A 57,671-nucleotide genomic window follows, 5' to 3' on the forward strand; every position below is an offset into this window, starting at 1 on the left:
CCCCAGGCATTCCTGGGATTAAGCGTGTCCAACACACGGGGTCAAGTCCCCGGTTCGCGGAAGAACCCGTTCCAGTGCAACATCCCGTAGTACTTGCTCACCCGCTGCGCACCTACCAGCGCCTCCGCCACCGGCTCGCAGCTGAGCGCGTCCGCCATGAAGCAACTCTCGAGGTCGGCACGGAATCGCTGGAGCTGACACAATTCCGGGACGACGATCACCTGATACAGGCCCTCGTCGCACGGTGCCGCAATCACAAATTTGTCGTCCCACCGGTGAAACACATTCGACGCTTCCGCCGGCATGTGCGCGCCGCTGAAGAACGCCCAGTACGCGAACCGTTGGCCTGGGACCACGTTGTACTTGCGGGCCGCAACAAGGTTCCCGACCGTCGAGTTGCGGCCGTCGGCGCCGACGACAAGGCGGGCGCGGAGCTCGTCCTCATGACCGCCGTGGGTCTTCACCCGCACGCCGGTGACCCGACCGCCGTCCTCCACCAGTCCGGTGACCTCGGTCGCCATGCGCACCTGCGCGCCCGACTCCTCGGCAGCACCGACCAGGATCGGGTCGAGCACCGTCCGCCGGACAGATGCGCCGCCGCCGACATCACCATTGCGGAGGGGCCACCGAACGTTGAACTGGAAACCGTCGGCACGAGAGTTGGATCGCATGGTGAACGGCGCGCCGGTCGCTCGCAATTGGTCTGTCACGCCGAGTCGATCGAGGAACGACAGGCCGTCTGTCTCGAAAATATGCGTAGACAAGGTGTCACGCGGAAATGTTGCACGCTCCACCACAGCAACGTTCACACCCTGGCGGGCGAGCATTGCGGCGAGAGGTGAGCCGGCGCAACGGGCGCCAACGACGACAACATCAAAACCCTGAGCCAACATGGCTGCTCCTGAAGGTTGCACCGCGCCGAGGCAGGCCGCACCCGGCGCAGTTGGAGAAAAGCGTACGCCGCACGCTGCGCGAGGTACAGCAATTGTTCAGCACTTAGCCGTGCTTACAATCCAGGGGTTTTCGCAGCTTTTTAGCCGACCGTCAATGCCGCGCTGGTCAGACCTGTTGTTCCACAGCAATTCTGGCGCGACCGCGCGTGCGCGCGCCGATCGTGTAGGCATAGCTGTCGAGATCAAATGTCTTGCTGGCCAACCACAGAGACACCCCGGACACCGGTCGCACGAACGGCGCATCGCCGTGCCGGTCGAAGTAATAGCTGTTCGCCTGGGCGCAGCTGGGCTGCATGAACACCGTGTGCCCGGCCTTCCTCCGCATACTGCGCATGTACGCGTCGTGGGGCTCCTGCCTGACCGCCATCCGGATCGCGCCGCGGCGCCTCGCCTCTTCCAGACATCGCACGATGTGGCGGCAACCCGCTTCGATGATCGAGAACCATGAAGCCCCCGTCACCGACCACGGCCCGTTCATCAGCCAGAAGTTCGGCGCGATGGGCATCGAGACGCCTTCGTAGTTCTGGTAACGGTTCTCGTCCCAGAACGCGCCCAACTCCACTCCCCCGAGCCCGACAACCGGGAACGCCGGCATGGCACCGAGCTGCAGAATGTTGAAACCCGTTGCCAGAACGAGGGTATCGACGGCATGCTCGGTTTCGCGCAGTTCACCCGTCTGCGGATCCTGCGTCTGCGTGACGATTCCGTGTTCGGTGATCCGGGCGATCGGGTCGGTCACCAGATCGACGTCGTCCCGATTGAAGGTGCTCAGGTAGGTGTTGGAGAACGACGGCCGCTTACAGCCGAATGCATAGGCGGGAGTGAGCTTTTCGCGGAGTGAGGGATCCTTGACCTGATTCGCCAAGTGCCGGCGACAGACCTGCTCGATGCCGCGGACCAGGAACGGCAACCGCGTGTGGTAGACCACGCCGGCGGTGAAGATGAGGTCGGAGAGCACCGTCGTGACCATGCTGACCGCGTCCTGCGTCAACGGCACGGCCCCGAACATCCCTTGTACCCACTGCGGGATGGCAGTGTCGAACTTCGGCACCACCCAGATGGGGGTGCGCTGGTAGACGTCCAGGTGCGCGGCCCGCTCGGCCAACTGCGGAACGATTTGTAGTGCGGTGGCACCGGTTCCGATGACCGCGATCCGCTTACCATCGATCCCGATGGTGTCGTCCCACCGCGCGGTGTGCACGAGTTCGCCACGGAACTCGTCGATGCCCTTGATGTCTGGATTCTTCGGCTGGTCAAGCGGGCCGACGGCACCGATCAGGAACCGGGCGATGATCAAACCGCGGTCGGTGTGGACGTGCCATACACTCTCGCGTTCGTCGAACACCGCACGGTCGACCTTGGTGCGCAGCTGAATATGCGGCTTCAATCCGTACTTGTCGACGCAGCGCTCGGCATACCGCCGCAGTTCGGCGCCGAGCGCGAAGAGCCGCGACCACGAGGGGTTGTTCTCGAATGAGTACGAGTAGGTGGTCGACGGAATATCAACGGCGACACCGGGATACCGGTTGTGATGCCACACTCCCCCGATACCGTCAGCAGCGTCGAGAATCCGGAAATCCTCGAAACCCGCTTTCTTGAGCTGAATTCCCAGTCCGATACCGGAGAAGCCGGCGCCGACGACGACGATCTCGTGATCCACCATGATGCTCATGATGCTCGGGACACCGCCGTGGGGGAAGCGTCAGACCAATCCGGGAGCCGAAGACGGCGACGTCGGCAACGGTGTCGCCGTCACGGCGGTCGACGGGACGGCGCTGGGCGGCTGCAAGCCGTAGCCCGATTGCGGGTCGTACCCCGGCGGCGGACCGGGCAGTGCACCATATCCCGGCGGCGGACCCGGCAGCGCCCCGTACCCGGGCAGGGTCCGAGGTGAGCCGGCAAGCAGCTTGGACGCAACAAACGCCGCGGCCTGATCGGTGTACGCAGGGATATAACCCTGCGTATGCCCGCTCCAGGAATTGCCCGCACCGGCGTGACAGATCGGGTCGGCGGGATTACACAGGTCGATCGCCTTGGCACTCAGCGGCGAGTCCTGGAGCGGCGGCGCGCCACCCGTCCGGTCGGCGACATTGCCGAAAGTAGCCACCGCCGCAACATTTTTCACGTACTCGGGCGGCAGCGGGTCACCCCAGTTGACCCCGTCAAAGCCAGCCACGATGTTGACCACGCTCGCGCCCTGCGAATACCCGCCCAGGACGATCTTGGTGTTGGGACAGGCTGCCACCGTGGACTTGATGTGCGAAATCGCGTCCTTCGCGCCCTCCCCGCTGTGCCGCTGCGTGATGGTGGCCTTGTAGTCCACCGCGTACGACCTGATGATCAGACTGCCGGCCTTCGCACGCAGCGAATCAACGAGGGCATCACCGACCCGACCCATCCCCACCGGCTCGTCGGTACCGCGCGCGAAGACCACTTCGGCGTCGGGGCAGTCGTCGGCGACGGCCACCGGACTCGCGCCCGTAATGATGAGCGGGGCCGTGACAGTCAGCAGCGCCGCAGCGCCAGCAACGCCCGAGCTACGTAGGTGGCGAAACAGCATCTACGCATCTTACCCGCATGCAGGAAAGTAAGACAAACGTCTGACCAGCAAATACGCCGCACACAGCAATCAGAACGTCGACGGCGCACCTGGTCACGGTGCGTCTCCGGCAAATATTGCGTACGGGATTCCGACCCCACGCGACGGCGGCCCGGAGGGCGGTGACCGGTATAGTCACCTGCGTGGGCGCTCATTCTGACCGGGTCCCCGCACCCATGGTGCGGGCGTATTCGTCGTGCGCCCCGTCGTTTCTCTCCTCGATCTGGAACCGCGCCCGCCTGGCGCCGTTGAACAAATTCGCGCGCTGATTTCCGCTGCCCGAACGTTCACCTCTCCATTTCCTGTGATGAAAAATGAAGCCATCTCTGTGCGCCGTTGCGGCGTCGCTGTACCTCGCTGAGTACACCCTCTATTCGAATTCCTCGGCGACCGTTCTGTTGAACGCGTCGATCTCGGACTACTTCCACCTGGCCTACGGCACCGCTGCGGGCGTCGGCGTCGCGTTCCTCGCCGGGTTCTGCATGACGCTGTTGCCGGCGGGCCTGCTGCTGCACCGCAGACATCCGACCCCGACGTTCTACGTGAGTTCGGCGGCACTCGCGGTGCTCGGCATCGCCGCGAGCCTCAGTCCTGCCTTCTGGGTGCTCATCGTCATCCGGTTCCTGCAGGGCGTGGCATCGGCGCTGTTGGCGCCGCAGCTGTTCCGCATCGCGCGACAACAGTTCTACCCCGACCACCACACCGCGTTCCTCGGCACGTGGGGTCTGGTGGTGTCGGCGTCGGCCCTGTGTTCGCCGCTCGTCACCGCGGTGCTCAACGACACGTGGGGCTGGCGGGCGTTCCCGTACGAGACGGTGCTGACGACCGTCGTATCCGTTGCGTTGATGATGTGGGGCGCACGCGCGGGCACGTTCGCACCCGATGCCGTCGCGACCGCGGGCTCTCGGGGTGCGGCGCTGATCGTCGGCTGCGGTCTGGTGCAGGTCGGCATCTTCCTCGCGATCGGGACGACGACGGAACTGACCGCCAAGGTGGTGCTGGGCGCGGTGGCGACGGCTCTGGGCGTCGTCGCCATCGGCGTCTGCCGGCGGTCGAGAGGTAACGGCGACCGCCAGCCGATTGTGTACCGCAGCTTCCTGATCGTCTTCGTGGCGGGCATCGCGACCAATGTCTTCACGCTCGTGGTCATCTATGTCCTGCAACGGGTACAGATGTTCAGTTCCTACCGGGCGGCGCTGGTGCTGCTGCCCATGGCCGTCGTCGCGGGTGTGCTGCCGATCTCGCGGTTCGGCCGACCCGGTGATGACGCCAAGAACACCCGGTTGGTCAGTTACGGGGCGGGTTGTCTGGTGCTGGCCGGATTCAGCGTGGCGGTGGCGGCGGGCCATGTCGGCCCGCTGCTGGTCAGCGCTACCGTGATGGGCGGTGCCATGGGCTTCCTGTGGAGCTCGCTGGCCACGAACGTGCTGACGAATTCCCGCTGGGTCACCTTCGATTCCGCGGTGTATCACTACCTACGGGCATTGGGCGCGGCCATCGGGGTGTCCGTCGGCGCGACGGCGATCGGCGGATTCGGAAGCCCGACAGGCCTGTTCCTCTTCGCCGCGGTGCTGATCTCCGCTGTCGGCGTCATCGCGTCGATCGCGGCGCGGCCCGCCGGCTCGCGCATCGAGGTCGATCAGTGATGCGCGACATCACCTTCGCCTGGCCGCCCGGCCAGCTCACGGTCGATCATCGCCTGGCCTACAACGGCATCTCGAAAACCTATGCGCGCCAGGTGTTCGAGAGTCTCGTCGACATCGACCCGGCGACAGCGCAGCTGCGGCCGTGGCTGGGCTCGACGTGGTCGCGTCCCGATCCGCTGACGGTGGAGGTGACCATCGCGCCCGGCCGGCGGTTCTCCGACGGCACTCCCCTTACCGCCGATCTGGTCCGAAACAGCTTCTGCGACATCATGACCGACCTTGCGGGCGTCACTCCCCTGCCGGCGGCGGTCGCCGACCTCACTGGGCTGTCCTGCGTAGAGGCACGCGGGGACACCGTCGTCTTCCGGTTCGACCGGCACAACGCGGCATTCCTCCACAACCTGGCCGGTGTGAACCTGGCGGTGAGCAAGCCGGCGGCGGGTGGTGAGCGACTGGGCACTGGAGCAGGGACTCCGGCGGGTTCAGGGTGCCTCACCGATGGCAGGCACCGGCTGCGCTTCGTGTCGGGCGAGGGAACCGCAGATCTGTACACGGAGCCGGCGGCCGGTTTCCTGACCGCCGATATCCACAACCCGGGAATCAGTTACGGCCTGTGCCCCAACGTTTCCCGCGGCCCGCTCGCCGATCGGCGGGTCCGGCGCGCGCTGTCGCTACTGATCGATCGCGAGCGACTGCGGCCGATTCTGGATTCGTGCGGCTACACCGTGGCGAGTTCGGTGCTGACGCCGACCGCCATGCACTACCTCGACTGCTCGCCGCAGCTGGGGCACGATCCCACGACGGCACGCCGACTACTCGATGCCGCCGGAGCCGACGGGCTGCGGCTCGAGGTGGTGTTCAACAGCTCGTTCTCGCCCGTGGACGCCCACCTGCTGGCCGCGGTCGCCGAGCAGTGGGCACCGCATGGAATCGAGTTGGTGCGCTGTGATGTCGACTTCGGGGAGCTCCGGGTGCGGCAGCAGACCGGCGCCTACGATTTCCGGTTCTTCTATTACACCGCACTGGATCCCGACGCACTGCGATATCAGTTCGCAGTCGATCAACGGAACGCGATGTGCCGATCCAACCGCGGGCCACTCGATGAGCTGCTCGATGATCAACTCCAATGCCCCGACCCCACCGAACGCCGCAAGCTGGTGCACGACATCCAGCACCTGATCATCGACGACGGGCTGTGGCTACCGATCGGCAACGTGCGCACCGTCGTCAGCCACCGACCTAACGTAGTGCCCCGACTCGGCCTCGACGCCGAGGGCCTGGCGCGCTTCACCGATCTGTAGAAAGGCAGCACCGTGTCAGACCACAACAGCACCGCACCCATCGTCATCGTGGGCGCCGGCCTGGGCGGCCTCGCCGCAGCGATTGCGTTGCGGCACAGCGGACACCACGCCATCGTGGTGGACAAGACCCGCGAGCTCGGCGAGGTCGGCGGCCCCTTGGGGATTTCGCCGCCGACGCTGCGCCTGTTCGACGAGTGGGGCATGCTCGAGAAGTTCAACCAGATATCCTCGGCGACAGGGTATTTCGAGACTCACGACCGGGCCGGTCACGTGGAGTCGGTCACCGACTACGCGGCCGCCCCTGAACAGGGCTCCGAGCACGGACGGTTCGGGTACGCCGATGCCGAGCTGTCGCCACGCACGGTCCACCGCGCCGATCTGCACGCCCTGATGGTGGCGCATCTGGGCCGGGACCGAGTTCGCCTGCGCCACCGGCTGACTGGGCTCGTCGAGCACGATGAACACGTCGCGCTCACCTTCGCCGACGGCACCGATCTGCAGGCACCGTTGGTGATCGGTGCCGACGGATTGCGCTCCACCGTGCGCAGGCTGTTCAGCGATGACGACATCCACTACTGCGGTTCGGTGATCTTCCGTGCCGTCAGCCCGGTGGACTGCCTGGGCACTCGTCCGAACGACCGGCTGCGGTCGTGGCATTCGGCCGACTACGCCAAACACGTCATCGCGATGCCGGTGCGCGCGGGCCGCCAGGTCGCGGTCGACGCCACCCTCGGCGTCGACGAGCCGCCGCTGCATCTGTGGTCCGCACGGGCGGAATTGCCCGCGCTGGCAATCCAATTCGACGATTTCGACGACGTGGTGGGTCGACTGATCCGCGGGGCGACGGGCCCGGTGTACATGCACCCGGTCTACGACCGCGACCCCATCGACCGCTGGACCACGGCGCGCATCGCGCTGCTGGGTGATGCCGCGCACCCCATGACACCGTTCGGCGGGCAGGGCGCCAATCAGGCCATCCAAGACGGTGCGGAACTCGCGCGCCAGCTCGCCGAAGCCCGAGACGGCGACGTCGCCGCAGCACTCCGGCGGTACCAGGCCGTCCGGACCGAGCAGACGGCGGAGATCCAGCGTTCAGCGCGGCAGATGGTGTCGCGGCGGGCGACCGTCGCGCTGCGACTGACCGACGTGCTGGTCGACGCCTAGCCCGAAACATGAAGCGGCGGTGGCATTCCCATCGAATGCCACCGCCGCTGTCAAACCTCAGACTGCCGTCGTGTCACCGAGCGACACGTAGGGCGCGGTCCTGAGGGTGTACCCGCTCTGCCGTTCGGCGATCTGCTGGGCGCGTTGCTCCGCTGTGTAGTACACGGTGGTGCTGGGCAGCACGGACTTCAGCTGATCCAGCGTGACGACCTGCGTCGTCAGCGTCGGCTGAACTGTGGCGTTCGGATCCAGGCCCTGCCAGCGAGCAAAGGTCGTGCCCTGGTTCAGACCACCCGTGGACACCCAATTCGCGAGGCCTGGATCGGTTTTGGAGACGACCAGGGTGTACGACCCGTCCGGGTTGGCGATGGCCTGCGCATTGTTCAGACTGGTCGGGGCGCCCGTCGTGTAATCCGGCGAGAGGGTCCAGGCGTTGGTCACCGGAACGTTGAAATACTCGGCAGTGCCCGGAGTCAGAGTGATCACCAGCGCCTCGTTGTCGGCCAGGTTGAAGTGCCCGATGCTCTGCTTTTGGGTGGACAATGTCTGAGAACCCGCGTTGGTCGGCTGAGGCAGCGTATTGACCGGGTGCTGACCCGCCAACGGCAACCACGCGTCCGAGGTGACGTTGACTGCCTGCATCATGACGCCGTTGGCGATGTTGGTGATCGCCGCCGACGGGAGCGTCGTGTTGGTGCCGGCCGTCTGCTCGATGGTCAGACTCAGGCCCTGGTTGGTGTTCCAGTCGGTGACCGTGTTGCGCACGAAAATCTGACCGGCGTTCGTCCCCGCGGGGCCATTACCCAGGAAGAGGTAGTTGGCGGTGCCTGCCAGAGCCGGATCGCGGCCGGCCACGATGGTGAACGTCCCGTCCGGATTGACCTGCAGCTGGTCGCCGGTGATGATCGCCGACGACTGGCCGGTCGCACCGATCTGTGCGGTGATGTTGACGTCGGGCGGCATCTGGCCGTTGACCTTGCCGTTGATGACGTAGCTCTTGCCGTCACTGATGAACGCCATGCGGTACAACGTGTCGGGGTTGTCGTACAGCACCTGGTTACCGGGTGAGGTCACCCCGTCGATGGTGTGCGGCGGCGTCGCGATCCAGTTGAACGAGGGACTCCCCGCGGCGTTATCGCCGATGTTCACCGCCGCCATGGCGGCGTACATGGCGTACTCCCGAACCGCAGCGTCGAGTAGTGCCATGTTCTGGGCGTCGACACCACCGGGGACATCGGAGAACGTCACGGCCTGTGTGCTGATCCACTTCTGCTTCAGCGCGGCCATGGTGCCGTCCATCGCACCCGAATTGAGGATCGCGAGGGCCCGCTGCTCAGTACTGATCTCGGTGGCAGTCGCCAGTGGGCTGGTCTGCGCCACCGTGTTGACGGTGATCACCCTGGTGGTGGTGTGCGGCCCGGGCGACATGACGTTGAGGCCCAGTGGATCGCCCTTGAGATCACTGGCCGTCACGGTGAAGCTGTCCGGGCCACCGTTCACCAATGTCTGCGGGTTTGGTACGTATTTGAATGAGCCGTCCGAGAACAGCGTCACGGTGCCGTTGGTCGGACCCGTGGACACTCTGAGTTTGACCTTGTCGCCGTTGGGGTCCGATGTGGTGATCTGACCGAGGACGGCGCCGTTCATCTGCAGCGTCTGCGACGAGTCGTAGTTGATAGTCGGCGGCTTGCTTCTGAGCATGGAGTCCAACTCGCGGCGCACCAATGAGAGGAACCCCTCCAGAGATCCGGGTCGCGCCGGCGCCGTTGGTGAATTGCCGGCGAACGGTGAAAAGAGCTGCGACACAGCCGACGTGATGCCGGACACCGCAGCCGTCAGGAAATGTGCCGGCGAAGTTGTCGCCGTGGAAACGACCGACCGAGTTGTCGCGGCCAACGGTTCCGGCGACGACAGCGTCGACAGGTTCGCGGCTTGCGCAGCGGCCGGCACGGCTGCGGCCGTGGAAACGGGGGCACTGTGCAGAGCAACCCTGGCCGTCGACGACGTCCCGGGGACCGAACTGGCCGCCGCCGGTGCCGATGCGGATGCGCTTGACGAAGCCGACTGTTGTGCAGCAACAGATTTCGGCTGCGGCTTGACGGGTGACTTGTTCCTGCTCCGTGGAGCCGGTTTGGCGGCCGGTGCATCGTCGGACGACGGGGATTCACTGTCACCTTGTTGCCCAGCGCGGGAAACCGCCGAACCTGGCTTCGGCTTCGCAGGCTTGCCCTTGCCCTTGGTCTTGCCTTTGGTACCGGTCGGTCCCGTGGCTCCGGCAGCATCCGCGCCCGGAGTCGATGCGGCACTCTGAGAGTTCGAATGGCCTTCCGACGACGAATTGCCGCCGGTCTTGGATCCGGGCCCGGCAGCACCGTCGTCAGCCCAGGCAACCCCGTGGCCGGCAAGCACTGCGGTGCCCACACCAAGTGCGACTGCTAGTCCCCCGACACGACCGATGCTCGATGCGGCACTCATCGCTTTTCCTCTCCATTGAGGTTCCGGTTGCGCGGAATCCGTTGATACGTCTTGAGAAAGCCGAAGACGGCTGTGACCACTGTCACCAACTACAAGCCCCGTACATGCGAGCATGAGCGGGTATCGCGATGCAGCATCGGTTCCAATGAGCGGAACTGCCCACTGCGCCAGCACTATTCGCGTACCCGTCGTGCATTTCCAAGCCGGTCAATACGCCGGATGCACCCGTCGGATTCCGACCGGTCGGCCCGAATACGCTCGCCAGATCCGAGCGGCGGTCATCTGAACCGGCGTCGCCAACTGATGGTCGGACGCCATTCGACTCGCCTCACCACTGACCGATACCGCCGCGCAGATCTCGGCACCCCGTCCGATCGGTGCAGCCAAACAGGCCATCCCGCTCGGCATTTCGTCTCGATGATCCGCAAAGCCGCGCGCCCGTACCATGGCGAGTTCCTCACGCAGCACGCCTGGGCGGTCATGGATGCCCACGACTCGAGCGCCAGACATGGCCGCTTCGACCGCGGCCAGCCGGCCGGCCGGTGCATGCGCGAGCATCGCCCGCCCCATGGCCGAGGAATGCGCCGGGTGGCGACGGCCGGCCCCCGACGTCGCCATGATCGCCGTCCGGTCACCAACGGTATCGAGGTGTACGACATCGAGACCGTCCAGGATGGCCAGGTTCACCACATACCCGGTGGCCTGATGAAGATCCCACAGGAAAGGCCTGGCCGCGCGATGCAGCCGATCCTGGTGTATCGCAAGGTAACCCAGTTCCGCCAGCCGGTATCCGAGCTCATAGTCGCGCCCGTTTCTCCGGAGCCAGCCGAGCTCCACCAGATGCTCCAGGATGGGGTGGACGGATGTTCGGGGCAGTCCGGTGCGCTGAACAATCTGGGTGAATGTCAGCCGGCCAGGGCCGTCAAACGTGCCGAGCACAAGGGATGCCCGCTCGAGAACTGCACTGGGCAGGCAGTTTTCGACCTCGACGCTCATGTGTGTTGCTCCCGATTTTGCGGTGTCCTACTCAACGTGATGTCAGCCTGAAGCAGACGACGGCATATCGCCAGAACAATTGTTAAAGTGACGAATATGCGCCATTTATTGTTGACCAGGCCCATCGAGCACCAGCCATGACAGCGGCTGACGCGGCTCCACGTGCCGATTCACCGCCAACGGACCGCGTCGTAGCCGTCCTGGAGTTCATCGCCGCCGAAGCGGAGCCGGTTTCGGTGGCGTCGCTGGCATCACGTCTGGAGCTGAGCCGGTCGACGGTGACGTCGATCTTGGCGGCACTGGCACGGGCGGGCTGGCTGTCCCGGCAGGCCGACCGTCGCTACCGACTGGGCCCCGGACTACTGAGACTCGCCGGTGCGGTTCAATCGCAGCTGACGCCGTCGCGGGCTTTTTTCGACGTACTGACCGATCTCGCGGACCGGGTTGGGTGCGCGGTGTCCTTGGCGCTGATCGATCAGTCCGAAATGACCATGATCGGCGTCGCCGCGGGACCGGGCCAAGTGCCCGCCGGCGTGGACACCGGCGTTCGGCTGCCGATGACCGCGCCGTTGGGCGCCTCGGTCATGGCCTTTCGCGACAAGCAGGTGCAGCAGGACTGGATAGGCACAGCACCGGCGGCGCACCGGCCGGTGCTGCAGTCACTTCTGCACCAGATCCGCCGCAACGGGGTGGCCGTGTTCGGGGCCGACGGCGCCGCCCTCGAGATCATGGAAGTCATCGGCGACGTCGTCGGATTGTTGGTCGAGCATCCACGCAGCGGCGCGCTCAGGCAGCGGCTGTTCCAGTTCCTGAGCAGGTTGAGCGCCCGGCCGTACACCGCCGAGGAATTGGCTTCCGACGCAGAGCTGTCGATCAGCTATCTGTCCGCCCCGGTGTTCGACCACGACGGCAACGCGGTCTATGAATTGCAGATCGGTTGCCTCAAGCCGGCCGTGACCCGCGCCGACCGCGAGGAATACATCCGCGAAATACGCTCGGCTACAGTAGTTTTGGCCGATATCACCGGAAGCTGACGGAGATCACTGCGGGTCGAAGACGACCTGCAGATGATCGGGACCGCGAAGCTCCGTGCCCAGACGGCCGGCGATCTGCACGCTGGACGGGTCGGCGAGCTTCAACCCGGGCAGGCGCTGCAGGAGCACCTTCACCGCGATCTCCATCTGGGTGGTTGCCAGCGCCTGACCGAGGCACACGTGCGGCCCGGTCCCGAAGCTCAACTGCGCGGTGGCATGCCGGCTGGTGTCGAAGACGTCGGGGTCCGGGTACACGGCGGGGTCCCGGTTGGCGGCCGCAATGGCCAGCAGCAGCCACGTGCCGGCGGGAATGTCGATGCCGTGCCAGGTCACGTCGGTGGCCGCGAAGCGCGGGATGATTGCCGGACCGGGCTCCCACCGCAGCCCTTCCTGCACGGCCCACTTCGCCTCATCTGGATCATTCCGGACCCGATCGAGCTCATCCTGATGCATGAGCAACGCCCACAGCGTGTTGCCCAGACTCAGGTAGGTCGTGTCCACACCGGCCGGAAACAGCAGGCGGACAAACGAATAGATTTCCTCGTCGGTCAGCCGGACGCCGTCGACCTCGGTGGTGACGAGCTTGGACAACAGATCGTCGGAGGGGTTCTGCCGCTTGTCCTCGACCAGCGGCCGCAAGTAATCCGTGAACGACTCCCGGGCGCGCATCGCGGCATCCGGGTCGGTCGGATAGAAGAACAGGTCGTGAGCCCACTTGGCGAACAAGGCGTAGTCGTCGACCGGCAGACCCAACAGTTCGTTGGTGATCCTGAACGGGTACTGCTGGGTGAATTCCATGACCAGGTCGGCCCAACCCCTGCCGGCGAACCGGTCGACGAGATCCTGAGCGATCGGCTCGAGCAGCTCGGCGCTGTAGGTCTTCATCAGCGCCCGCCGGAACGCAGGCGAGACCAGAGCTCGGTTGGTGCGGTGTTCCTGGCCCGCCATGCACTGGATGGTCTTGCCCATTGCCGGACCAACGGTGATGCCGTACATCGCTGCGGCCGGGAACGTCTCTTCGTCCTTGAACATCGCGGTGACCAGTTCGTCGCTGAGAATGATCAGCGCGGGCATCCCATGGAAACGAGCCTCCGCATACGGCGCACGTGCCCGTAGGTCACGCAGCACACCGTGCAGGTCGGACAGTTCCTCAGAACCGAAATCCACGACCTCGCCGCTCACTACCGCTGTCACAGTGATCTCCTTCATGAGCCTGTCGGAAACGGCTCTCCTCTAGGAGCGTGCTCAGCGGGACGTTCGGGCGCACTAAAAGTTTCGCTGACCGGAACTTTGCCTACCTGTTCTGGCCGACTCCGATCCGTGCCATCGACCGGGCGACCCAGTCACGGACGAGCGCATGCCGCGGCTGCTTCTCATCTCCGGTCACATCGACCCACGACCCTGCCCCATACTTGTTGGTCTGCGCAGACCCGGACCGAACGATTTCCAGCGAACCGTCGGTGTGCTTGATGTAGCGGTCGGCGAAGCGTGCGAACTCATCTACGGCGCCGCCGTCGCGCGTTACGTGGACGGTCATGATGGAAATCCAATCTATAGAAGACGTTTTCGTCGTCGGCCCAGTTCAGCCAACGAGTTTCCGTGCAGCCAAATACGTTTAGGACGAAGCATGCGCGGCAAAAGTCGACGCCAGAGCTTCAGGCGTCATCGCGACGCTCCGCTCCCGGCCGTGAATCGGCCAGATTCTTCACCTCGGCGACGAAACGACTTCGAGCAGCCGAATGCGAAGTACCGCCGATATCCCCACAGTACGCCCGGGTGGCATGAGCCCGCAGAATTGATGACCCCGCCGTCGTGGACGCCCGAGCTGCAGCGGGACAGGTTTCACCGATTCATCGCCCACTGTTGTTACAGCGCAACGTTTTTGGGCTCGGCTGACGCGGTGTTGGCGTTACTCTCTGTGTGAGGGAGCAAGGCCAGCACATACATCACCACGACCGCCGGCGGCACCAGCAGAGGCAACCACGGTAGGTCCAGATTCACCGCGGTGGCGAGAACTCCGGCGAGCGTGAATCCGAGCATGCCGACCAACGTCGGCGTGGTCATGGTGATCACGCCGGAGCCCGCGGCGTGCTGCAACAGCAGGTACACGGCAGCCGAAAGTCCAGCCAGCGCAGCGACAACCGGCGGCGGGTCGGACAGGGCCAGCGCCACCACCGTGAGCAGGACAGCGCCCGTCGCCGCCACCCGGAACAGAAGTCCGGCGCCCACCGCGGCCAGCGCCACCACCGAAACGACAGCGGCGTGGCCATCGGCTTGAAAACCCGCCACCGCGACCATCAGGACACCGAACACCGTCGAGAAGAAGCGGGCAGCCGGCTGTCCCGGCCCGGTCGCGTCGGCCGTCATGGCATCACCGCCTCGCGGTCCGTCGGTGCACCGGCATCAACCGCAGCGCCTGGTCCAGGGTGACCGCCGATGGCCAGGGCACCACATCGACGCCGACGATCCCCATGTCGCGATACATGGCGTGGCGCTGCAGCGCCCACATCCGGGCCAGCGTCGGAGACTGCTGGTCGAACGGAGGCCCTTCCAGAACGTCGACGGCCACCACGGTGTGCCTACGGTTGCGCAACTCGGTCAGTGCCAGCGCGAATCCGGTGTCGAGCAGTGTCGAGAGGGCGAACACGATGGCGCCCGGCGGAACGGCCGCGCGCGGCGCCAAAGTCCCTGTCGTGGTTTCGTATTCGCTCCCCACGCACAATGCGGCGTCGAGCACGCGGTAGAACTGGCGTTGGCCGATGTCGGCACCGATCCAGCGCGGCCGCCGGCTGCCGAGCGCGACGACGCCGGCACGGTCACCGTTGCGCAACGCACTCTGGACTATCTGCGCGGCGCCCAGCACCACTCGTTCCGTCGCGGCGGTGGCCGGGCCGGGAGGCTGCATGCTGCCGTCGATGAGGACGACGACGTCGGCGGCGCGGTGGGTCAGCCGCTCGGTGACATGCAGCCGGCCCCGGCGGGCGCTGACGGGCCAGTTGATGGTGCGCAGCTGATCGCCGGGAAGGTAGGCGCGGACGTCGGCATACTCGACACCCGGGCCGACGTGGCGGGTGAGGTGCGTACCGAGGCGGTCGGGCAATTCGATGCGCGGTATCGGCGTGGATTGCGGTGGGGCGACGGGAAAGACGAAGACCTCTGCGGCCTCCACGGTGCCCGTCCCGGCCAGCAGCCCGCCCCCGGCCACGACGTCGACCGTCGCCCCGATCGGATACCTACCCCAGCGCTCGGCGGATACTTCGACCGTCTTCAGCGGTCCGGAACTGCCCTCGAGAACTTTGATGTCCATTCCGGATGCCACGGACACCGTCACCTCGGCCGTGACGGTCGGCTCGTCCGTCGTCACCGACACCGACAGCTGCGTGGCGTCGTTTTCGAAGCACCGGGTCAGCGCGGGCCGACCATGGACGTGGACCTTGGCGACCGGACGTTGCCAACTGATCGAGCACAGCACGCCGAGCAGCGGAGCGGCGAAGGCGATGAGCTGCCAGGTCCCCAGCACCGCCGCGGCGAGGGCCACACCGGCACAGGTGGCGATGGCCAGCGTGAGCGATGATGGACGCCAGCGCAATTCGACTTCGCGCGGTTCGGCCGCGGTGGTCACGACTGCCCACGAGTCCGCGGCACGGGTAGGCGCTGCAGCAGCTGTTCCACGATGTCGCTGCCGTGGACACTGCGCACCCACATCTCCGGCTTCAGGGTGATCCGGTGCGAAATCACGGGAACGGCAAGTGATTTGATGTCCTCGGGGATCACGTAATCGCGGCCGAACAGCAGCGCGCGCGCCCGCGCGAGTTGCACGAGGTCGAGCTCTGCCCGGGGACTGGCGCCGACCACCACCTGCGGGTGACTGCGGCTGGCCGCCGCCAGGGACACCACGTAGTGCAGGACGTCGTCGTGAACCGTCACCTGCTCGACCGACTCGCGCATGGCGAGCAGATCGTGTGCGTCGACGATCTGATTCACCATCGGCTCGGCCGACCCGCGCTCCAGGCGACGGCGCAACATGACCGTTTCGTCCGGACCCGAGAGGTACTTCAGTTCGACCCTGACCGCGAACCGGTCCAACTGCGCCTCCGGCAGCGGGTAGGTGCCCTCGTACTCGATGGGGTTGTCCGTGGCGAGAACGATGAATGGCGCAGGCAGCCGGTGGGTTTCGCCATCGATACTCACCTGGCTTTCCGCCATGGCCTCCAGCAGCGCCGCCTGGGTCTTCGGCGGCGTTCTGTTGATCTCGTCGCCCAGCAGCAGATTGGTGAAGATCGGCCCGCGCCGGAACTCGAACCGACCGGACTGCATGTCGTAGATCGTTGAGCCGAGCAGGTCGGCGGGCAGCAGGTCGGGAGTGAATTGCACGCGGGTGAAGGACAGACCCAATGCCCGGGCAAAAGACTTGGCAATCAAGGTCTTCCCCAGCCCGGGCAGGTCCTCGATGAGTACGTGACCACCGGCCAGCACGGCGGTCAGGATCAGGGTGAGCGCCGCGCGCTTGCCCACCACCACGCGTTCGATCTCATCGAGCACCGCCTCGGAGTGGGCCGTCGTCAACTCGGCCGGCATCGTCATAGCCGCTCCAATCGGTGCAGGATCTCGTCGAGCGTGGCCCGGCCCGGTCCCGGCTCGCCTCGTGAGGAACGGCGGACGTCATCCGGATCCACCCACTGCCACAACTGATCTCCGAAAACCATCCGGCCGGTCGCTTGCATCGCGGCAGGATCCTTGGCTTGCTGCTGGCCGGTGGCCATGAAGAATTCCCGGGCCAGCGTGGGCCGCAGGTGGTGATCCCAGTCCCCCCGGGTGGATTCCGACCACTGGGTCAGAGTTTCGGTGCGAACAATCCAGTCCCGCAGCGACTCTTCCGCGTCGTTCATGTCGGGCTCACCCGCAATCGGTCCGCGGTCGACCAATCGGCGGCGGACGGCCAGCAGAACGATCACCGCCGCAGTAGCGGAGACCCAGCCCACGGCGCGGCGGTCGGCGACCAGAAGCATCATCAGCTCGACGCCCACCAACAAGGAAAACCCCACGACCGCAACTTTTTTCATGTGAGGCTCCGCAGCTCGTCGAGTACCCGCAGAAGCGCCGCCGCGGCATCCTCGCGATGACGTTCGGTCATGACGTGCGGACTGAAACGTGCCTCGGCGAACAAGGCGACGAGTTCGCTGGCGCTGCCCGCGTGCAGCGCATGGTGTTCGACGGCTCGGGCCAGTACTTCCGAGGGGGTGTCGGAGTCCTGCGGTGCGGCGCCGGGAGCGTCCGCGAGCGCACGTTCCATCGCCGCGTAGCAGGCGATGATCGACTCGCGCGGCCCCCGGCTGCGGTCGCCGATCTCGGCGAGGCCGAATTCCGCTGCCCGCGTGAGGGATTCCGGGGTGGACTCTGTGGCCGGCAGTTCCCGGCCGACGGCGGAAGGCAGCTGCGGTTCGGCAGCGCGCCGGATTCTGCGAACCAAGACAGCGCCGGCAACCCACAGCAGCAACAGCAAAACGGTGGCGGTGAGGAGGTAGCCGAAGACACTGGGCTCCCGTTGGTGAGGCGCTAGCGGTGGCGATATGGGTGGCGACGGCACCGATGACGGCACTGCGCTGATCGGCGGATTGTTCGGCGGAGGTTCCGGGATGGGAAGGCCGGGCAGTTGCAGCAGCTGGAAGTGGGACAGCAGAAAGACCAGCGCCAGCCAGATCAGCAAAGCGCCGAACCCGATCAGCAGCAGGCGGCGTATCGGCTTCCAACTGAGCTTGCCCTCGAACGAGCCCGGCAGCGCGAAAGGCGCCGATGGGCGGGGTGTCCGCGGACGCCGCAGCGACGAGAGGAAGCCGATCGCGACGATGACCACCGAGACGATGAACAGGGTGTCGACGCCCACCAGGCTCGCGGCGCTGCTGGCCGGTTTCGCGGGGTTTGGGTGATCACTCCCCGGCAGATACCCGTGCAGGGCGACAGCGACGAAGAACAGCAGTGCGATCAGCGCGACCACACGCCCCAACGCCTTGTCGATACCGTTCATCGGTACACCGCTCGATCGTTTGCCCTACCTCCATCGTGGCACGCAGCGACGGATCCCGAGGCAATACGTCGAGGCGGACGGCGTCACCGGCCCACGGATATCTGGTTTCGCCCCGCCGCTTTGGCCTTGTAGAGCGCCTTGTCCGCCGACTCGACGAGGGCCGTCAGTTGCGATTGCGGGTCACCCGACACGATCCCGAAACTGGCCGTCACGCTGGTGACCTCGCCGCCGAGATCGACAGTGTGCCCCGCCGCCGTCGCCCGGATTGTTTCGGCCCAGGCAACCGCCTCATCCAATCCGATGCCGGCGAGCAGCACGGCGAATTCCTCACCGCCGATGCGGCCGACCGTCTGCCCGTCTCCCACCGAATCGGTCAGAATCCGTGCGAACGCGATCAACACCTTGTCCCCGGCGGCATGACCCGCGGTGTCGTTGATCACCTTGAAGTGGTCCAGGTCCGCCACGATCAACGTGGTGCGCGCGGCGGTTCTGATCATTGCCTCCGCTCGGCGGTTGAAGCCGCGCCGGTTGAGCAGACCGGTCAGCTCGTCGCAGTCACGCTGGAACCGCAGTTCGTGTGAGATGTCGATGACCGTCACGGCAAGCATGGTGACCATGAAGCCCGGCAGAACAATCGTGCTGGACACGATCAGGCACAACTCGAGACCGGTCCTCATATAATTGTCGAGGTCTGCCTGCGTCACGATCTCGCGCGGAATCGGCGAGAACGGCGCCACGATCAAGGCAATACCAAGGGCGAACACGAGCGCCGCCGTCGCTGCGAGTGCGGCCCAATTCGGGCCCGTTCGGGACATTCGCTCCCGAAGCCGACGGACGACCACGAGGAGCAACAGCGTCGTCAAGAGGTTCTGGGTGACAACCCGACCCACCAGCAGCGGTGAGACGTAGGCGAAGAACCAGACCATCACCACCATCGGGACCAGATAGGCCAGCGCCACGGCGCGCGGCAGCCGATCCCCGACGCGTCTCAGCAGACCCTCGGCCAGTAGGAGCATCGCGACGGGAAACAAGACGCCATGGATCGAGGAAGCCGGCGCAGCGGCCAGACCCAGCGACAGCGCAACGGTCGCCGCGATGTAGCAGCCGATGGCCCCGGCAAACACGAGAGCGCTGGTGCGGTCGCGGTCGATACTCCAGAGGACGACGAAGAGCAGCCCGATGCCGGCCATCGCGAACGAACCAAGGTTCACCGCCAGCAACCAGTCCTGCGACACGACCGCCCTCCTCGCGGATAACGCCAGCAACGATCAACCGGACGTTCTCGCAAGACTAGATGCAGGGTGCTACGTCAGCTCTACGAACCGCTGCTTCGCCCGCGGCGAGTCAATGCGCTGCCGGAGAAAACGGCTGTACCGAGCCAATGAAAAACGGCTCCCGGAGAATTCTCCGGGAGCCGTTTTCGCTAGTAGCGGGGACAGGATTCGAACCTGCGACCTCTGGGTTATGAGCCCAGCGAGCTACCGAGCTGCTCCACCCCGCGTCGGTGAATACAACGTTACCCAACGCTTCCGAATGAACCAAATCGTATGGTCAGCGCTGGTTTTTGTACACGCGTGCCAGGTCCTAGCCAGACGCAAAACTGCCCAACTCCCGAAGGAATTGGGCAGTTTTGTGACTGATCACACGGCGACTGGACTAATTGACCTCGCGGTACTTCGCCATCGCGTCGTCCAGCTTCTGCAGCGCCGCACCGAACTGGGCGAAATTGCCGCTCTGTTGGGCCGCACGCATGCCGTCGAGGGCCGCGTTGACATCTTGCAGGGCAGCGGCTTTCGCGGGCGACAGCGTCACCGGGACGCCCGGCGACAGCGCCACCGGCGGCGCCGGAGGCTGCGGTCCTGCGGCCGGCGGCGCGACGGCGCCCGGAACGGCCGCAGGAGGCGGCGTACCGGCCGGCACGTCCGTCGGGGCCGGACCCGTCGCGGTCGCACCCGCACCGGGCCCGAAGATGCCGTTGAGGGCGTCCCGCACCGTCGGCCCGTAGCCGACCTTGTCGTTGTACATCATCGCCACGCGGATCAACCGCGGGTACGACGACGCCGCATCACTGGCCCCCGGCGAGGCGTAAACCGGTGCGACATAGAGCAATCCGCCCTGTCCGACAGGCAGCGTCAGGAGGTTGCCCCAGCGGATCCGGTTCTGGTTATCGCGGCCGATGACGCCGAGGTCCTGGCTCACCGCGGTGTCGGTGCTGATCGCGTTGAACGCCAGCTTGGGACCGTTCACCTGGCCCGGAATGGTCAGCACCGTGATCTTGCCGTACGTGGCCGGGTCGGAACTGGCGCTGATGTACGCGGCGAGGAAGTCCCGCCGGAACCGGTTCATGGCCGTCGTCAGCTGGAACGACGACGAATCACCGCCCGTGGCAAGGTCTTTCGCCACGATGTAGTACGGGGGCTGGAAGCTGCTGGCCGTCGGGTTGGGGTCCAGCGGCACGTCCCAGAAGTCCGATGTCGAGAAGAACGTCACCGGGTCATTGACGTGGTACTTGGCCAGCAGCATGCGCTGGACCTTGAACAGGTCCTCGGGGTAGCGCAGATGCTCGGACAGTTCCTTGGAGATGGTCGACTTGGGCTTCACCGTGTCCGGGAACACCTTCATCCACGCCTGCAGCACCGGGTCGTGCTCGTCCTGCTCGTACAGCGTGACGGTGCCGTCGTAGGCGTCGACAGTGGCCTTCACCGAGTTGCGGATGTAGGACACCTGCTTGTCGGGCAACATCCGGTTGACCGCAACCTCATTGGAGTCCGCGGTCGCGCTCGACAGCGACGTCAGCTCCGAGTACGGGTAGTTGTCCAGCGTGGTGTAGCCGTCGACGATCCACACCATGCGCTTGTTGACGATCGCCGGGTAGACGGTCGAATCGGTGGTCAGCCACGGCGCCACCGCCTCGACCCGGTGCGCCGGGTCACGGTTGAACAGGATCTTGCTGTTCGGCCCGATCACGCTGGAGAACAGGAAGTTCCGCTCGGCAAACTTCGCGGCGAAGACCGACCGCGCGAGCCAGTTACCGATGTCGACACCGCCGAGACCGCCGTAGGTGTAGTTCTTGGTCTCGGTGTTGGTCTCGTAGTCGTACTCACGGTCGGCGCCGTTCTTGCCGACGATCGCGTAATCCGATGCCGCGCTGGCGATCACCGGGCCGAAGTAGATCCGTGGCTGATCCAGTGGCGCCGGGCCGGGCGAAACAGCCGCGCCGTTGGCGCCGACCACGCTGGCCAGGAACTCGGGGTAGCCGCCGTTCTGGTTGGGGTCGTTGGCAATTCCGCGCACCGTGTTGGCGGGCGAGGCGATGAAACCGTTGCCGTGGGTGTACACCGAATGCTTGTTGATCCAGTCGCGCTGGTTGTCGATCAGCCGGTCCGGGTTCAATTCCCGTGCCGCGACGACGAAGTCACGCAGCTTGCCGTCGGGGCCGTTGTAGCGGTCGATGGACAGCTGGTCCGGGAAGCTGTAGAAGTTCTTACCCTGCTGGAACTGGGTGAACGCCGGCCCGACGATGGTCGGGTCGAGCAGTCGGATGTTCGACGTCGTGGCCCGGTCGGCGGCCACCTGCTCGGCCGTGGCGGGCGCGTTGCCGCTGTAGTCGCGGTACGTCACCGAATCACCGGTCAGCCCGTAGGCATCCCTGGTGGCGGTAATACTGCGACTGATGTAGTCGCGTTCCTTCGCCGCCGCATTGGGTTTGACGCTGAACTGCTCGACCAGCATGGGCCAGCCGGCGCCCACGATCACCGAGCTCAGCAGCAGCAGCACCAGGCCGATGGCCGGAATGCGCAAGTCCCGCAACACCAGAGCCGAGAACACTGCCACGGCGCAGATCACCGCGATGGCCAGCAGGATCAGCTTGGCGGGCAGCACCGCGTTGATGTCGGTGTAGCCGGCACCGGTGAACGGCTTGCCGCCACGGGTGTGGCTCAGCAGCTCGTACCGGTCGAACCAGTAGGCAACGGCCTTGAGCAGCACCAGGATTCCGACCAGCGACACCAGCTGCATCCGCGCCGCGCGGCTCAGCGCGCCCTGGCGCCCCGACAACCGGATACCGCCGAACACGTAGTGTCCCAACAGGTTCCCGACCAGCATCAGGAAGACCCCGACGAACAGATAGCCGAGCACCAGCCGGTAGAACGGCAGGTCGAACGCGTAGAAGCCCAGATCCTTGCCGAATTCCGGATCGTTGATGCCGAACGTGCCACCGTGCAGGAACAGCTGCACCCGCACCCAGTACGTCTGCGCCACGAAGCCGGCCAGCAGGCCGATGAAGACGGGGACGCCGATGGCGAACAACCGCAGCCGCGACAGCACCGTGGCCCGGTAGCGGGCCACCGGATCGTTGGGTCCGGACGCCGGCACGAACACTGGACGGGACCGGTACGCGAGTGCCATTCCACCGAACGCCACGGCGCCGATGAACACCCCGGCCACGAGGAACACGACCAACCGCGTCACCAGAACGGTGCTGAACACCGAACGGAAACCGACCTCGCCGAACCACAGCCAGTCCACGTAGGCGTCGACCAGCCGCGGACCGATCATCAACAAACCGACGATCAGCAGCGCGATCCCGACCAGGATTCGGCTTCGTCGCGTCAGCTTCGGCATCCTCGCCGCGGGCCGCATCCCCACTCGTCAGCTCCAGTCTGTTGAAAGTCCAAAACACCAGCTTGCGATATGAACTCTACGCATCCCGGGGTGACGGCATGCTCAACAGCGGGGAGGTTCGCCACCAGCGGACACGGCGTGCAGCGCGTCGACCGCGCCGCTCAGGTTCTCGACCTTGATCAACCCCAGCCCATCCAGACGCGCCGAGACCGCTTCGGCGCAGTTCTCGGCGGGCACCATGAAGACCGTCGCACCCGCTTCGCGCGCCGCCAGCATCTTGTGGGTGATGCCGCCGATCGGGCCCACCTTGCCGTCGTCGCCGATGGTGCCGGTGCCCGCAACGAACTTGCCGCCGTTGAGGTTTCCGTCGGTGAGCTTGTCCACGACTGCCAGGCTGAACATCAGGCCGGCCGACGGGCCACCGATGTTGGCGAGGTTGAAGTCGATGGCGAACGGCGCCCACGGCGCATTGAGGACCGTGGTGCCGAGGTAGCCGTAGTCGCGGTCCTTGTTGGTGCCCAGGGTGATGGTCGTGACGCCGATCCCGGCGTTCTTGCGCCGGTAGTCGAGCACGACGTGGTCGCCGGGCTTGGTTTTCTTCAGCAATGAGGTGAACTCCTCGACGTTGGCCACGGGCACGCCGTTGACCATGTCGATGGCGTCGCCGGGGCGCAGCTGCCCGGCCGACGGCCCCGGATCGGCGACGGCCTGGACCGTCACCGCCTTCGGGTACTTGAGGTAGCTCAGCGCCGCGTACTCGGCGTCTTCCTCGGAGTTCTTGAAGTCGGCGTTGTTGGCCTTGTCGACCTGTTCCTTGGACTTGTCCGGCGGATACACCAGATCGCGCGGCACCAGCTGCTCGCGACCGGACATCCACAGCGCCAGCGCCTGGCCCAGCGTCAGCCCGTCGCTCTGCGACACCGTGGTCATGTTGAGGTGCCCTGATGTCGGGTGCACCTTGACGTCGCCCTTGATGTCGACAACCTTCTTGCCGTCGACTTCACCGAGCGTGTCGAACGTCGGGCCGGGGCCCAGCGACACGAACGGGACGGTCACCACCGACACCAGCACAACGAACACGATGATCGGCACCAGAGCGACCACGAGCGTAGAAATCCGCCTGTTCACGCCGCCAACAGTAAAGCTCGCGGCTCGGTTCGCTGACAGCATGACCCGCGAAGCCACCTGCCGCCGGTGCGGGCAGTACCGTTGACGGTATGGCTGACCTGCCCTTCGGCTTCTCCAGCGGCGAAGACCCCGACCGCGACAAGTCCAAGAAAGAGCCTGGACCAGGTTCTTCCGGTGGCTCCTCGGACCCGTTCGGGTTCGGTAACACGTTCGGCGGCGCCGGCGGTGCCGGCATGCCCGACCTCGGCCAGATCTTCACGCAGCTCGGCGCGATGTTCAGCGGCGCGGGCGCATCGATGAACAATCCGCAAGCCGGCCCGGTCAACTACGACCTGGCCCGCAATCTGGCGTCCAACTCCATCGGGTTCGTCAAGCCGATCCCTGAGCAGACCGGCACCGCGATCGCGGACGCGGTGCGGCTCGCCGATACTTGGCTCGACGGCGTCACTCCCCTGCCTGCCGGAACCACCCGCGCGGTGGCGTGGACGGCGAGCGACTGGCTGGACAACACGCTGAACACCTGGAAGCGGCTGTGCGACCCCGTCGCCGAGCAGCTGTCGACGGTGTGGACGTCCGCGCTGCCCGAGGAGGCCAAGGCCATGGCCGGGCCGCTGATGGCGATGATGTCGCAGATGGGCGGCATGGCGTTCGGCTCGCAGCTGGGTCAGGCCCTGGGCACGTTGTCCAAGGAGGTGCTGACCTCCACCGACATCGGCCTGCCGCTGGGGCCGTCGGGCGTCGCCGCGCTGATGCCCGAGGCCATCGAGGCGTTCAGCGAGGGCCTGGAGCAGCCGCGCAGCGAGGTGCTGACCTTCCTGGCGGCCCGCGAGGCAGCGCACCACCGGTTGTTCAGCCACGTGCCGTGGCTCGCCACCCAGCTGCTCAGCGCCGTCGAAGCCTTCGCCAAGGGCATGAAGATCGACATGAGCGGGTTCGAGGAAATGGCCTCCGGCCTGGACCCGGCATCGCTCATGGGCGATCCCTCCGCCATGGAGAAGCTGCTGAGCCAGGGCATGTTCGAGCCCAAGGCCACCCCCGAACAGACTGCGGCGCTCGAAAGGCTGGAGACGCTGCTGGCGCTCATCGAGGGCTGGGTGCAGACCGTCGTCACCGCGGCGCTCGGTGACCGCCTGCCGGGCACGTCGGCACTCAGCGAGACGCTGCGCCGTCGTCGCGCCACCGGCGGGCCGGCCGAGCAGACGTTCGCGACGCTCGTCGGCCTGGAGCTGCGGCCGCGCAAGATGCGCGAGGCCGCCACGCTGTGGGAGAAGCTGACCGAGGCCGTCGGCGCCGACAAGCGCGACGCCGTCTGGCAGCACCCCGACCTGCTGCCCGGCGCTGACGATCTCGATAACCCCGCGGCCTTCATCGACCGGGCACTCGGCGGCGACACCACGGACCTCGACCAGGCGCTGGCCGACCTGGAGAAGGACCTGAAGCGGGACTCCGGCGAGGAGTAGCCGGGCCTGTGGATAACTGATTCGCCGAATCCACGCGCCGTTGGCACAGTGGGGCAGGTGAAGTCAGGGGTGGATCGCGGCGCCGTGCAGTGCACGTTGAACCCGGCCCTGCCGGTGTTGCAGCGGCCCGACGGCACGGTGCAGATCGGGTGGGACCCGCGGCGCGCCATCGGAATTCGGCCGCCTGCCGGGCTGTCTGTCAGTGACCTGGCCGAGCTGCTGCGCGGCCTGCAGAGCGGCGTGGACGCCGAGAGCAGCCGGTCACTTGCGCTGGCAGCCGGACTCACCGATGTCGACGGTTGGACCGGTCTGCTCGGCGCGCTGACCACGGCGGGGCTGTTGCAGACCGTGCCGGACGCCGGGCACCGACCGGTATCGGTGCGCATCCACGGCAGCGGGCCGCTGTCGGACCTGCTGGCCGGCGCCTTGAGCTGTTCCGGGACCCGGGTGCGCACCAGTCGCTACGGACATGTGGCCCGCGACAGCGCCGATATGGTGGTGCTGTCCGATTTTCTGGTGGCCGACCGACGGCTGGTGCGTGACCTGCACCGTGCCGGCGTGCCGCATCTGCCGGTGCGGATCCGGGACGGCACCGGGCTGATCGGCCCGCTCGTTTTGCCCGGAGCCACCAGCTGTCTCAATTGCGCCGATTTACACCGCAGTGACCGCGACGCATCATGGCCGATCCTGGCCGCCCAGCTCGAGGGCACCGTCGGCAGCGCCGACCGGGCCACGGTCCTCGCCACCGCAGCGATCGCGCTCAACCAGGTGGACCAGGTGATCGACGCGATCCGCGGCGGCGGATGCCGCGACAAACCGCCGCCGACGCTCGACGCCACCCTCGAATTCGACATCGGCTCGCGGACGACCGTGGTGCGCCGATGGTCCCGTCATCCACTGTGCGACTGGTGCGACCGAGCTTCGTGACAACACGCGTTGCCATGTCTCCGCCGTGCACTGAGCACCGTCATGGATGATGTTGACGTGGCTGATATCAAACGCGGCAGTGTGGCACGCAACGCGAAGCTCGCCGGTCTGGCCGGCGGCATGGCGGGACGGGCCGCGCTCGGCTTGGGCAAGCGCCTGGCGGGCAGGTCCAAGGACGAAGTGACCGCCGAACTGATGGACAAGGCAGCGAACCAGCTGTTCACCGTCCTGGGCGAGCTCAAGGGTGGTGCCATGAAGGTCGGCCAGGCCCTGTCGGTGATGGAAGCCGCCATTCCCGAGCAGTACGGCAAGCCGTACCGGGAGGCGCTGACCAAACTGCAGCGGGAAGCTCCGCCCCTGCCGGCGGCCAAGGTGCACCGCGTGCTCGACGCGCAGCTGGGTACCAAGTGGCGCGACCGGTTCCAGTCCTTCGACGACACCCCCGTGGCGTCGGCCAGCATCGGCCAGGTGCACAAGGCCGTCTGGTCCGACGGCCGCGAGGTCGCGGTCAAAATCCAGTACCCCGGCGCCGACGAGGCGCTGCGTGCCGACCTCAAGACCATCCAGCGACTGGTCGGCGTCTTCAAGCAGCTGGCGCCCGGCGCCGACGTTCAGGGCGTCGTCGACGAGCTGATCGAACGCACCGAGATGGAGCTGGACTACCGGCTGGAGGCCGACAACCAGCGGGCGTTCGCCAAGGCCTACGCCGGGCACCCGCATTTCAAGGTGCCGGCGATCGTGGCGAGCGCCCCGAAGGTCGTCATCGCCGAGTGGATGGACGGCATCCCGATGTCGGTCATCATCCGCGAGGGCACCGTCGAACAACGCGACCTGATGGGTACCCGGCTGTCCGAGCTGACGTTCGACGCGCCGGCGCGCCTCGAGATCATGCACGGCGACACCCACCCCGGGAACTTCATGCTGCTGCCCGCCGGCCGGATGGGCGTCATCGACTTCGGCGCGGTGGCGCCGCTGCCCGGTGGACTGCCCACCGCGATCGGCGAGATGATCAGCCTGGCCAGGGACAAGAACTACGACAAGCTGTTTCCGGTCATGGAGAACGCCGGGTTCATCCAGCCGGGCGAGGAAGTCCCGATCTTCGAGGTCGACAACATGCTGCGCCAGTACGTCGAGCCGATCCAGACCGACGTCTTCCACTACACGCGGCGCTGGATCATGAAAATGGCCGCGGGACAGCTGGACAACGGCGTGAACCAGATCAAGATGGCGCGGCAACTCGACATGCCGCCGAACCTGGTCATCCCGCTGCGGGTCATCGCATCGACCGTCGCGATCTGCTGTCAGCTGGACGCCCACGTCCCCGTGAAAGCCATTGCCACGGAACTGGTTCCGGGCTTCACGCCTTAGTCAACAGCGATTACGCGGCCGCTCGGCGCCGGCGAGCGGCCGCGTAATGCACACCAAACACGGTGTGTCGGTGTGCAAACACGGCCGCTCGCGGTTGGTGCCCCCAGGCCGGCTCGCGGTTGGTGCCCCCGAGGTTTGGCCGCGGGGTCATGCCGCGACGACGTCCTTGCGCGGACGGCCGCGCGGACGCTTGCGTGCGATGACAGCACCCCGTTCGAGGATCTCCCCACCCCAAACACCCCACGGCTCTTCACGTTCCAGTGCCTCGTTGAGGCACTGGAGCCGGATCGGGCAGTCGGCGCACAGCGCCTTGGCCTGTTCCAGCTGAGTGGGGCTGTCCGCGAACCACATATCGGGGTCGCCGACGTGACATGGCACCGCCAGCCTTTGTCGGCAAGTCTGGCTAGTCATGTCCTCATCACCTACTTTCCTGGTCATCTTGCGTCTCATCTGTCTGACGGATCGGTGACCAGGTGGTGGTTTTGAGGTTGTGCCCCAAAAACATTGGCCACGGATCCGGTGGTTTCGGGTCCGTGGCCAGGTGGCTCGTGTGGGCTCTACCTAAGTAGTGCCCCGCTTCACGGACGCGAAGGTCTTGGCGTTGCGCTTGCGCTGCGGGATGCCGGCGACATGTCCGGCCGTCGCGAGACGTGCCGCCGGCATAGCGGCGGCTGCAGCGACAGCGGGAACGGCGGGGACGTCAACGATCTGATGCCAACCGGCGCCGACGCGCGATACCGCCTCATAGGCGGCAGCGGTCAACGGCGCACGGGAACCAGAGACAGCGAGGACAGCGCCACGGGACGCATCAAAACTGATCATCGGGGCCACCTCCTCAGCGGTCGACTGCGGATTCACACGGTGCGAATTCGCGGGATTTCGTTGCGGCTTCGAGGCTAGACGTTACCACCAAAATCCGGCAAGCGATTTTTTGACCAGCGCTTTTGGCACAATTTGCGCGATGTTTGGCGCAAATTAGGTGCACTAACGGGAGGCGTTCACCAATGCCAGAACATCGGGACCGTATTGCTCGAGCTTGCGCGCGCCGATTCCGGGAATGGCCACCAGCGCGGCATTGTCGGCCGGCAGAGCCTCCGCAATGGCGATCAACGTGTTGTCGGTGAACACCACATAGGCGGGCACCTTCATCTCTTGCGAGGTACGCAGGCGCCACTCCTTGAGGCGGCCGAGAAGCTCCTCGTCGAGGTTCGACGGGCACGACTCGCAGCGTCGCAGCAGAATCGCGGTCGACGATGTCAACGCCGCATTGCACACCCGGCACCGCGGCGCCGGACCCCGTTTACGTTGCGGCTGTTGGGGTTCGCGCCGGCTCTGCGGGGTCAGTCCATTGAGGAACCGCGAGGGCTTGCGGCTCTGCCGCCCGCCGGCCGCCCGGGCCAGCGCCCACGAGATGGTCAAATGCACTCTGGCCCTGGTGATTCCGACGTAGAAGAGGCGCCGTTCCTCCTCGACGGGCTCGCTGTCCGCGCCGTGCGACAACGCATGCGAGATGGGCAGCGTGCCGTCGACCAGACCGACCAGGAACACCGCATCCCACTCGAGGCCCTTGGCTGCGTGCAGCGACGCCAAGGTGACGCCCTGCACCACCGGTGGATGCCGGGAATCAGCGCGCTGGCGCAGTTCGACGAGCAGCCCCTGCAAGTCCAGGTTCGCGCGCACCGCGACTTCCTGCTCAACCAGTTCAACCAAGGCCAACAACGCATCCCAGCGCTCACGGGCCTTGGTACCCGACGGCGGCTCGGCCGTCAGCCCCAGCGGTTCCAGCAGATCCCGGACCAGCTGCGGCAGCTCGACGCCGGCGACGTCACCCTGGTGGCCCGCGGCGCGCTGCAGCGCCAGCAGCGCCTGCCGAATCTCCTGGCGGCTGAAGAAGCCCTCGCCACCGCGCACCTGGAACGCCACGCCCGCCGCGGTCAGCGCCTCCTCGTACACCTCGGACTGCGCGTTGATGCGGTACAGCACCGCGATTTCCGAAGGGGCGGTACCGGATTGGATGAGTTTCTTGATCGCGGCGGCAACGGCGTTGGCCTCGGCGACCTCGTCGGGGTGTTCTCGGAACACCGGCTTGGGCCCGGGTTCACGCTGACCGATGAGTTGCAACCGGCTGGCCGCCATCCGGCCCGACGCCGCCGAGATCACCTGATTGGCCAGCGACACCACCTGCGGCGTGCTGCGGTAGTCGCGCTCCAGCCGGATCAGCGCCGCATCGGGAAACCGCCTGGAGAAGTCGAGGAGGTACTGCGGCGTGGCGCCGGTGAACGAGTAGATGGTCTGGTTGGCGTCACCGACCACCGTCAGATCGTCGCGCTCCCCCACCCAGGCGTTGAGCACGCGCTGCTGCAGCGGGGTGACGTCCTGGTACTCGTCGACGACGAAGCAGCGGTACCGGTCCCGGAACTCACCGGCGACGGCGGCGTCGTTCTCGATGGCGGCGGCGGTGTGCAGCAGCAGATCGTCGAAGTCCAGCAGCGCCGATCCGTCTCGGCGGGCCTTGAGACCCTCGTACCCGGCATACACCGCGGCGACCTTGGCGGCGTCGAACGGGATGTCCCGCTCGATCTTGGCGACCTGGTCCGGGTAGAGCTCGGGGCTGATCAGAGACGACTTGGCCCATTCGATCTCACCGGCGAGGTCGCGCACGTCGTCGGTGCTGGCCTGGATGCCGGCCCGGTTGGCCGCCTGCGCGACGACGGCGAACTTGCTGTCGAGCAGCTCCCAGCCGGTGTCGCCGACCACCCGCGGCCAGAAGTACCGCAGTTGCCGCAGTGCCGCGGCGTGGAACGTCATGGCCTGGACGGCCCCGGTGCCTTGTGCCCCGTCAATCTCGTTTTCCAGGCTGCGGAGCCGGCCGCGCATCTCGCCGGCGGCGCGCTGCGTGAACGTCACGGCCAGCACCTGGCTCGGCGCGACGTGGCCGGCGGCGACGAGATACGCGATGCGGCGCGTGATGGTCCGCGTCTTGCCCGTACCGGCGCCGGCGAGCACACATACCGGGCCGCGGGGCGCGAGGACGGCCTCGCGCTGTTCGTCGTCGAGGTCCTCGAGGAGCGTGGACGGTGGGGCCTCGGCTGGCATGGCCCCCATCATGGCAGGCGGGTGTGACATACGAGGCACCACTGGGCGGCATTACCCGGCCATCGGATACGTTGAGTCGCGTTATGAGTGCACTGATCATGTACAGCACGACCTGGTGCGGCTACTGCAAGCGGCTCAAGACCGCGCTGAAGGCCGAAGGCATCTCCTACACCGAGATCGACATCGAGCAGGACCCGGCGGCCGCCGAGTTCGTCGGTTCGGTCAACAACGGCAACCACGTCGTGCCGACGGTGAAGTTCCCCGACGGCTCGACGCTGACCAACCCCAGCATCAAGGACGTCAAAGCCAAGCTGAATTAGTGATTCGTGCACGATTTTCCGCGCCGGCCGCGGATTTCCGTGCACAAATCACTGAGCGGCCCAGGATTCGATGATCTCCCGCGCGATCGAGATGGAGCCGGGCAGCAGCAGGCGGGTGTCGGCTGTGCTGTTCCAGTCGCCGTGCTCGAGGGCCTCGCGCACCTCGGTGCGGGTGAACCAGTCCGCCTCGGCGATCTCGCCGTCGTTGAACGAGAACGGCTGCTCCGGATCACCGATGGCGTGGAACCCGACCATCAGCGAGCGCGGGAACGGCCAGGGCTGACTGCCCAGGTACTTGACGTCGGTGACGGCGAGGCCGATCTCCTCGGCGATCTCACGCACCACGCAGCTCTCGAACGATTCGCCGGCTTCGACGAACCCGGCCAGCAGTGAGAACAGCCGCTCGGGCCAGTTGGTCTGGCGGGCCAGGACGGCACGGTCGTGGCCGTCGTGCACCAGGCAGATGATCGCCGGGTCGATGCGCGGGAACTCCTCGTGGCCGCCGATGCTGTTGACCCGCGCCCAGCCGCCCTTGATCGCCTTGGTCGGAGCACCGTCGATGGCGCTGAAGCGCGCGCTGTCGTGCCAGTTCAGCAGTGCCGTCGCCGTCGAGACGAGTTGGGCGCTGATGTCATCGAAGATGCTTCCGGCACGACGTAGGTCGAGCACCTCGACGGGCTTGTCCGTCAGGCCCGCCGGGTCCTCCAGAGCGGCGCGCACGCCCCACACGTGCCGGCCGTCGGGCATCCGGCCCAGGAACACCGCGTGCTCGTCGGGCTTGTCCCCCAGTTCCGCCGCGGGGCTGAGTACCACCTGGCCACCGGAGATCAGCACCTGATTGCGCCGGTCGACGCGCAGCAGCAGCGCGTCCTTCCAGCCGGCGATCGCGGCGTCGACGTCGGTGCGCAGCGTGTCGGCCCGATCGGCGCCGACACGGGACAGCAGCGGGACGTTACGCAGGGTGAAATCGGCCATCGGATTACCGCTCGACTTCGGCGTTGCGGATGTAGAGCAGCCGGTCACCGGCGGCAAGTGCGTCGACCTCGGGGGCGTCGACGCGCAGCAGCTGCCCGTCGCGCACCACCCCGAGCACGATGTCTGAGAGGTGCCGCGGCGAGCCGCCGAGTTCCTTGGCCTCGACCTCACGCTCGGAGATCGCGAAGCCCGCGTCGGGGGTCAGCAGGTCTTCGACCATCTCCACGACGCTCGGCGTTTGGGTCGCGATGCCCAGCAGCCGGCCGGCGGTCTCCGAGGACACGACCGTCGAGTCCGCGCCCGACTGCCGCAGCAGATGCTGGTTCTCGGCCTCGCGAGCGGAGGCGACGATCTTGGCCTTCGGTGCCACTTCGCGGGCCGTCAGGGTGACCAGCACGGCGGTGGCGTCCTTGTCGGTCGCGACCACGATGGACTTCGCATGCTGGGCGCCTGCCAGGCGCAGCACCTCGGACTTGGTGGCGTCACCGACCACGGTGACCAGTCCGGCAGCGCGGGCCCGGTCCAGTGCGGCCGGGTTCTCGTCGACGACGACGATGTCTCCTGGTGCGACCTCGTCACCGACCATGGCCTGGACCGCGGTGCGGCCCTTGGTCCCATAACCGACGACGATGGTGTGGTTACGCACGGTGCTCCTCCATCGCTGGATCTTCAAGGCTTGGCGAGACTGCGTCGTGAGCGTCTCGACGGTCGTACCGATGAGCACGATCAGGAACGCGATCCGCATCGGGGTGATCACCAGGACGTTCACCAGCCGCGCACTCGGGGTGAGCGGCGTGATGTCGCCATAACCGGTGGTCGACAGCGATACCGTCGCGTAGTAGATGCAGTCCAGGAGCGACATCTCGTTCTCCTGGGCGTCACGGTAGCCCTCGCGGTCGAGGTACACGACGAGCACCGCGGCGGCGAGCACCAGCAGCGCGTAGATGACCCGCCGCACGATCCGACGGATGGGACTGACGAACGCTTCCGGAATCTGCAGCACGTCAACCAGATCCGCGTTCTGCCGGCTGGTGAGGTTCTGTTCCATCGCGGCCATGCGCCGCGACAATCTAACGCGAGCCATGACGAGCCAATATCTGGCGGAGACTCACCACGGGACGGCTCAGCACAGCACTATGTAACCATGACCGCCCCCAGCACTTTGGACAACACCACGCCCAGCCAAGCCACCGCGTACCGAATGGGCGCGATGCTCGTCGGAATGGGCACCCTCCATTTCGTCGCCCCAAGCCTTTCGACGGCATCGTCCCTGCGGAACTGCCCGGCACCGCGCGGTTCTACACCTACGCGTCGGGCGTCGCCGAGGTCGCCACCGGCGCCGCACTGCTCCTGCCGCGTACCCGGAAGCTGGGTGCCCTGGCCGCTGTCGCGCTGTTCATCGGCGTGTTCCCCGCGAACGTCAACATGGTCCGGCTGTGGTGGCCCAAGGGCTGGCCCGCGCGCATCGCAGCATTGGCCCGGCTGCCGCTGCAGGTGCCGATGGTGACCCAGGCGCTCAAGGTCTACCGCAACTCACCCGAGTTGAACTAGCTCCGCCAGTTCGTCGGCGCCGGGCAGGTCGGTGGGCGCCACCGTCTGCCCGGCCCGCACGTAGTGGAAGACCGCCCGCACCGAGTCGACGGGCACGCCCTGGATGGACGACCAGGCCAGGCGGTACACCGCCAGCTGAATAGCCTTGTTGCGCAGCGTTTCCGGAGTGGTCGGCGGATCGCCGGTCTTCCAGTCCAGCACGGTGAAGCCGCCGTCGGAGTCGGCGAACACCGCGTCGATACGGCCGCGGACCACACGGTCACCGATCACCATGTCGAACGGCACCTCGACGTCCATCGGGGTCCGGGCCGCCCACTCCGACAAGGCGAACGACGCCTGCAGGTCGGCCAGTTCCTCGGCGACGGCCTGCCCCAGCTCGGCGTCGACCGCGCCCGGCAGGTCATCGAGGTCGAATAACCGCTCGGCCGAGAAGTACCGCTGCACCCAGTCGTGAAACGCGGTGCCCAACAACGCCTGGGGGTCCGGCCGGGACGGCAGACGGCGCTGCAACCGTTGGAGGGCGCCGGACCGGTCGCTGCCCAGATCGACCAACGTGCTGACCGACAGCTGGGGAGGCAGCTCGACGGGGGCACGCTCCTGGCTGCGCGCGCGCTCGGCCAACAGGGCGTCGACGTCGGCGGACCAACCATGCCTGTCGTCGGAATCGACGTCGCGGGCGGCAGTGAACGCCTCGGCAACCAGGGCCGCGCCCCGGTCGACATCAGCGCGGCGGGTACCGGCCGGGTCGACGGGCCAGACACATTCGACGACGTTGTCACGCAACGGATTGACGGCGCTCTCGGGCGGAGCGGGGGCCCACTGCTCGATCTCGCCGCAGGGGTCACCCTCCTCGGCGGCGCGGTCGATGATGTCGCGCATCTCGACGAGGAAGTCGGACGGCCCGGCCGGCTTCGCTGCCGTTGTGCCCCAGTGGTGGCCCGACAACAGCAGGGTGTCCTCCGCGCGGGTGAGCGCCACGTAGAGCAGCCGACGCTCCTCGTCGGTACGCCGCTGCGCGAGCATGTCCTTGTGCGCGGCGATCTTGTCCGCCAACACTTTCCGGTCGTTGACGTCGGACGTGTCGAGCACCGGCACCCCGTGCTCGGACAGCTCGGCGCGGTCACCGCGCAGCAGCGGCGGCAGGTCACCCGCATCGGTGAGCCAGGTGCGCTGCGACGCGGTCGACGGGAACACCCGCGCCACCAGGTGCGGGACGGCGACGATCTGCCATTCCAGCCCCTTGGCCGCGTGGACCGTCAGGATCTGCACCCGGTCCGAGGCCACCGTCACCTGCGCAGGTGCCAGCCCGTTCTCCACTTCCGCGGCCGCGGTCAGGTACGCCAGCAGGCCGACGATGGGCGCTGACGCGTCGGCGTCGCCGGCCGGCCGGGCGGCGTACCCGGCGACGACGTCGGCGAAGGCATCGAGGTGCTCGGTACCCCGCCAGCCCTCGGAAACCCCACTGGCAGCGCGGGTTTCGGCGTCGATCCCCAGCACCCGCCGCACTTCGGCGACCAGGTCCGGCAGTGGCTGATGCAGATGTGCGCGCAGCTGACTCAGTTCAGCGGCCAGGGCCAGGAGCCGGCGGTGCCCTTCCGGGGAGTAGCGGGCCGCAGGCCCGGGATCGCTGATCGCGTCGGCGAGGCAGGCGTGGTCGGCGTCGGGGGCGAGCTGCGCGACGGCCTGTTCGGCGGCCGATCCGGACGTGTGCGCCTCGGGCGCGTCGAGTTCCGACGCGCGGCGCCACAGTGCGGCCAGATCGGCGGCACCGAAGCGCCACCGGGCACTGGTGAGCACACGCATCGCGGCGACACCGGCGGTCGGCTCGGCGACCAGGCGCAGCATCGCGACCACGTCGGCGACCTCGGGGATGGCCAGCAGCCCGGCCAGACCGACCACCTCGACGGGCACGCCGCGGGCAGTCAGCGCCTCGGCGATGGGCGCGGCGTCGGCGTTGCGGCGCACCAGAACCGCGGCCGTCGGCACGGGCGCCCCGGCAGCCACCGCACCGTGGTATCGGCGGGCGAGGTGATCGGCGACCCAGTCACGTTCGGCGACAACATCATTCAGCAACGCGCACTGGATGGTTCCCGGTTCGGCGCCCGGCCGCGGCAGCAGCTCGCGCACGCTCACACTGCGGCGGCGGGCCTCGGCGGACACCTCGTTGGCCAGCTTGAGGGCCCGCGGCGGATTGCGCCAACTGGTCCGTAGTTCCAGGGTGGGTGCGGGTGAGCCGTCGGACAGCCGGAAGTCGGTGGTGAACCGCGGCAGGTTGGTCGCCGAGGCGCCACGCCAGCCGTAGATCGACTGGATGGGGTCCCCGACCGCCGTCAGCGCGAGACCGTCGTCGACGCCGCCGCCGAAGAGCGAGGACAGCGCCACCCGCTGGGCGTGCCCGGTGTCCTGATATTCGTCGAGCAGCACCACGCGATACCGCTCCCGGAGCTGCGCGCCGACCTGTGGGAAACGCTCGGCCAGGCGGGCCGCGGCAGACATCTGGCTGCCGAAGTCCATCACCTGCGCATCGCGCATCCGCTGGTGCACCGCGTCGATCAGCGGCACCAGCTCGGCCCGCTCGGTCTGAGTGGCGAGCAGATTCAACAGCCACTGTGTCGGACCGCCACGCTGGCCCGGTCCCGCCGGAAGCGTGTGGATGAGCCGCTCCAGCTCCTGATGCGTGTCGCGGACGGCGTCGGTGTCGACGAGATGCTCGGACAGCTGACCGGCCAGGCGCAGCACCATCTGGGTGACAGCAGCCGGTGACTTGTCGGTCTGCAACTGCCTCGGAAAATCGGACACCACCCGAAAAGCCAACTGCCACATCTCGGTTTCGGTGACGAGCCGGGTGGCCGGCTCGATGGGCAGCAGCAGCCCGTACTCGCGCAGCAAGGTGCCGGCGAAGGCGTGGTAGGTGCTGACGGTGGCGTGCTCGTCGGCCAGGGACACCCCGGGCAGCAGGCCCGAACCAGCGAGCCGGGCCAGCCGGGTGCGCACGCGGCGCAACAGCTGTCCGGCGGCCTTGCGGGTGAACGTCAATCCCAGTACCTGCGACGGCGTGGCATAGCCGTTGGCCACCAGCCACACCACGCGCGCGGCCATGGTCTCGGTCTTCCCGGCGCCGGCCCCGGCGATCACCACCAGCGGTCCCGGCGGCGCGGCGATGACCGCGGCCTGCTCGTCGGTCGGAGTGAACAGCCCGAGCGCTTCGGCCAGGTCGGCAGGGCTGTACGTCACGGACATGCCACCTTCGTACCTTGCGCCGGGCACATGGCCCGCACCGGGCACGTCGCACACCCGGAGCCGGCGCGCGCGACGAAGTGCGGCCCGGCCGTCGCCGCGGCAGCATCGGTGACCTTCTGCCGCCACTGTGCCTGCGCAGTCTCCCCCATCGGATCCTGCTCGCGTTCGGTGGCGCCGGTCTTGGCCGGCTTGGCCGGATACACCAGCCGGCCACCGCCGGGCTGATCACCATGTGGCACAACACCTTCGGCGATGGCCAGCTGATACAGCGCGAGCTGAGCATGCTGCTGGGCATCGGCCTTGGTGGCCGGGCTCTTGCCGGTCTTGACGTCGACCACGACGAGCCGGCCGTCGCGGTCGCGTTCCAGTCGGTCGATACGGCCTTTCACCTGTACCTGCGGGCCCCCATCGGCGATCACGCCGATGACCTCAAGTTCGGTGCCGACCTCGGTCAGTTCACCGCGGGTCTCCTGCCGCCACGTCGTGAACGTCGCCAGCATGGCGCGGTACCGCTCCAGCTCGTTGTCGGCATACCAGTTCGAGTCGAAAGGCAGCTGCTGCCAAACCTTTTCGAGTTCGTTCCGCAGCTGGGCCTCGCTGCGACCCGAATCGGCAACCAGGGCATGCACCAGCGAGCCCAACGCCGACCGCAGGTCCCGGCCGTCGCTGCCGCCGTGGCGCTCCAGCATCCAGCGCAGCGGGCACTCGGTCAAGGTCTGCACGGTCGACGGCGTCACCGTCACGGTGTGGTCATCGCCCGACCACAGCGGCTCGACAGTGGACAATTCGGTACTGGCGTACCACTGCGCCGGATCCGCACCGGGCACGCCGGCCTCCGCCAACCGCGCCAATTGCGCTGCCGCACACAGCCGATCGGTCTCCTCAACCGCGCCGTCGGGGGCGCACACCACCGACCGCAACCGGCCGACCAGCGCCGACGGGGACAGGACCGCAGGGGCGTGCACCGGGAGCTCGTCGGCGTCGGGATCGGTACCGCCGGCGAGCGCCGCCAGCTCTTCGAAGAAGGTCGACGGCAGCAGAGCCTCGTCACCGTTGTCGCTGTCGACGGCCGTCACCAGCACCCGCTTGCGGGCCCGGCCCAGAGCCGCGACCAGCAGCCGGCGTTCCTCGGCCAACAGCGGCGCGGTGGCCGACATGCCGCGCACATCGCCCACCCCGTCGACGATGTCGAGCAGCTGCTGGGTGCCGAGCACGCCGCCGCGCGGAACGGTGTTGGGCCACAACCCTTCCTGCAGACCCGCGATGACCACGAAGTCCCATTCCCGGCCGAGGGCGGCGTGCGCGCTCACCAGCGCCACCTCGTCGGTCTCGGGGCGCTCGGGGGCCGAACCCGACCACGACAGGGCGCGGACATGGTCGATCAAGCCCGTGAGGGACGCGGCGGCCGTGCGGGCCACGTACTGGTCGGCGGTGTCGAACAGCGCCGTGACGGCATCCAGGTCGGCATTGGCCGCGACCCCGGCCGCGCCCGGGCGTCCCGCCGCGGCCTGCCACCGGCGCGACAACCCACTGGCATGCCAGGCCTGCCACAGCACGAACCGCGGGTCCTGGCCCCCTGCCGCGGAGCGGCCCTTGTCTACCGTCACCGACCGGCGCGCCGCATCGAGGACCGCCCGGACCCGGCGCACCGGGCGGGCCAGCTGGTCGGGCAGCGGCTGGTCGCTGCCCTCGGTCAGCGTCTCGACGAGCAGCTCACCGAACTCACGGCCACTGCCGTCGGCGCGGCGCAGGGCGCGCCGCAACTGGCGCAGCGACACCGGGTCGACCCGGCCGATGGGCCCTGTCAGCAAGGCCAGTGCCCGGTCACCGGTGAGCTGGTCGGCGATGCAGTCCAGCGCCGTGAGCAGCGCGCCGACCGCCGGATGCTGGGCGGGCGGCGTGGTGTCGGCCTGCTGCTGCACCGGTACCCCGGCCGCGGTCAGGGCCCGGGCCAGCGCTGTCCCGGTCCGCGGCACCGAGCGCACGATGACGGCCATCTGCGACCACGGCACGCCGTCGACCAGGTGCGCGCGGCGCAGGGCGTCGGCGATCAGCGCGGATTCGGCATGCGGAGAACCGGCGACGCGCACCGTGAGGGAGCCGAGCTCGTCGGTCGGCGCGGCTGTCAGCGCCCGGGATGCGTCCACGCCGGGCAGGCGCCGCGCGACGGCCGCGACCGCCCCGGCCACGGCGGGCGCACATCGGTAGGACTCTGTCAGCACTACCTGCGGCTGGTCCTCGGGGCCGTACAACAGCGTCGGCTCGGCGCCGCGGTAGCCGAAGACCGTCTGGCTCGGATCACCGGCGATCACGGTCAGCTGGGCGCCGGCCGCCAGCACCCGAACCAGCAGCGCGGCCTGAGGATCGAGGTGCTGGGCATCGTCGACGAGCAGCAGCTTGATCCGGGTGCGCTCGGCGTCGAGCAGGGCAGGATCGACGGCGAAGGCTTCGAGTGCGGCGCCGACCAGCTCGGCCGCGCCCAGCGCCGGCACCGTCGCCTGCGGAGCGGCCATGCCGACGGCGCTGCGCAGCAGCATCACCTGCTCGTAGACATGCGCGAACCGGGCCGCGGCCACCCACTCCGGACGCCCGGCCTTGCGCCCGATGCGGCGCAGATCCGCGGGATCGACGCCGCGTTCGGTGCAGCGGGCCAACAGGTCCCGCAATTCGGTGGCGAACCCCGCGGTGCCCAGTGCCGGCCGCAGGTGCAGCGGCCAGTCCACGCTCGCCTCGTCGCCGTCCTCGAGGTCACCGGCGAGGAGTTCGCGGATGATGCCGTCCTGCTCGGCGCTGGTGATCAGCCGCGGCGGCGGGTCACCAGCGCGCTGCGCGGCCTGCCGCAACACGGCGAACGCGTAGGAGTGCAGCGTGCGGACCAGCGGCTCCCGGGTGACCTGGCCGGTGTCGCCCAGCAGCGCCGACGTGATGGCGCCGCGGGCCCGGCTGCCCAGACGTGCCGAACCCGTCAGCAGCAGCACCGACTCCGGGTCGGTCCCGGCCGCGATATGCGTTGCCGCCGTATGGATCAGCAGCTCGGTCTTCCCGGTTCCGGGGCCGCCCAGCACCCGTACGACACCGCGCTGCCCGGGCTCGGTCAGGGCATTAACCGAGCCGGGCGCGGTGAGTGCGGAGTGCGGGGCGGCCATGGCAGGAATGCAACCACGGGGGTACGACAAATCCGGCCGACGGCGACGTCGGGCCGGAATGTCTGGCAGCATCAACGGCGTGAGCTTGCAGGTGTACCGCTACGGACCGGCGCGACCGGCGCAGATCCTCGCCCTCCACGGCCTGACGGGCCACGGCAAGCGCTGGCAGACACTGGCGGACGGGTATCTGCCCGAATACGCCGTGCTGGCACCGGATCTCCTGGGGCATGGCCATTCGTCCTGGGCCGCGCCGTGGAACATCGACGAGAACGTCGCCGCCCTGGCCGCCCTTCTCGAGGAGGAAGCCGACGGTCCCGTGGTCGTGGTGGCGCATTCGTTTGGCGGCGCGATAGCGCTCAACCTCGCTGCCGCCCATCCGAACCTGGTGTCGGGCCTGGTGCTGTTGGACCCGGCGACGGGGCTGGACGGCAGCTGGATGAGCGAGATCGCCGACGCCATGCTCGGTTCCCCCGACTACCCGGACCGCCAGGAGGCCCACGCCGAGAAGGTGAACGGATCGTGGGGCGAGGTCTCGGCGAAGTACCCGGAGGAGCTCGAACGCGACCTGGACGAGCACCTGGTCGCCCTGCCCGGCGGACGCGTCGGCTGGCGAATCAGCCTGCCCGCCATGATGTCCTACTGGAGTGAGCTGGCCCGCCCGATCGTGTTGCCGCCGCAGGGCACACCGACGACGCTGGTCCTGGCGAAGCAGACCCACCCCGCCTATGTGACCGGTGAGCTGGTGTCCGGTTTGCAGGCGCGCCTCGGCGCCGATTTCGTGCTGACCGAATTCGATTGCGACCACATGGTGCCGCACGCCATGCCCGCCGAAACCGCCGACGTGATCCGGCGCCACCTGGTCTGATCATGGCCGCTGTCACCGACGAACAGGTGGAGAAGGTGCGCGGCCTCGTCGCCTCGATACCGTCCGGCAAGGTGTCGACCTACGGCGACATCGCCGACGCCGCAGGGCTTTCCAGCCCGCGGATCGTCGGCTGGATCATGCGGACCGATTCCTCGGACCTGCCCTGGCATCGGGTGATCAGCGCGTCGGGCCGGCCGGCAGCGCATCTGGCGACGCGGCAGTTGGAAAGGCTGCGGGCCGAGGGCGTGCTGGCCGTCGACGGCCGGGTTCGGTTGCGGGAGTACCGGCACGAGTTCTGAGGTGGACCTCACCCGACAGTGATGGCGTCCAACCGTTCCTTGATGAACTCCGAGGAGACCACGGGCGCCAGCCCGGACACCGCTCCGATGGGCGGCTGTAACGGGGTGATCAGCGCATCGTGGTTGGCTTCGTAGAAGTAGATCAGCGACACCAGGTCTTCTTCCGGTGCGTGCGGTTGTGGCGGCAGCACGCGGTGCCGTCCGGACGGCCAGCGTCGCCCGCTCCAATACTCCAGCAGGTCACCGATGTTCACCGTCAGCGCGCCGGGTTCCCAGGGCGCGTCCTGCCAGCCCTCGGCGTCGGAAGACACCTGCAGCCCACCGGCGCCCGGCTCCCGGTCGAGCACGGTGACGGTGCCGAAATCGGTGTGCGGGCCGATGCGGAATTGTCCGGGCTCGGGTTCACCGACGACGCTCACGGGCGGGTAGTGGTTGATGTTCATGGTCCACGTCGGCCGATCTGCCAGCGCGGCAAAAGGATTCGCTGGTAACCCCAGCGCGTGGGCGAACAGGGCCAGCAGATCGTCGGACAGCCGGCGCATCTGGGCGGTGTAGTCGTCCACCAATGTCTGCAGTGCGGGCACCTCGGCGGGCCATACGTTGGGGGCGAACCAGATTCGATCCACCTCCGGGTCCCCGGTCGAGGTTTCCGCGCCCAGACTGAAACTCTCTTTGAGATCGGGTGGCGTCTCGGTGCCCTCGGCGTAACCGTTGGCCTCGGCGCCCGGGCCGATCCAGCCGTGCCCGCCGACCGGCACCGAGTACCGCCGCTTCACCTCGTCGGGCAGGGCGAAGAACTCCCGGCTGGCCGCGCGGACCGCAGCGGCCAAACCCTGGTCCACCCCATGACCGGTGACCACGATGAAACCGGCGCGCTGCAGACCTTCGTCGACCTCTGCGGCCAGCGCATCGGCCTCGGCTCCACCGGCATACCAGCGGGAAATGTCCACTGTCGCAATGGCACTCACTCGCCGATATCCTCCGCCCACAATTCGGGACTGGCCGCGATGAACTCTGCCATCATGGCCACGCACCGCTCGTCGTCCAAAACCGTAACCGCCACACCGTGTTCGGCCAGCCAGTCATGACCGCCGTGGAACGTGCGGGCCTCACCGATCACCACCGCGCCGATGCCGAACTGCCGTACCAGCCCGCTGCAATACCAGCACGGCGAGAGCGTCGTCACCATGACAGTCGAGCCGTAGCCGCGCTGACGCCCGGCCGCGCGGAACGCGTCGGTCTCGGCGTGCACGGAGGGATCATCGTTCTGCACCCGACGGTTGTGGCCGGCGCCCAGGAGCTCACCATCGGCACGGAACAACGCCGCACCGATCGGAATACCACCTTCGGCCAACCCTTTTCGCGCTTCGGCGACCGCGACGTCGAGCATCTGCTCAGGGGTCATACGGCAGCGCATTCCGCGGAGATCTTCTTTCGACACAGCACCAGGTACGCGGCACCCGCGATGACGAAGCCGACGAAGAAGGTGATGTCGCCGAGTTTCGGCACCGCCCGGGCGATAAAGCCGACGAACTTCTCCTGGTTGGAGAACAACAGCACCGACAGCCCCAGCCCCAGCGCGAAGGACAACAGCCCCGGCCAGTTCGAGTACGAGCGGTCGTACAGATACCCGGCGATCTGTTGTCCACGGCGCAGATACTGATCGGCGAAGACCACACCCAGCCACGGTCCGATCCAGTAGGCGATCACCAGCAGGAACGCTTCATAGCTGTGCGCGGCATCGGGCAACGCCCACCACGCGATGAGGAAACCGGCCACGCCGAAGAAGACCGTCACCAGCGCCCGCGCGATATGCGGCGGCAACGTGATCCCGATGGTCACGAAAGCCATTGCCCCGGAATAGATATTGAGCGCGTTGGCGGCGATCGCACCGACCGCGATGGCCAGCAGGGTCGCCTTGGCGAGCCACGGACCAAGCTCGGCGGTGAATGACGCGGTCGGATTGGCCAAGCTCGCCGCGCCGAACGTCGTCGATGCCGCCCCGACGATCTCCAGGACCACACACGAGATGAACAACCCGGTGGAGGCGAAGAACCCCGTCGCGAAACTGGACACCGCCGACGGCAGATAGCGGGTGTAGTCCGCGGCGTAGGGGGTCCAGCCCGCCGCGTAACCGAACGCGGTACCGACGGTGAGCAGGAAGCCCCCGAGCCCGCCGACCCCGCCCGACGGCGCAGGCGCACCCAGATCCGCGTGCGCGAAAATTCCCACCGCTGCCGCGCCGAAGACGATGGCGAGCGCCGGGAACGACCACCGCTCGAACGCCTGCACCAGGTTGTGGCCGAAGAACGCGAATGCGGTCTGCACCACCACGATGATGATCAGGCCGACCAATGGTCCGAAGCCGAACAGGGTGGACAGGGCAAACGCACCGCTGACACTGTTGGTGGCGAACCAGCCGACGCCCGCGGTGATCGACATCAGCGTCGCGGGCAGCGCGTTGCCCTTGAACCCGAACGCCATTCGTCCCAGCACCATCTGCGGTACGCCATGCAGCGGTCCGCGCGCGGACAGGAAATAATGCGCGATGGCACCCAGCCCGGTCCCGATGATGATCCCGGCGACCGCCTGCCAGAAGCTCATGCCGAACGCGAGGACGGCCAGCATGCCGACGAACACCGTCGCGAATTCCAGGTTGGGCGACGTCCACGTCCAGAACAGCTGACTCGGCTTGCCGTGCCGGTCCGCCTCGGCGATGAATTCGTTGCCGCCGGGTTCGACCGCAGCGATCCTGTCCTTGTAGGTTCCGTCGGTGGTGGGTTCAACAGCCGTCATGCGAGGTAACTTTCGCACCGAACGGGGCACGCTGCCATTCGAATGAGGGCGTGCCGGCTAGAGAACCAGGCGGACCAGCGCGGCGGTGCGGGCCAGGCCCGGGAACGCCGCGGCCGTCGACCTCGGGTGCAGGGCATGCACTGCGAGCCGGAAGATCAAGGCGCGCAACAGCATCTGTGGCCACTCGGGCAGCGACGCCCAGCGTTCGATGAGACCGTCGTCGGCCTCGCCCCACGACAGCGCATCGACGACGACGACGCCCGCGGCCCACGACGCCGGCCGCCAATACGGCGTGATGTCGGTGATGCCGGGCGCGGCGGTACCGGCGAACAGCACGGTGCCGTAGAGGTCGCCGTGCACCAGCTGGCTCGGGTTACGGGTCGGCTTGCGCAGCGACGCAAGCTGATTGATCAGTTCGATCGAGCGGCGGCCGTCGGTGGTACCGGGCACCACCCGCGAGCCGGGCGGCAACGACTGCAGTGGCCGGTCTTCCCACGCGGCGCGGTCGGCGGCGATGAAGACGTCGACGTCGCTCCACGGCACCGCGGGCGGCTGCGTCAGGAAACGCGGACGCTCGAGCTTGGCCGTCGCCTCGTGCAGGCGCACCGCCGCCGAGACGATCTCGTCGTGCCGCGGTTCCGGGGTCCCGGTGACGAACGTGTCGGCGCGCCAGCCGGCGACGACGTAGCGGCCGTCGGTGGCGCGCACCGGACGGGCCAGCCGGACGCCGTCCACGAACAGCGTCTCGCGCACCTTGGCCGACCAGGAGGCCCGCGCATTGTCGGCGACCATGGACAGCACCACCTCGCCGCAGCGCCAGCCGCCCTCCCAGCTCGAGCCGAGCGGGACCGGCCGAAGACCGGTGAGGCCGAACGCCGTGAGCACATGTTCGGGAGGACGGTCGACGGTCACCCGATCAGACTAAGGTGTGCCCGCCCATCCCTGACGTCAGTACATGACCATGTCGGGCTCGAGTTGCCGCGCCCAGGCCACAATTCCGCCCTGCAGGTGCAGCGCGTCGGCGAATCCGGCCTGTTTGAGGGCGAGCAGGGCCTCGGCCGACCGGATCCCGGTCTTGCAGTACAGGACTGGAATCCGGTCCTGAGGCACGCGGGCCAGGCCCGCCCCGGAGTCGAGCGTCGACTTGGGGATCAGTTCGGCGCCCTCGATGTGGTTGATGGCCCACTCCGCGGGTTCGCGCACGTCGATCAGGGCGAGCGGCTTGCCGGCGTCGATCATCTCCCGCAGCTCGAGCGGAGTGACCGTCGAGTCGGCCGCCGCCTCGGCTGCCTCGTCAGACACCACGCCGCAGAACGCGTCGTAGTCGATGAGTTCGGTGATCATCGGCGTCGCCGGGTCCTTGCGAATCCCGATGGTCCGGTACGTCATGTCCAGGGCGTCGTAGATCATCAGCCGGCCCAGCAGCGTCTCACCCATGCCGGTGATCAACTTGATGGCCTCGGTGGCCATCACCGACGCGACGGACGCGCAGAGGATCCCGAGCACCCCACCTTCGGCGCATGACGGCACCGTGCCCGGCGCCGGCGGTTCCGGGTAGAGATCGCGGTAGTTGAGGCCGCGTCCGTCGGGGGCGTCCTCCCAGAACACCGACACCTGGCCGGAGAACCGGTAGATCGAGCCCCAGACGTACGGTTTGTGAGCCAGCACCGCGGCATCGTTGACGAGGTAGCGGGTGGCGAAGTTGTCGGTGCCGTCCAAGATCAGGTCGTACTGCTCGAACAGCGGCACCGCGTTGTCGGTGTCGAGCCGGAACTCGTGCAGGTTGACGGTGACCAGCGGGTTGATCCCCAGGATCGACTCGCGGGCGCTCTGGGCCTTGGACCGCCCGACGTCGGACTGGCCGTGGATGATCTGGCGTTGCAGGTTCGATTCGTCGACGACGTCGAACTCGACGATGCCGATGGTGCCGACGCCGGCCGCGGCCAGATAGAGCAGGGTCGGGGAACCCAGGCCCCCGGCGCCGATCACGAGTACGCGCGCGTTCTTGAGCCGCTTCTGCCCGTCGACGCCGAGGTCGGGGATGATCAGGTGGCGGCTGTACCGCGCCACCTCGTCGCGGGTCAGTTCGGCGGCCGGCTGCACCAGCGGCGGCAAGGAGCCGTTTTCCTCCTTGCGTCCGGACGGCGATGCCATGCCCTCAACAGTAATGACCGGCATCACGGGACATTTCGGGGCCGCTCGGCGGCGACGAGCGTGCGTTGCGTGTACGCCAAATACGGCGTGTCGGCGTACAGACACGGCCGCTCGCGGGAGAAAGCTACGGAATGGGGTACGGCCAGGAGTTGACGTGGCAGGTCTTGCCGTCGGCCTTGACCGACTCCGGGTCGAACTTGGCGTCGTCGTTGTTGTTGGTCGAGAACGTCTGCTGCATCATGATCGGCGCCAGCCCGCCGTTGTCACCGCAGGGCTCGTGCATCCGGAACCCGAGGGCGTGCCCGACCTCATGGTTGATCAGGTACTGGCGGTACGACCCGATGTCGCCCTGGAAGGGCACCGCGCCGCGCACCCACCGCGCCTCGTTGATGAACACGCGGGATTGGGCCTTGCCGCCGTCCGCCGGGAAGTAGGCCGGGTTGAAGCACGACGACTCCAGCGGGATGTCGTAGCCGCAGCCTTCGCGCACCGTCATCGGCGAGGTCAGGGACACCCGGAAATCGGGCTTCTCCGGCGAACTCTCGTCGAGGCGGGTGAAGGCGAACTTGCCGTCGTGCGTCCAGCTCTTGGGGTTGGCCAGCGTTTCGGCGACCATCCGCGCGAAGGCCTCATCCCCACCGAAGCTTGTGGTGTCGACGCCGTCCTCCACCTCGACGGTGTAGGTCACCGCCTTGGTGGTGCCCTGACCGACCTTGCCGGTGGTGCCCGGCACGATGTGCCAGGCCTTGGCGCCTGCCTCGGTGAACGGGCCACCGTCCGGGAGGATGCCGGTGGGCAGGTTGACGTCGAACTGGGTCAGGCCCTTGGGCGGCGCGCCGACGATCGCGGTGCTCGCCGAATTGATGGTGGGCTGACCGACCAGCGGTACGTGCGGATGCGCCGGCGCGACCGGATTGGGCCCGGAGACGCTCTGATAGACCACTATTCCCGTGATGACCGCCAGCGCGGGCAGGGCATACGCGCGCCAACCGTAGGTGGACACGAAGCGACCCAGCCAGGTCTGCTTGCGCCACTGCTGCCGGTCGTCGCGGTTCGCCCGGAGCCGCCCTGAGTCCTCGGCCACCGGATCCCGCTGCGCGCGCAAGGGCTCGTGCCACTCGTTGCGCACCACAGGGACGCGACCGGTGCCTCGGCCCGGGTCGTAGGTCACGGAACCAGGATGGCACAGAGCTGCGCGTACTCCGGTCAGGGCACGCCACGGTGCGTTCAAGAGGGACGGACACAATCGCCGAACCGCTGGTAGCACGCGGATGCCGCGAACTAACGGTAGTAGTGTCGTGGCGATAAACTGCCGGGTCGGTCAGCCTGAACAGCAAGTTGGGCGACCATGAACACCAGGGTCCTGACCGGTCCCTGAACAGTTGGTCACGGACATGTGTGCCGGACAATGCCAGATTGAGGACGTGATGAGCGAGGTTGCCAACACCTCTGACGCCAGAGGAACGCAAGCCGGAACCGACGGCGCGCAGGGCGGCCCGACCACGAATCGGCGGGGCAACCGGCTGCCTCGGGACGAACGGCGCGGCCAGCTGCTGGTCGCGGCCAGCGACGTGTTCGTCGACCGCGGCTACCACGCGGCCGGCATGGACGAGATCGCCGAGCGCGCCGGCGTCAGCAAGCCCGTTCTGTACCAACACTTCTCGTCGAAACTGGAGCTGTACCTGGCGGTGCTTCAGCGGCATGTCGACAACCTGCTGCAGGGCGTGCGCGGCGCGCTCAGCACCACCACCGACAACCGGCTGCGTCTGCGGGCCGCCGTCGAGGCGTTCTTCGACTTCATCGAGCACGACAGCCAGGGCTACCGGCTGATCTTCGAGAACGACTACGTCACCGAGCCACAGGTGTCGGCGCAGGTGAAGGTGGCCACCGACTCGTGCACCGACGCGGTGTTCGACCTGGTCAGCAGCGATTCGGGCCTGGAAGCGCACCGCGCCCGGATGATCGCCGTCGGGCTCGTCGCGATCAGCGTCGACTGTGCCCGCTACTGGCTCAACAACGACCGCCCGATCTCGAAAGACGCCGCCGTCGACGGCACGGTGCAGTTCGCCTGGGGCGGGCTGTCGCACGTTCCGCTCACCCGCTGACGCGGGCCCGACCGAACAAAACGGCCCCCTTCCGAAGAAGGGGGCCGTTTTTGCTGCCGGCGGGCGGTGTCAGTCCTTGCCGGTGACGCCGAAGCCGACCCGGCGGACGTCGGCCGCACCAATCTCGACGTAGGCGATCTTGGCGGTCTGCACCAGGAACCGGCGACCCTTCTCGTCGGTCAGCGCGAGCACGCCCGAATCCTGACCGAGCGCGTCGGTGACCAACTTCTCCACTTCGTCGGGAGTCTGCGCGCTGTTGAGGAACAGTTCGCGCGGGCTGTCGGTGACACCGATCTTGACCTCCACGCTGACCCCTTTCATTCGTTTCAAGGCTTCATTCGAGCTGCGATCGAACTCTCCTCAGGAGGCTAGTGGACGACGACGGCCGCGGTGGCCGGGGGGACGTTCGCCGGTGGCGAACCGGCATGGACGCCCCTGGCAAGGTCACGACGTCGTCACAGTTGCCGGCCCGAAATCCGCGCTCGGCGGCACCACTTTTCGAGGTCGCGAAGGGTTGTCTCGGCCCCCTCGACCGAACCGAGTCCCGACCGTTATCCGAGGGTCAGCGAGCCAACCTCATCCGTAACTTTCACACCATTAGCATCGTTGAGGTAAGTGATACTCGACCGGGGAAAGTCGCCATGAGCAGGACATATTCGCGATATTCAGCACCGTCGGGGGCGTCCACCGACAGCTACGGGGACACCCCCAGTTACCAGGGCTACAGCACCGGGTACGGCAGCACGGACTACATCCGTGACCGTGGCTACTCGTACGGCTCGTACAGTTCGTACGGCTCCTACGGCTCGGCCACCGACGTCGCCGACCGGCCCGCCGGTGAGTACACCAGCACCTACGGCGACACCGACCGGTTCACGGCAGCCGACGCGGACCACGAGACCGACGCCGCGTACGACGATTACGACGACGACGAGATCTACGAATACGAGGACGGCATCGACCGGCGCTGGGTCTGGGTCGCCGGCGTCGCCGGCGCCATCCTGCTGGTCGCGGTCATCTGCACCGTCGTGATCCTCGGCGGCGGCGACAGCGGGCCGGTCACGGCGCCCATCACGCCGCCGAGCACCAGCCAATCCGCCGCGCCCAGCGCGTCGGCCACACCGTCGGCCGCTCCCCGTCCGCGCGTGACGGCAGCACCGCCGGCCGCGTCGCTGGCACCCGAGACCGTCACCACCGTCACGCCCACCGCGGCTGCCCCGACACCGACCGAGGCCGTCCCGCCCGTCGACCCCGCGGCGGCCGCTCCCGCGGCACCCGCACCGAACACGGTGACGTACCGCATCACCGGCACCAAGTCACTGCTGGACCTGGTCACGGTGATCTACACCGACGGGCAGGGCGCGCTGCAGACCGATGTCAATGTGTCGCTGCCGTGGGCCAAGACGGTCACGCTGAACCCGGGCGTCACGCTGAGCTCGGTGACCGCCACCAGCGTCACCGGTCAGTTGAACTGCTCGATCAGTGACGGCACGGGCGCAGCGGTGGCCGCGCAGAACAACAACACGCTGATCACCACCTGCACCAGGTAATCAGCACGGCACCACGGAACCGGGTGCGTGAACTCAGCCGAGGCCGAGTTCGCGTACCCGGTTCTTGTGTGTCTCCTGCAGGCGCTCGAAGAACTCGGTCATCTGGGTCAGGCCCTCACCGCTGGAGAGCACCAGGTCGACGAGTTCGTCGTGCTCGGCCATCACGAACTGCGCCTGGGTGATGGCCTCTCCCAGCAGCCGCCGCGACCACAGCGCCAACCGGTGCCGCTGCCGGTCGCTGGCGCTGACCGCCGCGCGCACCTCGGCCACCACGAACTGGGAATGGCCCGTTTCCGACAGCACCGCGCGCACCACGTCGGCGGCCTCGGCGGGCAACGAACCGGCGATCTCGAGGTAGAAGTCCGCCGCCAGGGCGTCGCCGACATACGTCTTCACCAACGCCTCCAGCCACGTGCTCGGCGTGGTCAGACGGTGGTAATTCTCCAGTGCCGGAGCATATTTCGTCATCGCCGGGACGACGTCGACCCCGCGGTTCAGCAAGGCCTCGCGCAGTACATCGAAGTGGCCCATCTCAGCTGCGGCCATGCGCGCCAGGTTGATGCGGCCGGCCAGGTTCGGCGCCATGCGCGCCTCCTCGGTCAGCCGGTAGAACGCGGCGACCTCGCCGTACGCCAACAAGGCGAACAGCTCGTTCACACCGGGATGATCACCGGACACCGCCGGCTGCACCGGAGTTGCCGTCTGCTCGGGCAGCGCCTGGGACCTCGAAGGCGACGGGGAAGGCATGGCCCCAACTGTAGACCGCGACTCGCATCACAGCCGACCGGCGACGCGACCAGCTACAATGGTCTCGGCTGCGGCCAGATCCGATACGAGATCAGCCGCGACCAAGGAAATGTGCGTGCACGTGTTGGCCCTCGCCGGAACATCCGGCTGAATTCGGCAGATTCGCCCCGAGGGCCCAAGTGTTGATCGTCTGACTCGTGCGCGCGTGGACAACAGCGAGCACCGACTCCGATGACACTGGAAGGCACCCACGCCACCTCATGACCGCATTAACTGCAAAGACAACAGAAGAAAAAACATTCGCTGATCTGGGCGTTCGGGACGAAATCGTCCAGGCCCTCGCCGAGGACGGCAAGGCCCATCCGTTCGCCATCCAGGAGCTGACCCTGCCCCTGGCGCTCGCCGGCGACGACCTCATCGGCCAGGCCCGCACAGGCATGGGCAAGACCCTCGCGTTCGGTGTGCCGCTGCTGCACCGCGTCGCCTCCGACGCCTCGCTGCCGCTGACCGGCACCCCCCGCGCGCTCGTCGTGGTCCCGACCCGCGAGCTCTGCATCCAGGTCCATGGCGATCTGACGATGGCCAGCAAACATCTCAAGGCCGGGGAAAACGGGGAACGCAAGCTCCGCGTCGAAGCCATCTACGGTGGCCGCCCCTACGAGCCGCAGATCGAGGCCCTGCAGCAGGGCGTCGACGTCATCGTCGGCACCCCGGGCCGGCTCCTGGACCTCGCTCAGCAGGGACACCTGCAGCTCGGCGGCCTCAGCGTCCTGGTCCTCGACGAAGCCGACGAGATGCTGGACCTGGGCTTCCTGCCCGACATCGAGCGCATCCTGCGGCTGACCCCGGATTCGCGCCAGGCCATGCTGTTCTCGGCCACCATGCCGGACCCGATCATCACGCTGGCCCGCACCTTCATGAACCAGCCGACGCATATCCGCGCCGAGGCCCCGCATTCGGCGGCCACCCATGACTCCACCAAGCAGTACGTCTACCGCGCCCACGCGCTGGACAAGGTGGAGATGGTCAGCCGCATCCTGCAGGCCACCGGCCGCGGCGCGACCATGATCTTCACCCGCACCAAGCGCACCGCCCAGAAGGTGTCCGACGAGCTCGCCGAGCGCGGCTTCAAGGTCGGTGCTGTCCACGGTGACCTGGGCCAGATCGCCCGCGAGAAGGCCCTCAAGTCGTTCCGCAACGGGGATATCGACGTCCTGGTCGCGACCGACGTCGCGGCCCGCGGCATCGACATCGACGACATCACGCACGTCATCAACTACCAGATCCCCGAGGACGAAATGTCCTACGTGCACCGCATCGGCCGTACCGGCCGCGCCGGCAAGACCGGTATCGCCGTCACGCTGGTCGACTGGGACGAGCTGACCCGCTGGGCGCTCATCGACAAGGCCCTGAACCTGGATTGCCCGGATCCTGCCGAGACCTACTCCCGCTCGCCGCACCTGTACGAAGAGCTCGACATCCCCACCGACGTCACAGGCTCCATCGGTGCGTCCCGCTCCAAGCCCGCCAAGAAGTCGGCGTCGTCGGACCCCGAGCTCAAGCGCGAGTCGAGCGCCGACAAGGACCGTCCGGCGCGCAACCGCAGCCGGTCCCGTCGTCGCACCCGCGCCGGCGAGTCGGCCACCGGTCACGTCGAGGCGTCCGGTGCAGTCGAGGGCGACACCGCCGAAGCCGGTTCGCCGGCCGGTGACAGCCCCGCCGAGTCGAGCCACTCGGGTCGCCGCCGCCGGCGGCGTCGTCCGAACAAGGCCGCCTCGGAAGCCGCGGCCGTCGCCGCACCTGCCGCCGAATAGCCGCAGGTCGTCCGCGCCCTATGGTCAAACCGGAGCGACGTACCAAAGCTGATCTGATCGCCGCCGCGGCCATCGTCGTGGTGGTCGCCCTTGGCGCAGCAGCGATCTGGTGGCACAGCGACGCGCGGGCCACGGTCAGTCGTCCTGCCGACCACCCGATCCCGGCGTTGCACAACACGAAGACGGTCCCGACGACGCTGCGCGAAGTGTGGACCGCCGCCAGCAGCAAGACGACCCAACCGTCGGTCGTCGGCGGCGTCGTGGTGACCGGCGACGGTGACGAGATGCAGGGCCGCGACCCGGCCACCGGCAACAGCCTGTGGAGCTACTCGCGCGGCCGTGAGCTGTGCGGCGTCACGACGGTGTACCAGTTCGCGGTGGCCGTGTATCCGGACGGGCGCGGCTGTGGCCAGGCGAGCGCCATCGACGCGAGCACCGGACGCCGCGGCCCCGCCCGCAGCAGCCTGGCCGACGCCGAGGTGAAGTTGTCCACCGACGGCACGACGATCCTGTCCTACGGTGACAGCCGACTCGAACAGTGGCGCTCGGACCTGGTCCGGATGATCAGCTACGGCTACCTCGACGCGGTGGTCAAGCCCGGCGTCCCGGCTTCTCCCCTGTGCCGCTTGGTGTCCGCCGCGGCCAGCCCGGCGTCGGTGGCCGTCATGGAGGCCTGCCCCAAGCAGACCGACCTGAGGCTGACGCTGCTCAAGGCCGCCAAAGAAGAGGACCAGCCCGACGTCAAACGGGTGTCACTGCCCGGCGTCAGCGTCGACTCCGACGCCCAGGTGATCGCGGTGTCCGAGACCAAGACCGCGGTGTACGTGCCCACGCCGCAGCCGTGCGTCAACGTCATCGACGAAACCGGCAACACCATCGCCAGCACCTTGCTGCCGCATCCCCCGACCCCGGTGACCGCGGCGACGCGCGTCGGCGACGTCGTCACCTGGTACACCGGCGACTCGGTGATGGTCTTCGACGCCAACGGATTGCGCTACAAGTACACCGTGAGCGCGCAGGGCGGGCAGGCGCCGATCGGCCCGGCAACCGTACTGGCCGGGCATCTCCTGGTTCCGGTGACCAGTGGTTACGACACCTTCGACGCGCAGAGCGGCGCCGGCCAGACGCACATAGCGCTTGACCGCAAGCCCGTGAACACCGCCGTCATCCCGGCTGTCGCCGGTTCGATGCTGCTGGAGCAGCGGGGCAGCCAGCTGGTCGCGCTGGGTCAGTGACCCGAGCGGATCACACCTCGGGGGTGAAGACCGGCAGCGCCTTGTTCTTCTTCCAGTGCTTCAGCAGCGACTGCGCCAGCTCGCGATAGGCGATGGCGCCCTTGTTCTTTCGGCCCGCGAGGACCGATGAGCCCGACGCGCTGGCCTCGGCGAAACGCACCGTCCGTGGGATCGGCGGGGCGAGTACCACGAGGCTGTAGCGGTCGGCCACGTCGAGCAGGACGTCCCGGCTGTGGGTCGTGCGGGCGTCGTACAGCGTCGGCAGCGCGCCCAGCATCCGCAGGTCGGGGTTGGTGATCTGCTGCACGTCGTTGACGGTCCGCAGGAACTGGCCGACACCGCGGTGCGCCAGGGTCTCGCACTGCAGCGGCACGACGACGTCGTTGGCGGCGGTCAGTCCGTTGAGGGTCAGCACGCCAAGGGATGGCGGGCAGTCGATGATCACCACATCAAATTGATCGGCGACCTTCGCCAGCGCGCGCTTGAGCGCGTACTCGCGACCGGCCCGCATCAGCAGCATGGCCTCGGCGCCGGCCAGGTCGATGTTGGCCGGCAGCAGCGTCATGCCCTCGGCGGTCGAGACCAGGGCGACGTCGGGTTCCACGTCACCGAGCAGCACCTCGTGCACCGAGACGGGCAGCTTGTCCGGATCCTGGCCGAGGGAAAAGGTCAGACAGCCCTGCGGATCGAGGTCGACGAGCAGAACCCGCTGGCCTTCCTCGGTCAGCGCAGCACCCAGCGATGCCACTGTCGTCGTTTTTGCGACTCCACCTTTTTGGTTGGCGACCGCCAGTACCCGCGTCACGGTGCCCATCCTGACACGCGGCCATGTGGCGCCGCTCACCATGGGGCAGAATCTCGGGCGTGGATATTGCGGTCGACCCGCCAGCCGGGCTGCTGAAGCACCGGCTGCTGCTGCTTCGGCACGGCCAGACCGAATGGTCCCGCAGCGGCCGGCATACCGGGCGCACCGACCTGGAACTGACCGAGGAAGGCCTGCAGCAGGCCCGCAGCGCCGCCGACGCGCTGGCCGAGCTGAAGCTCGACGATCCCCTGGTGATCAGCAGTCCTCGCCGACGCGCCGTCGTCACTGCCGAACTGGCCGGGCTGGACGTCGCCGAGACGACCGAACTGCTGGCCGAGTGGGATTACGGCGACTACGAAGGGCTCACCACACCGCAGATTCGCGAGCAGGTCCCCGACTGGCTGGTGTGGACGCACGGCTGTCCCGGCGGCGAGAGCCTGGCCGACGTCAGTGCCCGCGCCGACCGCGCTGTGGCGCTGGCGCTCGAACACATGGCGACGCGCGACGTGGTGTTCGTCGGGCACGGCCATTTCTCCCGGGCCGTGATGACCCGCTGGATGGAGTTGCCGATCACCGACGGGATCCGCATCTCCATGGCAGCCGCGTCGATCTCGGTGTGCGGCTTCGAGCACGGCGTGCGCCAGCTGGTCGCGCTCGGCCTGACCGGTCACCCCAACCCGTGCCTGCCCGAGTGAACCCGGTTTTTGTCCTGGCGGGGCCCGATGGGGTCATGCTGGCCGACGGACCTGCGCGGGCCTTCCCGAACCTGGACGACGCCCGCCGGGCCCTGGCCGACGGTGATGTGCCGATTCTGGTGGGCGCCTTGCCTTTTGACCTGGACATGCCGGCAGCGTTGATGGCACCACCGGCCGTGACGTACGCCGACGCCCTGCCGTTCACCGACGACCGTCTGCCCCCGGTCCGGATCGCGGCCAGCGTGCCGTCGTCCGGCGAGCACCGGGCCCGGGTGGCGACGGCGGTGCAGGCCCTGCGTGATCCCGCGGCGGACCTGCACAAGGTGGTGTTGGCCCGGGCGCTGCAACTGGCCGCCGACGACGCGATCGACCCCTATGCCGTGTTGTCCCGGCTGGCCGAAGACCGCTCTGCCACAGCATTTTTCACCGACCTCAGCGCGGCCGGCCCACCGTACTCCGGCACCGCACTGATCGGTGCGAGCCCCGAGCTGCTGGTGGCCCGCAGCGGTGACGTGGTGACGTGCAAGCCGTTCGCGGGGTCGGCGCCGCGCTCGTCGGATCCCGAGACCGACGCCGCCAACCGCGCCGCGCTGGCGTCCTCGGCCAAGAACCGGCACGAGCACCAACTGGTGGTCGACATCATGCGCGATGCGCTGGAACCGCTGTGCGCGGAGTTGGACATCGCCGCCGAGCCACAGGTCAGTGCCACCTCGGCGGTCTGGCATCTGAGCACCCCGATCGTCGGACGGCTGCGCGAACCCGCCACGACCGCACTGGATTTGGCCATCGCGCTGCACCCGACACCGGCGGTCGGCGGGGTGCCGACCGCGGCGGCGGCCCGGCTCATCACGGAGTTGGAGGGCGACCGCGGGTTCTACGCCGGCGCGGTCGGCTGGTGTGACGGCGCCGGCGACGGCCGCTGGGTGGTGTCGATCCGCTGCGGGCAGCTGTCGGCGGATCGACGGTCCATCGACGCCCGGGCCGGCGGCGGGATCGTCGCCGAATCGGACCCCGATGACGAAGTCACCGAGACCACAACAAAATTCAGGACGATGCTGACTGCGTTGGGAGTACCAGAATGACCGTGACCATCCGCCCCGCCGTGCCCGGCGACGAAGTCGAGATCACCGCGATGATCCATGAACTGGCCGCCTTCGAGAAGGCCGCGGACCAGTGCACGGTGACCGAGGCCCAGATTCGCATCGCACTGTTCGGTGGCGCCGACTCGGGTCAGGCCGCCGTCTCGGGCCATTTCGTCGAGGTCGACGGTCGGCCGGCCGCGTTCGCCCTGTGGTTCCTGAACTTCTCGACGTGGGACGGCGTCTCCGGCATCTACCTCGAGGATCTGTTCGTGCGCCCCGACTTCCGGCGCCGCGGCCTGGCCCGCAAGCTCCTGTCCACCCTGGCACAGGAATGCGTCGAGCGCGGCTACTCCCGGCTGCAGTGGGCGGTGTTGAACTGGAACGTCAATGCCATCGCCCTGTACGACGAGGTCGGCGGCAAGCCGCAGACCGAGTGGACGACCTACCGGGTGTCGGGCCCCGAGCTGACGGCACTGGCCCAGGGCTGACCTGACGAACACCGGTGTCCGCCTGCGATTCCGGTGTTAATCTGCGCCCGGGTCAACCGGAGGGACGGCAATGCGATTCCATCGTCGAAAACTGCTGTCCAGGGTGAGCATCCAGTCGAAGCTCGTCGTGATGCTGGTGCTGTGCACCATCGTGGCCGCAACCGTCGTCGGCGTCATCGGGTTCCGGGCCGGCCGCGCCTCCCTGCGCGACTCGGCGATGAACCGTCTCACCGAACTTCGCCAGTCGCAGTCCCGCGAGCTCAAGGACCAGCTCTCTGATCTGAAGAACTCGATGATCATCTACGCGCGCGGCGCCCACACCCAGGCCGCGCTGGTCGACTTCACCGCAGGATTCGACGCACTGGCAGACAAGCCCATCAACCCGCCGCAGTCGCAGGCGATCACCGACTACTACACCAACACTTTTCTCAAGGAAGTCCAGCAGTCCAGCGGCGCCAAGCTGAACGTCGATCAATTGCTGCCGAGGGACAACGCCCAGCGGTACCTGCAGGCGAACTACACCGCCGTGCGCAAGGACGACGACGCGGCCATCAACGTCGACGATGCGCATGACGGCAGCATCTGGTCGGCAGCCAACGCCAAGTATCAGGATTTCTTCCGCCAGATCGTCAACCGGTTCGAATTCCAGGACGCCATCCTGCTCGACAACCGGGGCAACATGGTCTACACCGCGTACAAAGACGTCGACCTGGGCACCAACATCCTCACCGGGCCTTACAGCGGCTCCAAACTCCGTGGCGCATACGAGAAAGCAATGTCAGCGAACTCGGTCGACTACGTGGGCATCACCGATTTCGAGATCTACCAACCGGCGGAGAACCAACCCACGGCCTGGATGGTCACGCCGATCGTGATGGCGGGACGCGCGATGGGCGCACTCGCCCTCCAGTTCCCGATCTCGAAGATCAACCGGCTCATGACCTTCGACAAACGCTGGAACGAATCGGGTCTGGGCAACACCGGTGAGGTCTTCCTGGTCGGTCCCGAT

At 67.5% G+C, this 57,671-nt stretch carries 50 protein-coding genes, 1 tRNA gene and 1 pseudogene (1 of these 52 running past the window's edge); 20 read left to right on the plus strand and 32 right to left on the minus strand.

Annotation, left to right across the window (positions count from 1 at the left end; translation table 11 throughout):
- Positions 1-41: 41 nt before the first annotated feature.
- The 3 genes from EB75_RS20620 to EB75_RS20630 all read right to left on the minus strand — a co-directional run bounded on the left by EB75_RS20620 (position 42) and on the right by EB75_RS20630 (position 3,513).
- Positions 42-893 (minus strand): FAD-dependent oxidoreductase, encoded by an 852-nt coding sequence (locus tag EB75_RS20620; RefSeq protein WP_073697136.1) that lies wholly within the window; start codon positions 891-893, stop codon positions 42-44.
- A gap of 166 nt (positions 894-1,059) precedes the next feature.
- Complete coding sequence (locus EB75_RS20625; RefSeq protein ID WP_286150271.1) at positions 1,060-2,625, minus strand: flavin-containing monooxygenase; 1,566 nt, start codon at positions 2,623-2,625, stop codon at positions 1,060-1,062.
- A 30-nt stretch (positions 2,626-2,655) separates the two neighbouring features.
- The gene (locus EB75_RS20630) at positions 2,656-3,513 is read right to left on the minus strand and encodes a cutinase family protein (RefSeq protein WP_073697137.1); all 858 of its coding nucleotides are present in this window, start codon (positions 3,511-3,513) and stop codon (positions 2,656-2,658) included.
- Positions 3,514-3,866: 353 nt separating this feature from the next.
- On the opposite strand from EB75_RS20630, the gene EB75_RS20635 reads away from it, so the two are divergent.
- From EB75_RS20635 to EB75_RS20645, 3 genes are read left to right on the plus strand one after another with little or no spacing between them, the layout of a single operon-like run.
- Entirely contained in the window at positions 3,867-5,198 is a 1,332-nt protein-coding gene (locus tag EB75_RS20635; protein ID WP_073697138.1) for an MFS transporter, read from the plus strand.
- Positions 5,198-6,499, plus strand: a complete 1,302-nt coding sequence (locus EB75_RS20640) for an ABC transporter substrate-binding protein (protein WP_073697139.1) — start codon at positions 5,198-5,200, stop codon at positions 6,497-6,499. Before EB75_RS20635 ends, EB75_RS20640 begins: the two co-directional genes overlap by 1 nt.
- Before the next feature lie 12 nt (positions 6,500-6,511).
- Complete coding sequence (locus tag EB75_RS20645; RefSeq protein WP_073697140.1) at positions 6,512-7,663, plus strand: FAD-dependent oxidoreductase; 1,152 nt, start codon at positions 6,512-6,514, stop codon at positions 7,661-7,663.
- Between the two features lie 57 nt (positions 7,664-7,720).
- On the opposite strand, the gene EB75_RS20650 is transcribed toward EB75_RS20645, so the two are convergent.
- Complete coding sequence (locus EB75_RS20650; protein WP_073697141.1) at positions 7,721-9,364, minus strand: Ig-like domain-containing protein; 1,644 nt, start codon at positions 9,362-9,364, stop codon at positions 7,721-7,723.
- Here EB75_RS20650 and EB75_RS20655 point away from each other — a divergent pair.
- Positions 9,363-9,974 carry a hypothetical protein gene (locus tag EB75_RS20655; RefSeq protein ID WP_073697142.1) on the plus strand — a complete coding sequence of 204 codons (612 nt, stop codon included), beginning with the start codon at positions 9,363-9,365 and terminating at the stop codon, positions 9,972-9,974. The two genes, EB75_RS20650 and EB75_RS20655, sit on opposite strands and share 2 nt — an antisense overlap.
- 371 nt (positions 9,975-10,345) lie before the next feature.
- Here EB75_RS20655 and EB75_RS20660 read toward each other — a convergent pair whose 3' ends face one another.
- Positions 10,346-11,134: an IclR family transcriptional regulator gene (locus tag EB75_RS20660; RefSeq protein ID WP_073697143.1), complete on the minus strand. Its 789-nt coding sequence runs from the start codon at positions 11,132-11,134 to the stop codon at positions 10,346-10,348.
- Between the two features lie 137 nt (positions 11,135-11,271).
- Here EB75_RS20660 and EB75_RS20665 point away from each other — a divergent pair, with 137 nt between their 5' ends.
- Positions 11,272-12,168, plus strand: a complete 897-nt coding sequence (locus EB75_RS20665) for an IclR family transcriptional regulator (RefSeq protein ID WP_073697144.1) — start codon at positions 11,272-11,274, stop codon at positions 12,166-12,168.
- Between the two features lie 6 nt (positions 12,169-12,174).
- On the opposite strand, the gene EB75_RS20670 is transcribed toward EB75_RS20665, so the two are convergent.
- The 11 genes from EB75_RS20670 to EB75_RS20720 form a co-directional block, all read right to left on the minus strand.
- A complete protein-coding gene (locus EB75_RS20670; RefSeq protein WP_286150272.1) occupies positions 12,175-13,362 on the minus strand; it encodes a cytochrome P450 in 1,188 nt (395 codons plus the stop codon).
- A 100-nt stretch (positions 13,363-13,462) separates the two neighbouring features.
- Positions 13,463-13,705: a hypothetical protein gene (locus EB75_RS20675; RefSeq protein ID WP_073697146.1), complete on the minus strand. Its 243-nt coding sequence runs from the start codon at positions 13,703-13,705 to the stop codon at positions 13,463-13,465.
- Positions 13,706-14,034: 329 nt separating this feature from the next.
- On the minus strand, positions 14,035-14,535 hold the full coding sequence (locus EB75_RS20680; RefSeq protein WP_073697147.1) for a hypothetical protein: 501 nt from the start codon (positions 14,533-14,535) through the stop codon (positions 14,035-14,037).
- Between the two features lie 4 nt (positions 14,536-14,539).
- The gene (locus tag EB75_RS20685; protein ID WP_073697148.1) at positions 14,540-15,790 is read right to left on the minus strand and encodes a DUF58 domain-containing protein; all 1,251 of its coding nucleotides are present in this window, start codon (positions 15,788-15,790) and stop codon (positions 14,540-14,542) included.
- The gene (locus tag EB75_RS20690; RefSeq protein WP_073697149.1) at positions 15,787-16,752 is read right to left on the minus strand and encodes an AAA family ATPase; all 966 of its coding nucleotides are present in this window, start codon (positions 16,750-16,752) and stop codon (positions 15,787-15,789) included. Before EB75_RS20690 ends, EB75_RS20685 begins: the two co-directional genes overlap by 4 nt.
- The gene (locus tag EB75_RS20695; RefSeq protein WP_073697150.1) at positions 16,749-17,231 is read right to left on the minus strand and encodes a hypothetical protein; all 483 of its coding nucleotides are present in this window, start codon (positions 17,229-17,231) and stop codon (positions 16,749-16,751) included. Before EB75_RS20695 ends, EB75_RS20690 begins: the two co-directional genes overlap by 4 nt.
- Complete coding sequence (locus tag EB75_RS20700) at positions 17,228-18,193, minus strand: DUF4129 domain-containing protein (RefSeq protein WP_073697151.1); 966 nt, start codon at positions 18,191-18,193, stop codon at positions 17,228-17,230. Before EB75_RS20700 ends, EB75_RS20695 begins: the two co-directional genes overlap by 4 nt.
- A gap of 83 nt (positions 18,194-18,276) precedes the next feature.
- Positions 18,277-19,428 (minus strand): GGDEF domain-containing protein, encoded by a 1,152-nt coding sequence (locus EB75_RS20705; RefSeq protein WP_073697152.1) that lies wholly within the window; start codon positions 19,426-19,428, stop codon positions 18,277-18,279.
- Between the two features lie 192 nt (positions 19,429-19,620).
- Positions 19,621-19,694: transfer RNA gene (locus EB75_RS20710), tRNA-Met, on the minus strand.
- A 155-nt stretch (positions 19,695-19,849) separates the two neighbouring features.
- The gene (locus EB75_RS20715) at positions 19,850-22,840 is read right to left on the minus strand and encodes a UPF0182 family protein (RefSeq protein WP_073697153.1); all 2,991 of its coding nucleotides are present in this window, start codon (positions 22,838-22,840) and stop codon (positions 19,850-19,852) included.
- A 78-nt stretch (positions 22,841-22,918) separates the two neighbouring features.
- A complete protein-coding gene (locus tag EB75_RS20720; RefSeq protein ID WP_073697154.1) occupies positions 22,919-23,944 on the minus strand; it encodes a YlbL family protein in 1,026 nt (341 codons plus the stop codon).
- An 89-nt stretch (positions 23,945-24,033) separates the two neighbouring features.
- Between EB75_RS20720 and EB75_RS20725 the strand changes: the two genes are divergently transcribed.
- The 3 genes from EB75_RS20725 to EB75_RS20735 are packed head-to-tail and all read left to right on the plus strand — an operon-like array spanning position 24,034 to position 27,699.
- Positions 24,034-25,404 (plus strand): zinc-dependent metalloprotease, encoded by a 1,371-nt coding sequence (locus tag EB75_RS20725; protein WP_073697155.1) that lies wholly within the window; start codon positions 24,034-24,036, stop codon positions 25,402-25,404.
- Positions 25,405-25,461: 57 nt separating this feature from the next.
- Positions 25,462-26,331 carry a TOMM precursor leader peptide-binding protein gene (locus tag EB75_RS20730; protein ID WP_217267717.1) on the plus strand — a complete coding sequence of 290 codons (870 nt, stop codon included), beginning with the start codon at positions 25,462-25,464 and terminating at the stop codon, positions 26,329-26,331.
- A gap of 42 nt (positions 26,332-26,373) precedes the next feature.
- On the plus strand, positions 26,374-27,699 hold the full coding sequence (locus tag EB75_RS20735; RefSeq protein ID WP_073697156.1) for a macrolide-binding ATPase MABP-1: 1,326 nt from the start codon (positions 26,374-26,376) through the stop codon (positions 27,697-27,699).
- Between the two features lie 147 nt (positions 27,700-27,846).
- Here EB75_RS20735 and EB75_RS20740 read toward each other — a convergent pair whose 3' ends face one another.
- From EB75_RS20740 to EB75_RS20750, 3 genes are all read right to left on the minus strand, one after another.
- Positions 27,847-28,110 carry a WhiB family transcriptional regulator gene (locus EB75_RS20740; RefSeq protein ID WP_168176083.1) on the minus strand — a complete coding sequence of 88 codons (264 nt, stop codon included), beginning with the start codon at positions 28,108-28,110 and terminating at the stop codon, positions 27,847-27,849.
- A 150-nt stretch (positions 28,111-28,260) separates the two neighbouring features.
- The gene (locus EB75_RS20745; RefSeq protein ID WP_142239736.1) at positions 28,261-28,521 is read right to left on the minus strand and encodes a hypothetical protein; all 261 of its coding nucleotides are present in this window, start codon (positions 28,519-28,521) and stop codon (positions 28,261-28,263) included.
- Between the two features lie 162 nt (positions 28,522-28,683).
- A complete protein-coding gene (locus EB75_RS20750) occupies positions 28,684-30,795 on the minus strand; it encodes an ATP-dependent DNA helicase UvrD2 (protein WP_168176084.1) in 2,112 nt (703 codons plus the stop codon).
- A gap of 83 nt (positions 30,796-30,878) precedes the next feature.
- Here EB75_RS20750 and mrx1 point away from each other — a divergent pair, with 83 nt between their 5' ends.
- A complete protein-coding gene (gene mrx1 / locus EB75_RS20755; protein ID WP_020102993.1) occupies positions 30,879-31,115 on the plus strand; it encodes a mycoredoxin Mrx1 in 237 nt (78 codons plus the stop codon).
- 48 nt (positions 31,116-31,163) lie between these two features.
- Here mrx1 and nudC read toward each other — a convergent pair whose 3' ends face one another.
- Together nudC and EB75_RS20765 are read right to left on the minus strand one after the other, a co-directional pair.
- Positions 31,164-32,090 carry an NAD(+) diphosphatase gene (gene nudC / locus EB75_RS20760; RefSeq protein WP_073697160.1) on the minus strand — a complete coding sequence of 309 codons (927 nt, stop codon included), beginning with the start codon at positions 32,088-32,090 and terminating at the stop codon, positions 31,164-31,166.
- A gap of 4 nt (positions 32,091-32,094) precedes the next feature.
- Positions 32,095-33,174 (minus strand): potassium channel family protein, encoded by a 1,080-nt coding sequence (locus EB75_RS20765; RefSeq protein ID WP_073697161.1) that lies wholly within the window; start codon positions 33,172-33,174, stop codon positions 32,095-32,097.
- A gap of 60 nt (positions 33,175-33,234) precedes the next feature.
- Here EB75_RS20765 and EB75_RS20770 point away from each other — a divergent pair.
- A pseudogene (locus EB75_RS20770) lies at positions 33,235-33,641 on the plus strand (DoxX family protein).
- Here EB75_RS20770 and EB75_RS20775 read toward each other — a convergent pair.
- Both EB75_RS20775 and EB75_RS20780 read right to left on the minus strand, forming a co-directional pair.
- Positions 33,624-36,881: an ATP-dependent helicase gene (locus EB75_RS20775; RefSeq protein ID WP_073697184.1), complete on the minus strand. Its 3,258-nt coding sequence runs from the start codon at positions 36,879-36,881 to the stop codon at positions 33,624-33,626. The pseudogene EB75_RS20770 and the gene EB75_RS20775 overlap by 18 nt on opposite strands.
- Positions 36,872-40,027: an ATP-dependent helicase gene (locus EB75_RS20780; protein WP_073697162.1), complete on the minus strand. Its 3,156-nt coding sequence runs from the start codon at positions 40,025-40,027 to the stop codon at positions 36,872-36,874. Before EB75_RS20780 ends, EB75_RS20775 begins: the two co-directional genes overlap by 10 nt.
- 58 nt (positions 40,028-40,085) lie before the next feature.
- On the opposite strand from EB75_RS20780, the gene EB75_RS20785 reads away from it, so the two are divergent.
- Complete coding sequence (locus EB75_RS20785; protein ID WP_073697163.1) at positions 40,086-40,892, plus strand: alpha/beta fold hydrolase; 807 nt, start codon at positions 40,086-40,088, stop codon at positions 40,890-40,892.
- A 2-nt stretch (positions 40,893-40,894) separates the two neighbouring features.
- Complete coding sequence (locus EB75_RS20790) at positions 40,895-41,191, plus strand: MGMT family protein (protein ID WP_073697164.1); 297 nt, start codon at positions 40,895-40,897, stop codon at positions 41,189-41,191.
- Positions 41,192-41,199: 8 nt separating this feature from the next.
- On the opposite strand, the gene EB75_RS20795 is transcribed toward EB75_RS20790, so the two are convergent.
- From EB75_RS20795 to EB75_RS20820, 6 genes are all read right to left on the minus strand, one after another.
- On the minus strand, positions 41,200-42,159 hold the full coding sequence (locus EB75_RS20795) for an isopenicillin N synthase family dioxygenase (RefSeq protein ID WP_073697165.1): 960 nt from the start codon (positions 42,157-42,159) through the stop codon (positions 41,200-41,202).
- A complete protein-coding gene (locus EB75_RS20800) occupies positions 42,156-42,596 on the minus strand; it encodes a nucleoside deaminase (protein ID WP_073697166.1) in 441 nt (146 codons plus the stop codon). The genes EB75_RS20795 and EB75_RS20800 overlap by 4 nt, the downstream gene beginning before the upstream one ends.
- Positions 42,593-43,987 (minus strand): purine-cytosine permease family protein, encoded by a 1,395-nt coding sequence (locus tag EB75_RS20805; RefSeq protein WP_073697167.1) that lies wholly within the window; start codon positions 43,985-43,987, stop codon positions 42,593-42,595. Before EB75_RS20805 ends, EB75_RS20800 begins: the two co-directional genes overlap by 4 nt.
- A gap of 57 nt (positions 43,988-44,044) precedes the next feature.
- Positions 44,045-44,899, minus strand: a complete 855-nt coding sequence (locus EB75_RS20810) for a TIGR02569 family protein (protein WP_073697168.1) — start codon at positions 44,897-44,899, stop codon at positions 44,045-44,047.
- Positions 44,900-44,935: 36 nt separating this feature from the next.
- Positions 44,936-46,141, minus strand: coding sequence for an adenylyltransferase/sulfurtransferase MoeZ (gene moeZ, locus EB75_RS20815; protein ID WP_073697169.1), 1,206 nt, complete (start codon positions 46,139-46,141; stop codon positions 44,936-44,938).
- Between the two features lie 124 nt (positions 46,142-46,265).
- Positions 46,266-47,312 carry a DUF3152 domain-containing protein gene (locus tag EB75_RS20820; RefSeq protein WP_073697170.1) on the minus strand — a complete coding sequence of 349 codons (1,047 nt, stop codon included), beginning with the start codon at positions 47,310-47,312 and terminating at the stop codon, positions 46,266-46,268.
- 256 nt (positions 47,313-47,568) lie between these two features.
- On the opposite strand from EB75_RS20820, the gene fasR reads away from it, so the two are divergent.
- Complete coding sequence (gene fasR, locus EB75_RS20825) at positions 47,569-48,246, plus strand: HTH-type transcriptional activator FasR (RefSeq protein WP_073697185.1); 678 nt, start codon at positions 47,569-47,571, stop codon at positions 48,244-48,246.
- Positions 48,247-48,315: 69 nt separating this feature from the next.
- On the opposite strand, the gene EB75_RS20830 is transcribed toward fasR, so the two are convergent.
- Positions 48,316-48,552, minus strand: coding sequence for a DUF3107 domain-containing protein (locus EB75_RS20830; protein ID WP_073697186.1), 237 nt, complete (start codon positions 48,550-48,552; stop codon positions 48,316-48,318).
- A 335-nt stretch (positions 48,553-48,887) separates the two neighbouring features.
- Between EB75_RS20830 and EB75_RS20835 the strand changes: the two genes are divergently transcribed.
- Positions 48,888-49,796 (plus strand): hypothetical protein, encoded by a 909-nt coding sequence (locus EB75_RS20835; protein ID WP_073697171.1) that lies wholly within the window; start codon positions 48,888-48,890, stop codon positions 49,794-49,796.
- 33 nt (positions 49,797-49,829) lie between these two features.
- On the opposite strand, the gene EB75_RS20840 is transcribed toward EB75_RS20835, so the two are convergent.
- Entirely contained in the window at positions 49,830-50,543 is a 714-nt protein-coding gene (locus tag EB75_RS20840) for a ferritin-like fold-containing protein (protein WP_073697172.1), read from the minus strand.
- A gap of 260 nt (positions 50,544-50,803) precedes the next feature.
- Here EB75_RS20840 and EB75_RS20845 point away from each other — a divergent pair, with 260 nt between their 5' ends.
- Positions 50,804-52,357, plus strand: a complete 1,554-nt coding sequence (locus EB75_RS20845; protein WP_073697173.1) for a DEAD/DEAH box helicase — start codon at positions 50,804-50,806, stop codon at positions 52,355-52,357.
- Positions 52,358-52,377: 20 nt separating this feature from the next.
- A complete protein-coding gene (locus tag EB75_RS20850; protein WP_073697174.1) occupies positions 52,378-53,592 on the plus strand; it encodes an Rv3212 family protein in 1,215 nt (404 codons plus the stop codon).
- A gap of 10 nt (positions 53,593-53,602) precedes the next feature.
- Here EB75_RS20850 and EB75_RS20855 read toward each other — a convergent pair whose 3' ends face one another.
- On the minus strand, positions 53,603-54,406 hold the full coding sequence (locus tag EB75_RS20855; RefSeq protein ID WP_073697187.1) for a ParA family protein: 804 nt from the start codon (positions 54,404-54,406) through the stop codon (positions 53,603-53,605).
- A 50-nt stretch (positions 54,407-54,456) separates the two neighbouring features.
- Between EB75_RS20855 and EB75_RS20860 the strand changes: the two genes are divergently transcribed.
- The 4 genes from EB75_RS20860 to EB75_RS20875 all read left to right on the plus strand — a co-directional run.
- Entirely contained in the window at positions 54,457-55,092 is a 636-nt protein-coding gene (locus tag EB75_RS20860; protein ID WP_083612470.1) for an acid phosphatase, read from the plus strand.
- A 35-nt stretch (positions 55,093-55,127) separates the two neighbouring features.
- Positions 55,128-56,174 (plus strand): isochorismate synthase, encoded by a 1,047-nt coding sequence (locus tag EB75_RS20865; protein ID WP_073697175.1) that lies wholly within the window; start codon positions 55,128-55,130, stop codon positions 56,172-56,174.
- A complete protein-coding gene (locus EB75_RS20870) occupies positions 56,171-56,662 on the plus strand; it encodes a GNAT family N-acetyltransferase (protein WP_073697176.1) in 492 nt (163 codons plus the stop codon). The genes EB75_RS20865 and EB75_RS20870 overlap by 4 nt, the downstream gene beginning before the upstream one ends.
- A 70-nt stretch (positions 56,663-56,732) precedes the next feature.
- Positions 56,733-57,671 carry the 5' end (the start) of an adenylate/guanylate cyclase domain-containing protein gene (locus EB75_RS20875; protein ID WP_073697177.1) on the plus strand. The gene runs 1,188 nt beyond the window's last position, so 939 of the gene's 2,127 nt are visible here — the first part of the coding sequence; the start codon lies at positions 56,733-56,735; the stop codon falls past the right edge of the window.

This window comes from Mycobacterium sp. ST-F2, assembly GCF_001905655.1.
Lineage (GTDB): Bacteria > Actinomycetota > Actinomycetes > Mycobacteriales > Mycobacteriaceae > Mycobacterium.

Bases quoted from the DNA above. Each gene is read 5' to 3' on its own strand.
- EB75_RS20700 (WP_073697151.1), bottom strand. From the start codon at position 18,193: ATGAACGGTATCGACAAGGCGTTGGGGCGTGTGGTCGCGCTGATCGCA.
- nudC (WP_073697160.1), bottom strand. From the start codon at position 32,090: ATGGCCGATTTCACCCTGCGTAACGTCCCGCTGCTGTCCCGTGTCGGC.
- EB75_RS20845 (WP_073697173.1), top strand. From the start codon at position 50,804: ATGACCGCATTAACTGCAAAGACAACAGAAGAAAAAACATTCGCTGAT.
- EB75_RS20735 (WP_073697156.1), top strand. From the start codon at position 26,374: ATGGATGATGTTGACGTGGCTGATATCAAACGCGGCAGTGTGGCACGC.
- EB75_RS20765 (WP_073697161.1), bottom strand. From the start codon at position 33,174: ATGGCTCGCGTTAGATTGTCGCGGCGCATGGCCGCGATGGAACAGAAC.
- EB75_RS20630 (WP_073697137.1), bottom strand. From the start codon at position 3,513: ATGCTGTTTCGCCACCTACGTAGCTCGGGCGTTGCTGGCGCTGCGGCG.
- EB75_RS20870 (WP_073697176.1), top strand. From the start codon at position 56,171: ATGACCGTGACCATCCGCCCCGCCGTGCCCGGCGACGAAGTCGAGATC.
- EB75_RS20790 (WP_073697164.1), top strand. From the start codon at position 40,895: ATGGCCGCTGTCACCGACGAACAGGTGGAGAAGGTGCGCGGCCTCGTC.
- EB75_RS20680 (WP_073697147.1), bottom strand. From the start codon at position 14,535: ATGACGGCCGACGCGACCGGGCCGGGACAGCCGGCTGCCCGCTTCTTC.
- EB75_RS20695 (WP_073697150.1), bottom strand. From the start codon at position 17,231: ATGAAAAAAGTTGCGGTCGTGGGGTTTTCCTTGTTGGTGGGCGTCGAG.
- EB75_RS20800 (WP_073697166.1), bottom strand. From the start codon at position 42,596: ATGACCCCTGAGCAGATGCTCGACGTCGCGGTCGCCGAAGCGCGAAAA.
- EB75_RS20740 (WP_168176083.1), bottom strand. From the start codon at position 28,110: ATGACTAGCCAGACTTGCCGACAAAGGCTGGCGGTGCCATGTCACGTC.
- EB75_RS20840 (WP_073697172.1), bottom strand. From the start codon at position 50,543: ATGCCTTCCCCGTCGCCTTCGAGGTCCCAGGCGCTGCCCGAGCAGACG.
- EB75_RS20625 (WP_286150271.1), bottom strand. From the start codon at position 2,625: ATGAGCATCATGGTGGATCACGAGATCGTCGTCGTCGGCGCCGGCTTC.
- fasR (WP_073697185.1), top strand. From the start codon at position 47,569: ATGAGCGAGGTTGCCAACACCTCTGACGCCAGAGGAACGCAAGCCGGA.
- EB75_RS20640 (WP_073697139.1), top strand. From the start codon at position 5,198: ATGCGCGACATCACCTTCGCCTGGCCGCCCGGCCAGCTCACGGTCGAT.
- EB75_RS20675 (WP_073697146.1), bottom strand. From the start codon at position 13,705: ATGACCGTCCACGTAACGCGCGACGGCGGCGCCGTAGATGAGTTCGCA.
- EB75_RS20775 (WP_073697184.1), bottom strand. From the start codon at position 36,881: ATGTCCGTGACGTACAGCCCTGCCGACCTGGCCGAAGCGCTCGGGCTG.
- mrx1 (WP_020102993.1), top strand. From the start codon at position 30,879: ATGAGTGCACTGATCATGTACAGCACGACCTGGTGCGGCTACTGCAAG.
- EB75_RS20855 (WP_073697187.1), bottom strand. From the start codon at position 54,406: ATGGGCACCGTGACGCGGGTACTGGCGGTCGCCAACCAAAAAGGTGGA.
- EB75_RS20780 (WP_073697162.1), bottom strand. From the start codon at position 40,027: ATGGCCGCCCCGCACTCCGCACTCACCGCGCCCGGCTCGGTTAATGCC.
- EB75_RS20850 (WP_073697174.1), top strand. From the start codon at position 52,378: ATGGTCAAACCGGAGCGACGTACCAAAGCTGATCTGATCGCCGCCGCG.
- EB75_RS20655 (WP_073697142.1), top strand. From the start codon at position 9,363: ATGGAGTCCAACTCGCGGCGCACCAATGAGAGGAACCCCTCCAGAGAT.
- EB75_RS20650 (WP_073697141.1), bottom strand. From the start codon at position 9,364: ATGCTCAGAAGCAAGCCGCCGACTATCAACTACGACTCGTCGCAGACG.
- moeZ (WP_073697169.1), bottom strand. From the start codon at position 46,141: ATGGCATCGCCGTCCGGACGCAAGGAGGAAAACGGCTCCTTGCCGCCG.
- EB75_RS20835 (WP_073697171.1), top strand. From the start codon at position 48,888: ATGAGCAGGACATATTCGCGATATTCAGCACCGTCGGGGGCGTCCACC.
- EB75_RS20690 (WP_073697149.1), bottom strand. From the start codon at position 16,752: ATGACGATGCCGGCCGAGTTGACGACGGCCCACTCCGAGGCGGTGCTC.
- EB75_RS20785 (WP_073697163.1), top strand. From the start codon at position 40,086: ATGTCTGGCAGCATCAACGGCGTGAGCTTGCAGGTGTACCGCTACGGA.
- EB75_RS20725 (WP_073697155.1), top strand. From the start codon at position 24,034: ATGGCTGACCTGCCCTTCGGCTTCTCCAGCGGCGAAGACCCCGACCGC.
- EB75_RS20665 (WP_073697144.1), top strand. From the start codon at position 11,272: ATGACAGCGGCTGACGCGGCTCCACGTGCCGATTCACCGCCAACGGAC.
- EB75_RS20745 (WP_142239736.1), bottom strand. From the start codon at position 28,521: ATGATCAGTTTTGATGCGTCCCGTGGCGCTGTCCTCGCTGTCTCTGGT.
- EB75_RS20750 (WP_168176084.1), bottom strand. From the start codon at position 30,795: ATGCCAGCCGAGGCCCCACCGTCCACGCTCCTCGAGGACCTCGACGAC.
- EB75_RS20620 (WP_073697136.1), bottom strand. From the start codon at position 893: ATGTTGGCTCAGGGTTTTGATGTTGTCGTCGTTGGCGCCCGTTGCGCC.
- EB75_RS20635 (WP_073697138.1), top strand. From the start codon at position 3,867: ATGAAGCCATCTCTGTGCGCCGTTGCGGCGTCGCTGTACCTCGCTGAG.
- EB75_RS20805 (WP_073697167.1), bottom strand. From the start codon at position 43,987: ATGACGGCTGTTGAACCCACCACCGACGGAACCTACAAGGACAGGATC.
- EB75_RS20660 (WP_073697143.1), bottom strand. From the start codon at position 11,134: ATGAGCGTCGAGGTCGAAAACTGCCTGCCCAGTGCAGTTCTCGAGCGG.
- EB75_RS20865 (WP_073697175.1), top strand. From the start codon at position 55,128: ATGCTGGCCGACGGACCTGCGCGGGCCTTCCCGAACCTGGACGACGCC.